This window comes from Pseudoalteromonas sp. Z9A5 (genome assembly GCF_011378875.1).
In the GTDB taxonomy this organism is placed as follows: domain Bacteria; phylum Pseudomonadota; class Gammaproteobacteria; order Enterobacterales; family Alteromonadaceae; genus Pseudoalteromonas.
In genome coordinates this window covers 1-57,671 of the sequence record NZ_WTLC01000005.1, presented here as the reverse complement: position 1 = coordinate 57,671, position 57,671 = coordinate 1, and the positions used below count along the sequence as shown (strand labels likewise).

Annotated in this window: 37 protein-coding genes (1 of these 37 running past the window's edge); 7 read left to right on the top strand and 30 right to left on the bottom strand. The window is 37.6% G+C overall.

The features are described 5' to 3' along the window. The 6 genes from GQR56_RS04455 to GQR56_RS04430 form a co-directional block, all read right to left on the bottom strand. Window positions 1–127: the start of a hypothetical protein gene (locus tag GQR56_RS04455; RefSeq protein ID WP_166109290.1), read on the bottom strand. The gene continues 812 nt to the left of window position 1, outside the view; the window shows 127 of its 939 coding nt (coding positions 1–127); its start codon is at window positions 125–127; its stop codon lies off the left edge, out of view. Window positions 128–173: 46 nt separating this feature from the next. After that, entirely contained in the window at window positions 174–953 is a 780-nt protein-coding gene (locus GQR56_RS04450) for a glucose 1-dehydrogenase (protein WP_024594147.1), read from the bottom strand. A gap of 11 nt (window positions 954–964) precedes the next feature. Beyond that, window positions 965–2,536 (bottom strand): sugar porter family MFS transporter, encoded by a 1,572-nt coding sequence (locus GQR56_RS04445; protein WP_024594146.1) that lies wholly within the window; start codon window positions 2,534–2,536, stop codon window positions 965–967. 201 nt (window positions 2,537–2,737) lie between these two features. Next, window positions 2,738–3,613 (bottom strand): SMP-30/gluconolactonase/LRE family protein, encoded by an 876-nt coding sequence (locus GQR56_RS04440; protein WP_024594145.1) that lies wholly within the window; start codon window positions 3,611–3,613, stop codon window positions 2,738–2,740. A 17-nt stretch (window positions 3,614–3,630) separates the two neighbouring features. Continuing rightward, on the bottom strand, window positions 3,631–4,794 hold the full coding sequence (locus GQR56_RS04435) for a mandelate racemase/muconate lactonizing enzyme family protein (protein ID WP_055255562.1): 1,164 nt from the start codon (window positions 4,792–4,794) through the stop codon (window positions 3,631–3,633). Window positions 4,795–4,813: 19 nt separating this feature from the next. After that, entirely contained in the window at window positions 4,814–6,235 is a 1,422-nt protein-coding gene (locus GQR56_RS04430; RefSeq protein ID WP_024594144.1) for a sulfatase, read from the bottom strand. Window positions 6,236–6,579: 344 nt separating this feature from the next. Here GQR56_RS04430 and GQR56_RS04425 point away from each other — a divergent pair, with 344 nt between their 5' ends. Both GQR56_RS04425 and GQR56_RS04420 read left to right on the top strand, forming a co-directional pair. After that, window positions 6,580–8,715 (top strand): multiheme c-type cytochrome, encoded by a 2,136-nt coding sequence (locus GQR56_RS04425; protein WP_166109289.1) that lies wholly within the window; start codon window positions 6,580–6,582, stop codon window positions 8,713–8,715. 344 nt (window positions 8,716–9,059) lie between these two features. After that, window positions 9,060–11,600: a TonB-dependent receptor gene (locus tag GQR56_RS04420; protein WP_165739246.1), complete on the top strand. Its 2,541-nt coding sequence runs from the start codon at window positions 9,060–9,062 to the stop codon at window positions 11,598–11,600. A 70-nt stretch (window positions 11,601–11,670) separates the two neighbouring features. On the opposite strand, the gene GQR56_RS04415 is transcribed toward GQR56_RS04420, so the two are convergent. The 12 genes from GQR56_RS04415 to GQR56_RS04360 form a co-directional block, all read right to left on the bottom strand. Further along, complete coding sequence (locus tag GQR56_RS04415; RefSeq protein WP_166109288.1) at window positions 11,671–13,599, bottom strand: CRTAC1 family protein; 1,929 nt, start codon at window positions 13,597–13,599, stop codon at window positions 11,671–11,673. Between the two features lie 12 nt (window positions 13,600–13,611). After that, a complete protein-coding gene (locus GQR56_RS04410) occupies window positions 13,612–14,616 on the bottom strand; it encodes a family 16 glycosylhydrolase (protein ID WP_231609347.1) in 1,005 nt (334 codons plus the stop codon). 386 nt (window positions 14,617–15,002) lie between these two features. Beyond that, window positions 15,003–16,646, bottom strand: a complete 1,644-nt coding sequence (locus tag GQR56_RS04405; RefSeq protein ID WP_024594191.1) for a hypothetical protein — start codon at window positions 16,644–16,646, stop codon at window positions 15,003–15,005. Window positions 16,647–16,758: 112 nt separating this feature from the next. Beyond that, complete coding sequence (locus GQR56_RS04400; RefSeq protein WP_166109287.1) at window positions 16,759–18,555, bottom strand: Ig-like domain-containing protein; 1,797 nt, start codon at window positions 18,553–18,555, stop codon at window positions 16,759–16,761. A gap of 62 nt (window positions 18,556–18,617) precedes the next feature. Further along, complete coding sequence (locus tag GQR56_RS04395; RefSeq protein WP_166109286.1) at window positions 18,618–22,328, bottom strand: TonB-dependent receptor; 3,711 nt, start codon at window positions 22,326–22,328, stop codon at window positions 18,618–18,620. A gap of 580 nt (window positions 22,329–22,908) precedes the next feature. Then, window positions 22,909–24,039, bottom strand: coding sequence for an SMP-30/gluconolactonase/LRE family protein (locus tag GQR56_RS04390; protein ID WP_166109285.1), 1,131 nt, complete (start codon window positions 24,037–24,039; stop codon window positions 22,909–22,911). Window positions 24,040–24,146: 107 nt separating this feature from the next. After that, on the bottom strand, window positions 24,147–26,018 hold the full coding sequence (locus GQR56_RS04385) for a CRTAC1 family protein (protein ID WP_024613064.1): 1,872 nt from the start codon (window positions 26,016–26,018) through the stop codon (window positions 24,147–24,149). Window positions 26,019–26,043: 25 nt separating this feature from the next. Further along, a complete protein-coding gene (locus GQR56_RS04380; protein ID WP_024594195.1) occupies window positions 26,044–27,486 on the bottom strand; it encodes a sulfatase-like hydrolase/transferase in 1,443 nt (480 codons plus the stop codon). Window positions 27,487–27,555: 69 nt separating this feature from the next. After that, window positions 27,556–29,079 carry a sulfatase-like hydrolase/transferase gene (locus tag GQR56_RS04375; RefSeq protein WP_024594196.1) on the bottom strand — a complete coding sequence of 508 codons (1,524 nt, stop codon included), beginning with the start codon at window positions 29,077–29,079 and terminating at the stop codon, window positions 27,556–27,558. A gap of 179 nt (window positions 29,080–29,258) precedes the next feature. Continuing rightward, a complete protein-coding gene (locus GQR56_RS04370; RefSeq protein WP_024594197.1) occupies window positions 29,259–30,149 on the bottom strand; it encodes a family 16 glycosylhydrolase in 891 nt (296 codons plus the stop codon). 73 nt (window positions 30,150–30,222) lie between these two features. After that, window positions 30,223–32,649 (bottom strand): glycoside hydrolase family 42, encoded by a 2,427-nt coding sequence (locus GQR56_RS04365; protein WP_024594198.1) that lies wholly within the window; start codon window positions 32,647–32,649, stop codon window positions 30,223–30,225. 817 nt (window positions 32,650–33,466) lie between these two features. Continuing rightward, the gene (locus GQR56_RS04360; RefSeq protein ID WP_024594199.1) at window positions 33,467–33,685 is read right to left on the bottom strand and encodes a helix-turn-helix transcriptional regulator; all 219 of its coding nucleotides are present in this window, start codon (window positions 33,683–33,685) and stop codon (window positions 33,467–33,469) included. A gap of 87 nt (window positions 33,686–33,772) precedes the next feature. Here GQR56_RS04360 and GQR56_RS04355 point away from each other — a divergent pair, with 87 nt between their 5' ends. Genes GQR56_RS04355 through GQR56_RS04345 form a run of 3 tightly spaced genes read left to right on the top strand, consistent with a single transcriptional unit; the run spans window position 33,773 to window position 36,078 of the window. Then, window positions 33,773–34,024, top strand: coding sequence for a hypothetical protein (locus GQR56_RS04355; protein WP_024594200.1), 252 nt, complete (start codon window positions 33,773–33,775; stop codon window positions 34,022–34,024). After that, on the top strand, window positions 34,017–35,228 hold the full coding sequence (locus tag GQR56_RS04350; protein ID WP_024594201.1) for a site-specific integrase: 1,212 nt from the start codon (window positions 34,017–34,019) through the stop codon (window positions 35,226–35,228). Before GQR56_RS04355 ends, GQR56_RS04350 begins: the two co-directional genes overlap by 8 nt. Next, a complete protein-coding gene (locus GQR56_RS04345) occupies window positions 35,221–36,078 on the top strand; it encodes a TraI domain-containing protein (RefSeq protein WP_166109284.1) in 858 nt (285 codons plus the stop codon). The genes GQR56_RS04350 and GQR56_RS04345 overlap by 8 nt, the downstream gene beginning before the upstream one ends. 33 nt (window positions 36,079–36,111) lie before the next feature. Here the strand turns inward: GQR56_RS04345 and GQR56_RS04340 are convergent, their stop codons facing one another. The 4 genes from GQR56_RS04340 to GQR56_RS04325 form a co-directional block, all read right to left on the bottom strand. Continuing rightward, a complete protein-coding gene (locus GQR56_RS04340) occupies window positions 36,112–39,225 on the bottom strand; it encodes an integrase (protein WP_166109283.1) in 3,114 nt (1,037 codons plus the stop codon). Continuing rightward, a complete protein-coding gene (locus GQR56_RS04335) occupies window positions 39,195–41,669 on the bottom strand; it encodes a hypothetical protein (RefSeq protein ID WP_139015469.1) in 2,475 nt (824 codons plus the stop codon). The genes GQR56_RS04340 and GQR56_RS04335 overlap by 31 nt, the downstream gene beginning before the upstream one ends. A gap of 59 nt (window positions 41,670–41,728) precedes the next feature. Continuing rightward, window positions 41,729–42,298, bottom strand: coding sequence for a hypothetical protein (locus GQR56_RS04330; RefSeq protein WP_024594206.1), 570 nt, complete (start codon window positions 42,296–42,298; stop codon window positions 41,729–41,731). A 1,018-nt stretch (window positions 42,299–43,316) separates the two neighbouring features. Further along, window positions 43,317–44,054, bottom strand: a complete 738-nt coding sequence (locus GQR56_RS04325) for a Crp/Fnr family transcriptional regulator (RefSeq protein WP_166109282.1) — start codon at window positions 44,052–44,054, stop codon at window positions 43,317–43,319. Between the two features lie 776 nt (window positions 44,055–44,830). Here GQR56_RS04325 and GQR56_RS04320 point away from each other — a divergent pair. Beyond that, window positions 44,831–45,034 (top strand): hypothetical protein, encoded by a 204-nt coding sequence (locus GQR56_RS04320; RefSeq protein ID WP_024590352.1) that lies wholly within the window; start codon window positions 44,831–44,833, stop codon window positions 45,032–45,034. A 76-nt stretch (window positions 45,035–45,110) separates the two neighbouring features. Here GQR56_RS04320 and GQR56_RS04315 read toward each other — a convergent pair whose 3' ends face one another. The 7 genes from GQR56_RS04315 to GQR56_RS04285 all read right to left on the bottom strand — a co-directional run bounded on the left by GQR56_RS04315 (window position 45,111) and on the right by GQR56_RS04285 (window position 55,079). After that, window positions 45,111–47,669 carry a bifunctional diguanylate cyclase/phosphodiesterase gene (locus GQR56_RS04315; RefSeq protein WP_166109281.1) on the bottom strand — a complete coding sequence of 853 codons (2,559 nt, stop codon included), beginning with the start codon at window positions 47,667–47,669 and terminating at the stop codon, window positions 45,111–45,113. A gap of 457 nt (window positions 47,670–48,126) precedes the next feature. After that, window positions 48,127–48,585 carry an ATPase gene (locus GQR56_RS04310; protein WP_166109280.1) on the bottom strand — a complete coding sequence of 153 codons (459 nt, stop codon included), beginning with the start codon at window positions 48,583–48,585 and terminating at the stop codon, window positions 48,127–48,129. Window positions 48,586–48,637: 52 nt separating this feature from the next. Continuing rightward, the gene (gene hflC / locus GQR56_RS04305) at window positions 48,638–49,621 is read right to left on the bottom strand and encodes a protease modulator HflC (RefSeq protein ID WP_166109279.1); all 984 of its coding nucleotides are present in this window, start codon (window positions 49,619–49,621) and stop codon (window positions 48,638–48,640) included. Continuing rightward, window positions 49,618–50,559, bottom strand: a complete 942-nt coding sequence (gene hflK, locus GQR56_RS04300; protein WP_002962612.1) for an FtsH protease activity modulator HflK — start codon at window positions 50,557–50,559, stop codon at window positions 49,618–49,620. The genes hflC and hflK overlap by 4 nt, the downstream gene beginning before the upstream one ends. A 510-nt stretch (window positions 50,560–51,069) precedes the next feature. Continuing rightward, window positions 51,070–52,434, bottom strand: coding sequence for a Na+/H+ antiporter NhaA (gene nhaA / locus GQR56_RS04295; RefSeq protein ID WP_166109278.1), 1,365 nt, complete (start codon window positions 52,432–52,434; stop codon window positions 51,070–51,072). Window positions 52,435–52,604: 170 nt separating this feature from the next. Further along, a complete protein-coding gene (locus tag GQR56_RS04290) occupies window positions 52,605–53,753 on the bottom strand; it encodes a N(5)-(carboxyethyl)ornithine synthase (protein ID WP_166109277.1) in 1,149 nt (382 codons plus the stop codon). Window positions 53,754–54,191: 438 nt separating this feature from the next. Next, window positions 54,192–55,079, bottom strand: coding sequence for a LysR family transcriptional regulator (locus GQR56_RS04285; protein WP_206018091.1), 888 nt, complete (start codon window positions 55,077–55,079; stop codon window positions 54,192–54,194). A 149-nt stretch (window positions 55,080–55,228) separates the two neighbouring features. Here GQR56_RS04285 and GQR56_RS04280 point away from each other — a divergent pair, with 149 nt between their 5' ends. Beyond that, a complete protein-coding gene (locus GQR56_RS04280; protein ID WP_166109331.1) occupies window positions 55,229–56,401 on the top strand; it encodes an MFS transporter in 1,173 nt (390 codons plus the stop codon). A gap of 706 nt (window positions 56,402–57,107) precedes the next feature. Here GQR56_RS04280 and GQR56_RS04275 read toward each other — a convergent pair. Next, entirely contained in the window at window positions 57,108–57,491 is a 384-nt protein-coding gene (locus GQR56_RS04275) for a hypothetical protein (RefSeq protein ID WP_166109276.1), read from the bottom strand. Between the last annotated feature and the right edge of the window lie 180 nt (window positions 57,492–57,671).

Below are 57,671 nucleotides of genomic sequence, written 5' to 3'. Positions count from 1 at the left end.
CAGGTTTTAAAGTGATTTGTTTATCGTGAGCAAGCCACTCTCTATTGTGTTTTAAGCTTACAATAGAGATGACTTTTGCACCCAACTGAGGAATAACTGTAACAGCAAGCTCACTATTTTTTAGCAAAATAGCCTCAAAACCATGAGCCTTACAGTGTGTTAAGTTAAGCACTTTAATCGTGATAAATTACAGAACGGCCACCATCAATGATTAAGCTTTGCCCTGTCATAAAACTCGAATCTGAACTGGCTAAAAACACGGCTGGGTAAGCAATTTCTTCTGTTGTTCCATTTCGTTTTAGAGGATGTACATCGCCCATTGCTTTGCGTGAAGCTTGCGGATCGTCTGTTTGCTCCCAAGACTTAAACGCCATAGGTGTTTCTATCATGCCTGGGCACAATGCGTTTACTCGTATGTTGTGCTTTGCGTATTCAACGGCTAAGTTTTTAGTTAGCCCTATAACCGCATGCTTAGTTACCGCATACGGAAAATACCCAGGTACAATTTTATAAGAATGCACAGAACCTACATTTATAATGCTGCCACGGCCTAACTCTTTCATATGCTCAAGTACGGCTACAGCACACTGCCACATACCTTCAACATTAACCGCAAAGCTATCACGCCACATTTGTGGAGTAACGTCATCTACGTTTCGCCCAGGGCTAATTAAAGCCGCGTTATTAACTAAAATACTGGGCTTGCCGAGCTCATTAACTACTTTTTCAACCATGTTTTTTATAGCCGTTTCGTCGCTAATATCGGTATGAGCAAAAATAGCATCAAACCCTTTGCTTTTTAGCTCTGCTACAACACTTTCACCCATTTCTTTATTTATATCAGCAACACACACTTTAGCGCCTTGCTCACAAAATACGCGTGCTACTGTTTTTCCAATTCCATCGGCTGCGCCAGTGACAATAGCAACTTCGTTTAATAATCGTGATGACATAGTTATATTCCTTATTTATTGAGCCCAGGGACCAAATCGCGTTCAATGGCCTCAATAGACTTGCCCTTAGTTTCGGGAAGTATGAATGCCATAACAATGCAGCCTACAATAGCGACGCCTCCGTAATATAAAAACGTATTTGCTGCGCCCATGTTCTCTAATTGCCAAGGGAAAAACTGCTGAATACTCCAGCTAGAAATACTCTGTACTAAGGCGGCAAAGGGTAACGCAACACTGCGTACTCGGCTTGAAAATATCTCCGAGAATATCACCCACATTATTGGCCCTATCGACATATTAAAGGCGGCTAAAAATGCGAATAATCCAAATAAAACATACGCAGGACTAATATTTATAGAAGCATTAATAATTGCACCGGTAACAACTGGTAGCTCTTTTTTACTGTAAATAGTGGCTAAATCTGCTTTTAGCGCAACATCAGTGCTGTATATTTTATTTTCGAAAACGTGCAGCTTTGTAATATCTACTTTTTGCTCTGCAACTTTGGTTATTGCTTCACTGTTGAGTGAGTAGGTGGCATTTTCAAAACCATACCAAATTGATACATGCGCAACAGCAATAAGCAGTAAACCGGTAATAGTTAATGTTCTTCTGCCAAGTTTTTCAACAAAGAATATGGCGACCAATGTAAATAATACAGATACCGCACCAAGTACTATTGTTTGTAAAAAAGAGTTTTCGACGCTCATACCTATTTGTTCAAACACGGTAGGTGCATAAAACAATACGGCGTTCATGCCGGTTGCGCCCTGCACTACCGCGTAACATACAGCAAGTAGCACAACAAAACGCATAGGCTTACTAAACAATACTTTAAGTTGCTCTAGTGCACTGTTTTTTGAATCTTCTTGAATGGTTGCTTTAATATCATTAAGTACTACTTCGGTATCGGCGTTATTGATCCCCATACCTTTGAATACAGCGCGTGCTTCTTCATCACGTTTTTTGCTCATTAACCAGCGCGGCGATTCAGGAATCGTCATTAATAACGAAAACCAAATAATATTAGGCACAATTTCAAAGCCAAGCATATAACGCCAAATATTGGCTTCATTTAACCATTCAATTGAGCCCATGTTTTTAACAAAAAAGTAATTAACAACAAACGCAAATAAACTACCTAACGTTATAAGCAACTGATTAACTGATACAAATTGGCCGCGTTTATTAGCGGGTGCAATTTCACCAATATACATAGCTGAGACAGTTATAGAGGCAAATGCGACCCCTCCTATAAAGCGTCCAACAACCAGCATGGGGTAACTTACCGCAAAAGCAGAAATAACCGTAGAGAGTGAATATGTTAAAGCAATGCCAATAAGTACCTTTTTACGACCAAATTTTTGGCATAAAGTACCTGTAAAAAATAGTGCGATGATTACGCCAACAATGGCGCAACCCACTACATTACCTGTTTGTAAACTGGTTAGCTCAAACTGCGAACTAACATAGCGTAACGCCCCCGATATATTGGCCGCGTCTAGGCCAAATACAAATCCGCCAAATGCTGCAATGAGGGAGTACTTAATTGCTTTTGTTGATTGTGTGTGTGTGTCTTTCAATGTATTACCCTTAGTTTTATTTTTATACTTTTACTGTGTTGGTAATGAGTGCTCTACAACATATAAAAGAATAACATTGATAGAATTAGTAAAAACAATATAAACATATGATGTTTATATGTGCAATGTGTTTTTCCTCTCACATCTAATTAATGTAAGAGGAAAAAACACAAAATTAATATTTAAAGTGAATACGTAAAATTAAAAGCCGTCTATTTTAACGCAAGGCTCAAATACACCTTTTACCGCATTTTTAAATGCAAGCGTAGCGCCGTGAGGTATAGCATTAAATGGGGTATCTTCTAGGCCACATTGTGCTGACGTTACGTAAAGTGTTGTACCATCGTCGCCAAACGCTGGGCATGTAGGGCGAGGTGTTTGAGTCGCTAAGCTTTGAATTACCTTAGCTTCGGGCGATATGCAATCTACACGTGCGCCATCCCAAAGTGCAATCCACATGTTGCCTTCGCTATCAATTACAGCGCCATCAGGTGATACAGCTGAGCTCGAATAGTCAAAAAACAACACACTTTCTCCTATTGGCGTACCCGTAAGTGAGTCGACGTCAAATCGGTAAATTTTTTGCGTTTTTGAATCTGCGTAATAAGCTCTAGCACGCGACTTATCAAAACAAATACCATTGGGTATGGTTAAATCACTAACAACTTGAGTAAGTACGCCGTTGTGAAAACGATATATTGCCCCTTCGTTTTCGTGAGCATCGCCGTGCATTGTGCTTATCCAAAACCCACCCCACGGATCGGCACGCCCATCGTTACTGCGGTTGTCAGGTTTATCTGCTTCAACGCTGCACAAAAAAGTTTGCTTATGCGTGCTGGTATTATAGGTATTTAGGCCTTTATCACTTGCTAGTAATAAGGTTTCATTGTTTACCCAAGCCAGAGCGGTAACCATATCATCTAAGCGTTGCTCAACTTTATGGTCGCCTTTTTTGCTGTGCAAAATATGGTTTGGAAAATCAACCCAATAAAGCGTTTGTGTGATCGGGTGCCACAAAGGCCCCTCGCCTACAAAATTTAGTGTGCTGTCAAAAACAGTCGCTGTAAGTGTATTCATTTAATTCTCTAAACTAGTTACCAGTTAGTATGTGAACCATCACGCTTTGATAAATGCGGTGCTTCGGTTTCTACAGGGGTTGCCAATCTAAACGCGGCTTCGTTCACTTCAACACCTAAACCAGGTACTTCAGGGATAGTAAACTTATTGCCTGTTAATACATGCTGCTTAGGAAAAAGAAGTGGATCATGGGCGCCAAACTCACTAAACGGACCTTGGTGTGTTTCCATTAAACCTAAATTTGGCAGCGCTGCAGCAAAGTGATTTGTTGCCGCTGTACACACAGGGCCAAGCGGGTTATGTGGCATAACATCGATATAATGTGCCTCAGCCCAACCAGCCACTTTCATTGCTTCTGTTAAGCCACCAATGTTACACACATCTACACGTAAATATTGAGTAAGCCCCTGCTCTATATAAGGCTTAGCTGCCCATTTAGAACTAAACTCTTCACCAATCGCAAAAGGAATATGCGTTAAAGTACGCAGCGTTTTATACGCATCAGGAGATTCATGACGAATCGGTTCTTCAATAAAATCGAGTGTATCGGGCTTTAAACGTTGGCAAAACGAAGCAGCCTCAGCCACGCTTAATCTGTGGTGGTAATCAATACCGAGTGTAATATCAGGCCCAAGTACTTTACGCAGCTCATTTAAACAACGAGCTGTGCGCGTTATAGATTCTTGTGGTTCAAAAAACACAGGGTCGTCAAAACGACTCGGTATCACTCTTATTGTTGTCCAACCTAGCGCAATAAGTGCTTTTGCTTCTTTAACTAAATCGTCAAATTTATCAGGATCGGCCTCTGTATAACAACACGCAAAGCACGCTATGTGCTCGCGTTGTTTGCCCCCTAATAACTGATAAACAGGCACTTGTAGTGACTTACCTAAAATATCATAAAGAGCAATATCAATGGCTGAAATAGCAGCCGTAATTACACGGCCCCCTTCAAAATAATGGCTGCGGTAAAGCTCTTGCCAAATACGGCCAATTTTACGTGGATCTTGTCCTTTCAAAAATCCAGCAAAGTGATGTATCGCGCCAATAACTGCTTGCTCTCGATTTGATAAGCCCGATTCGCCCCAGCCAACTATGCCACATTCGGTTACTACTTTTACTAATAGCTGATTACGTTTCCCTACGCAGCCTAAAAGCGCTTCAACAGATTCTATTTTCATTATTATTACCTATGCGTTATTAAGGTTGAGTTGCTGGTAAACGGTATTTATCCATGCGGTCTATATCGTATTTTTCGTATTTTCTTTTTAATAACCAGCGCGGACGCTCTAACGTTAATTCCCATTCAAACAATGATTTAAACATAGTTTTAACACGTTCAGGATTTTTTGCTGCTAAATCTGTTTGTTCACTAATGTCTGTGCTTAGGTCGTATAGCTCTGCTGGGCGGTCTGGGTAACGAATAAGTTTCCAATCGTTATCGCGTATTACAGCTCTGTTTTCTTTTTTCCAGTACATCACTTTATGTGGGCGTGCTGTGTTTTTACCTTGAATATAAGGGAGTAAATCAACGCCATCAATATCATTACCTAACGCCTTACCTTGTGCGGCACTGTAAAAAGTAGGCAGTAAATCGAGTGTGCTTACTGGGTAGTCGTAAGTCGAACCTGGTTTAATATGTTTTGGCCAACTAATTAAGAATGGTACACGAATGCCCCCTTCTAACTGGTTTGATTTAGTCCCTGCAAGTGGTGCATTATTTGAGGCGTTTTTGTCAGATGGGCCACCGTTGTCGTTTGAAAAAACCACAATAGTATTATCATCTAAGCCTAGCTCTTTAAGTTTATCAAGTACATAACCACTGGCTCTGTCTAACCCTAGGGTCATTGCAGCAAGCTCTTTACGTTTGCCCGTTAAGTTTGGAAACTTAGCTAAATCTTTAGGATCTGATTCAAGCGGAGTATGTACTGCGTTAAAAGCTAGATAGATAAAAAAGGGTTCATCTTTGTTTTGTTCAATGTACTTAGCGGCTTCTTTACCTAACTCATCGGTTAAGTACTCTTTTGGCTCTTCGTAATTACCAAAGTCACGCTCTAATTTTTTATCGAAAAAATGTTTGTTTCCATTTTTCATTTCTTGTTCTGAATAGTTAAAGTAGCTTCTGTCGCCACCTCTAAACCCTAAAAAGGTATCAAAACCACGTTTTAAAGGATGAAACCTGTCGGCGTCACCTAAATGCCACTTACCAAATACCGCTGTTTTATAACCCTGCTCTTTAAGATAATCGCCCATTGTTTTTTGATCTAATGGCAAGCCCATATCTGCACCTTTAAGTGCTGAGTTATCGCTCATAAAACCAGGTACGTTAATTTCTTCGTAACCAAAACGTTGCTGGTACTTACCCGTCATTAAACCTGCGCGTGAAGGACCACAAGTAGAATCACTTACGTAACCTTGAGTAAAACGAACACCGCTTTGGGCAAGTTTATCTAAATTAGGTGTTTTAAGCTGCGTACTACCTTGAAAGCCAAAATCACCAAAACCTGCGTCATCAGCAAAAATTAAAACAATATTAGGTTTTTCTGTTTGTGCTTTTGCCATTGCATTAGCACTAACGCAAAAGCCTAAACATACAGAAAGAAGAACAAGTAGCTTATTCATCACAGTTTCCTATTTAATATAATAGTTAAGCACATAGCTAAAAAATATTAATTACACCATAGCTAACATATTGGTTATATTAGACTATTACGGCTAGTTAATTTAATGGTTGAGTTGTAAATAATGCGTTTATAAATCACAATATCGCTACACTAAACAAAACATAACAATATTGCAAACATATGATGTATGATATTTTGAAATTAATTTTTCAATTTCTCACTATTACTTAAGCCTAATAACAGCGTCAGCTTAAAGGCAAAGCTCATTTATTGAGTACTTAGCTGCGGCCTGTTATTTAGTTTTAAGTATGCATTGGTGTGCTATTAAAGGTGGATTCTAAAATGATAAATATAAAAAACAGCCTTTTTGTTGTTCTTTTTTTATGCAGCTGTTTTTCAGCGATTGCAAACGAGGAATGCCAGTCTTGTCATCAACAACAAACCCATGATTGGAAACAGTCAGACCATGCAAACTCAATGGCTTTAGCCAATAAAGATACCGTGCTTGGTGATTTTAGTAATATAACCGCGACCCACTTTTCTCAAAAAGCCGTGTTTTATAAAGAAAAAGAGGCCTTTTTAATTGATTTGACCGAGCAAGGTACAAAAAAAACGTACACCGTAAGTTATGTATTTGGCTTTGACCCACTGCAACAGTATTTAATTGAAGTTGAAAAAGGCAAATACCAAGTATTTCCCTTTGCATGGGATAGTCGCGCTAAATCACTAGGCGGTCAGCGTTGGTATGCCAACTACGCTAACGAAGATGTAAAACCCAGCGACCGTCTCCATTGGCTGCAACCTCTGCAAAACTGGAACGGCATGTGCGCCGATTGCCATTCTGATAATTTAAAGCGTAATTTCAATAGTGAAAAGGAGCGCTTTGATACGCACTTTTCAAACATAAATGTGGGCTGTAAATCGTGCCACAGCGATATAACGGATGAACATAAAACTAAAAAAATAATAAAGACAGCTCAAACAAGCCCTACCAATATGTCGCAGTGGAAAATAATCGGTGATGACACCATTGCTACCTGGCAAGGTGAGCCGCGCGATAACAGCTTTATGCAAGGCTGTTATGCGTGTCATTCGCTTCGAAGCCCATTAACCGATGGCTTTAATAACAGCCAAGCGTTTTTGGATCAATTTAGCCCTTCATTTTTAGAACCAAATTTGTATCACGCCGATGGCCAAATTAAAGAAGAAGTGTATGTGTTTGGCTCTTTTACACAAAGTAAAATGTACAAAGCCGGAGTTAACTGTGTTGACTGCCACGATAAACACACCATGAAAGTTAAAACAAAAACAAATGGGCTGTGCTTACAGTGCCACAGTGCCAGCGAATACAACAAACCCGAGCATCATCGCCATAAAGAACAATCAACCGGTGCACAATGTGTTAGCTGCCACATGCCAACCAACAGATACATGGGCGTTGATGACAGGCGCGACCACAGCTTTAAAATTCCGCGCCCTGACATATCAATAAAATACGATACACCCAATGCGTGTGTGCAATGCCACGACGGTCAAACAAACGAATGGGCAGCAAGCACGCTTGAAAAATGGCATGGTAAAGCACCGCCATTAAGTGCAAGCGACCACAGTATGCTTGAACTGCGCTCATTAAAAGCGATATCGCAAAATGCACATATGCGCTTAATTAATGACTTTTCGTTAAATGAAATAGACCGCGCCAGTGCAATTGCCTATTTAGGTAATTCGGGCGCTGAGCTAAACGATGCCACAGTAAAAAGTTGGGTTAACTCGCCGCTTCCGCTTATTCGCTTAGCGATTGCTAAAGTGGGCTTTTTACTCCCCGAAGCAGAGCGCTTAAAAAGCTATAAGCAACTATTAACCGACAAATTAAAGTCGGTGCGTGTTGCTGCTGCGCAAAACCTAAGCCAAACAACAGCGCAGTTAAACGGGCTTAATCAATCAATTATAGAGCTTGCACACGCTAATACTGTCAATACATGGCGCGGTGAAGGTAACATAAATCAAAGTATGCTCGCGCTTAATAAACAAGACATAAACGGTGCTATAAAGTCGTTACAAAAAGGCATTAGCGTTGACCCTTACTTTGATGCAAGTTATGTAAATTTAGCCGATATTTATTATCGCCTTGGTCAAACAGCAAAAATGCAAAGCACATTAAATAGTGGTTTAAAAGCAGTACCTACCTCTGCGCCGCTACATTATGCAAACGGTATGGCGCTTATTAGAAGCGGTAACAAACCCGCTTCGGTTAACTCGTTTAAACACGCAATGACACTTGAGAGTAATAACGTGCAATACGCTTATTTGTATTTTTTAGCGCTAGATAGCATTGGCTCAACAGCGCAGGCCATGGGTGAGTTAAAGCTCAAAATGGGTGCTTATAATAATGCGCAGCAGCTCAAAAACTTAGGGATGAGCTTTGCTCAAAAGCTTAAAAATGCTGAGAATTACCACTTTTTTGCTCGTTTAAAATAATTTTTGAAAATTGAATTATTTTTCATTCTAAATTTGTAATTTAGATTAGAGATTAAAATTCAACCACTTAACTTAATAATCTTGTGTTACTTAAACGGTAATACAAGGTTATAAGCTCAATATTACAAGCAACATTTAATAAACAAGTAATCAACACATTGCACTTGCAAACATCATATGTTTAAATTGTTAGAATGAATCATTCGTGATTATTTACACTTCTTGATTGCTTATAGCTTTATCGCAATTAAGAGTCGCTGTTTAATTAGCCTGATTCTAAATAACAGATACTGCCGTTGCATTATCTGCACACACAGTAATTATGAAGAAACGGAGTGGTTAAAATGCTTAAACACAGTAAATTGCATACAGCAATATTACTTGCATGTTGTTCTTTATCAGCTTTCACACACACTGCATATGCACAAGAAGAAACAACCGCAAAGCAAGCTAAAAGCAATTCAGACGATTTTGAAGTTATTTTAGTGAGCGCACAAAAACGCGATCAAGCATTAAAAGAAGTTCCCTCTTCAATCGAAGTGCTAAGCGGTGATTTAATTCAAGAAATTGGTATAGATAATGGGTTTGATCTAGTCACCTACTTACCTGGTTTTGGCATTGATGACAGCAGTGAAATACGAACTACAACATTAAAAACACGTGGTATAGGCACTTTTACAAATTCAATTGGCTTACAGTCTTCAAACCTAGTCGTTATAGATGGCGAAGTATTACCTCGCCAATCAATGCTTAACTTACCTATTTCAGATGTACAGCGTGTAGAAGCAATGCGCGGCCCACAAGGGACTTTATTTGGCCAAAACACATCAACAGGCCTATTGCATTATGTAACTAAAAAGCCGCAACTAGATGACCGAGTTTCAGGCACGGTTAGAGCACAAGTTACTGAGTTTGATGGCACTGATTTTAGCGGCACCGTAAATGTACCCCTTAACGAAAACTGGGCAGCTCGATTTAACGCGCAATACAGTGATATTGATGGTTGGATAAAAAACACCATGCCTGGTGAAGAAGATTACACCATAGGCGCAAAAACAACGAAAGCTGGTCGCGGCCAACTTTTGTACGATAACGGCCAAGAACTAAACGTACTATTTCGCTTAGAATATTCAGAGACAGACACAAATTGTTGTTCTCTTACTCGTTTAGGTGGAATAAACCCAGATTTTGGCCCTCGTCCAATCGTTAATGTAAAAGATGATGGCACTATTGAAGGCACAACCTATAACCGTGTAAATCCTGAGTCTACTTTTGAAGAAGCCGGCGGCCCAGTTACATCGCGTAATGCAGAAGGTAACTTTGGTAGAACAGAAAATTTTGGCTTTTCAATATCGGCTGATTACTACCTAAATGATGAAATTACACTTAGCTATAATGGTAGCTACAGAGATTTTGATTTATATAACAGTTCAGCATTTTTCACTATTAATTTTCCTGTAGAGCGAACCGCTTTTGGTGGTAACGAATCAGTAGATGTGCTTCAACAAGAGTTTCGTATTTCGTCATTTAATAATGAAAAATTTGATTGGGTATTAGGTCTTTTTTACCATGATACCGACGGTCAGCGCTCTGAAATACGTGACGGCTGTATTGCAGGTAACCGTGGCTTTATTGAAGGCGGCAAATTAACAGGGTGTTATTCAAAGCAATCTACCGATGCTTTTTTAGCTAACTATGCAACTACTGGCGATGACGACCGCTCATTACTAACGCCTTCTCGCTTACTAAATAGTGGTGATTTTACAACTGGTTTTGAAAACGTCGCTATTTTTGGACAACTTGAATACCAAATAACTGAGCAATTAGATGCTACTTTTGGTTTTAGATTATTACACGAAAAAAGTGATGCAACCTTTGCTCGTACAGATTTGGCAACACCTTCTACAGGTGTTGGAATGGAAACATTCAATGAAGTATTAGAACTTGCTCAAACAGATCCATCGCTTATTTTACGCCAAGACGCGCCAACTAAATTTGATAACTCAGACACCGCCTTTATATACAAAGCGGTTGTAGGGTATGACTTTACTGATGATATTCGCGGTTATGTAAATTATTCTACCGGCTATAAAGGGGCATCTTACTTTGTAACAACAAATACCGACCCTGCCGATGCAGACAACTTCCCTACCGATCCTGAAAACTCTTCAAACTTTGAAGTAGGTCTGCGTTCAGCGTATTTTAATAACGATTTACTGTTTAACTTTACGTACTTTGATATGAGAGTTGACGATTATCAAGTACGTGCCAGCCGTGTAATAGATGAAGAAAATAACATTATTTTTGCAGGCTATGTAAACGCAGCACAAGCACGTTCAACCGGTATTGAAGCCGATGTGGTGGTTAAAATATCAGATAAATTAAAGTGGTCATTTAACTACGCTTATTTTGATGCACGCTACGAGGACTTTGCTGATACACCTATCAATTGTCCTGCTGGTGATGGTGGTTTACTTGCTTCTCGTTGTACAACTGATTCAACAGGCAATCAGAGCTTTGATCAAACGGGTTTATCTTTCCCTAATAATGCTGAGCAACAATTTTTAAGTACTATTTCATATAATACACAAATTGCTGATACAGGCTGGAATGCTAATACACGTGCAGTTTGGCGTTATAATGGCAGCCACACGCAATCAATTAACGAACTTGCCTTTGGCGAATCAGCTAACCCATCGTCAAGCATTTGGGATGGTTATTTAAGCGTAAGCAAAGATAACCTAAAGTTTAGTGTATTCATTAAAAACTTATTTGATAAGTCGTACACTACCCGCCAACGTATAAACTCTGAAGGGTTTGGGGAAGCATTCTACCCTCGAGATTGGAGTCGTTATGTGGGTGCAAGCGTTCAATATAGCTTTTAATAGATAACGAAAACTAAATACAAAAAAATAGCGCTTAATAAGCGCTATTTTTATATCTGCATTTAATTACTTACAGCGGCTCTTTTCTTCCAACTAACTCCCCGTTAGCGTCATTTATAACTGCATTGTTAATATCTACATGCTCATTATTACTCCAACGAACCGATACATTATTTATCTTTGTACACGTACCTAAACCAACGTGTAGCTTGCTGTTTTCGCTTTGTGAAAAGCCAGCACCTGTTGCGCCTACAACGCGTTTATAAGTTTGCCCACACGCTTTTATAGTCGCAGTAGCTCCCAATGCCGACACACCAGCGTTAGGTGAGTAACCAATATTAGTGACTAAAAAATTATGCTGCGCGTTTAAAGCTGTGTTGTTGGTAAATAAATGCCAACGGCCGCGCTCGTTTGAATAAATTAAGTCAAGGTCGCCGTCATTATCGTAATCAAAGGCCTGTGCGCTACCCCCTGTTGCTCCAAGCTCAGTTGAAATAACACCATGGTCTTGTAAAGTCTCAAAACCTTTACCTTGCTGATTTAAATACAGTAGCTGCTCGTTAGCTTTTGCCGGATTGCCATAACGTAATACAAATAAGTCACTCCAACCATCGTTGTTAAAATCCCCGGCTACAGCACTGGTTGTGGGTTCGCTAAGATTAATATTGAGTTTGGCTGTTGCATCAACAAATTTACCTTGCTGGTTTTCTAATAATACCGCTGGTAATGGCTCAAGCCCTTTTACTTTGGGTGAATTAGTCACTCTTTTAATAACACCCGCTGTAGGCGATTTAGTATCCCCCGCTACGCGCCAAGTATCGTTACCTAAGTAACCTATGTATAAACCTTTTTTATGTAGTTTTTTAGGCCAGCCAGCAGCTTGCTCTTTTGTTACCTGTACCGTACGTTCACTACCGCCATGCCCTTCGAGTGTTAAAGGCGCACTATTTTTGCCAATAAACACATTAAAATGGGGGTAAGCCATTTGGAGGTTTTCTATTTCAAAATTGCCTTCGATTTTAAAATCTTCAAATTTAAATGCTTCGTTACGAGTAAAAAAAGCAAAATTTTGAGATTGAGCGTCATAAAAAGTGTGTTGTTCAAATTGGTGTTTAGCGCGGGTTAAAAATAAATCAAAGTCACCGTCATTATCAAAGTCGATTTCGGTCATGCTGCTTACATGGCTAATATTGCGATTATTTCCTAGTACAGCCTTACTTTTATTTTTATAACCTAAATCAGATTTACTCTGCGCTGCAACAATGTCATCTCCACCGTAAAAAAATAAATCATCGTGCCCGTCATTATCAAAATCACTAACTAAGGCTTTATATCCAAGCCATTTTGCAGTAGGTAAGTAATCGACAAACTTAAATTGATTATGCCCTTCGTTTTTATATATATGATTAGCTCCCTTTTTTTGCTTTTTAAGTGGAAAAGCAGAGAGCATTAAATCTAAAGTGCCACTGTTATTACCATCAATTAATTTAACCGCACGTCCGCGTGTACGTTCAAAATCATCAAATGTTTCTCCACCTTCAACAGTACGGTCATGATTTATTTGAAACGATACAGGTAAACGCGGTTTTAGGCCTCCACCACCGCCTTGGGCTATTATTAAATCCATACGACCATCTAAGTCATAGTCAGCAACAGCCACGCCGTGTGTGTCGCCTTTAATAATTATCTGTGGTGCTGAAAAGGTATTGTTTTTGTTATTCCAAAAAATTTTTACTGCGTGGGTATGCTCAGTAATTAATACATCTTGATAGCCGTCTTTATCAAAGTCTGCAATCAACGCACTGTCCCATTTACGACGCGATAGTGGCTCAAAAGGTATGATATTGTGCGATTCGCTAAACATTAATTTATTACTGCTGTTGTCGCTTAGCGTTTCATTGCTTGCCCTTTGAGTGGTGTTACATCCATAAAGCAGAACACTTGTAGCGATCAGTGATAAACAAAATAACGTGTTTGCTGGCTTACTATTTTTTTTCATTTAACCCACTCCTTACTTAACTGACTGTAATGGTTTTTGTTGCCACACACGGATGTATTCAATTTCAAAGTCGACCACACCATCATCTTTTTTGCCCTCAGGGCTATTACGTTCAAGCTCTTCTTTACTTTTTGGTACGCCATGCCAAGGAAAAGTCTCCTGATCAAGCCATAAAAACAGTGGCTTAGTGGCTACGTAACCTTTATCAACCCCGCGATGCTCTTTTGCCCAGGCATCAGCTTGTTCTGCAGATACTTCGCTAAATAATTTACCGTCAACATAGTATTTAATTCCTTGGGCGCTCCAATCAATTCCATACACATGAAAGTCATCGGCTACTCTAAAACCTAAGTCTTTTCGTTCTGTGTAAGTGGGCTTGCCCATTACCTTTTTATTCCAATCGCGGATTGACCACCATAATTCACTGTCTATGTGATCTTTTTTAGGGTCGAGCGAATCGCCAAATAATTCAAAAAAATCAACTTCTAACTTTTCGCCCATCGACCAAAATGCACTGCTCACTTGCGCATCAGCGGCTTTGCTTTTAATTTCTATGTATCCGTACTGAAAAGACTTTCTGCCAATAAAGCATGCCGTTGTCAGGTTTTCGTATTTAAGTGCATCGCCAAACACGGGTTTATGTATTTTTTCTTCAAAAGGAAAGTCGGGTTCCCACCGTGTTTCTAGCTTTAGTTTGCCATTTTCTAGTCGGTAGTTATTACCCGAAAATTGCGAAGGTGCGCGGCCTTTCCATACTTTTTTATTTGGATTATCTGGATGCTTATAAATAGGTTTACCGTTTTCTATTTTACCCACAATGTACCAACGTTCTTCATCGATACTGCTGGCTTCAAATTCATCACTTACTTGAGTGTTTAAAACCCACTCGCCTTCATTTTGGGGATCCGTTAGTGGCAGTAGTAACTCATTAGCCGAAGCGCTCTTACTACCAAAAAACATCAACATACTAAGAGCAATTACACTTATTGCTGGCTTTTTAATGTGTAAAGTATTCATATAAAATTTTGCATCCTATAAATCAGATTTTAAAATTAATGTTAGGGAATATTTAGGGCATGTTGATCTTTGTGGATTGAAATTTGTTCAATCTAGGGGCGATTAAATCGCGGCGCGAGGTTTGTAACCTAGTGGGCTAAGTAAAAACCGAGCAACAAAGAGTTAATCGTCCCTAGAAAGACCCCAAAGGGCAGCGCATGTTTGGTCTTTATGCTGCGTTATCGCCTATTTATGGGGAATAACCACACTGCATAGACTCTGCCTTGCCTAAAAACCAAACAGTCTGCTGCAAATTCACCCACCAAAGATCAACACGCCCTAATTACGAGTTCAAAACAAAAATCCCATAGCTAAACTAACTATGGGATTAAAATTAAACGGCGCAGTTATTTGGTAATAAAATCGGTGGCGCTTTTAATACTGCCACCATTTTGATTAGTTCCATCAATGGCATTTTCGCGATAAATAGTCGATCGATTACGCGTAATATCACCTGCATTAAGTCCTAATAATGAATAATCAAGTGTAGCGTCAGCTTGTATAGCAGCATTAATTTTAATGTTGTATCGACCGCCAAACTTTCTATAACGCTTTCTTAGTGTGTTATTGCTACCTTCATCTAAATCTTGTCCAGATGCTTGAGCTGGGGCTTCAATATCACCATCAACAGTAAGTAAAGGGTTGTCGTAACGCTTAACTAAGTCATTCCCTACATCACTTTGAGAATATGAAGACACTACTGCAATTGGTGCTATGGGTTGACCTAACCAACGAGCGCCTGAACCATCGCGAGGCAATTTAAACAACTGAAAATTACCGTTAGAGCCATTTGATGCAGTATCACGAATACCCTCTCGCGGTAAAAAGTAACTACCAGCTTTAGTGATATCTGACTTAAAGTTTTTATTACTAACAATGTGCTTTACCGTGCCGCCTATTTTAGTGTCAGTAAAATATCCACGCGTAAAACCTATGTCGTCCGTATCAGCCCATACCGGCGCACTGCCTGAGTCAGCCCAAATAACAAAAGTGCTATTTTTACCTTCAGTTGTGCCTTTAATTTCTATGTTTTCGTTTATTTTTGTATGCGGTTTTAAAAATATGGCTGCAAACCCACCTGTATTACTAATATCTTCTAATATAATGTTTCTGTATGCACCGATACGTGGACCAGCTCGGTTTAAGCGATCTGTTACTAAACCACTGCCAGGCTCTATGCGCACTGTAATACCACGCTCACCGCTTATATTTTTAAAGTATAAATCTTCGCCACTAAAAGGTTGAATAACGGCATACCCTGTTGCTATTTTTTCTCCACTGATGTCAGCTAAATAACCTTTTTTAGGTATGCGAGCATAACTTGAGTTAAATACAACATTGCGATTTATATTAGTACCACCAGCGTCAGTTTTAACACCTGGTTGGCCATTATCATCTGCGACTAAAAATATATTGGGTGTTTGCGAGAAGTTATCTTTTTGATGTAGACGAGAAATAGAGAAATTTTCGGCATAACCAACTCTCACCATCCGTTTATCCTGAAAAATAGTATTAGTATTTACATCAATAATAAAACGGTCATTTCGGGTCGCATTTGTTTTTGCACCCGTTGTGGTTATTTCAATATTTTCTGCTTTTGCTCCATTGCCGCCACTTTTACCAAAATCAAACAAAATATTTTGATTCATTTTTAAAATAGTATCGGGTTCTATTTCAAGGCGAACATTAGAGGGCATAACAATGCGATTTAAAGTATAAGTACCTTTTTTAATAACTACTACACCACTAACCGCTGATGCAGCATTGAGTGCATTTATAATTTTATTAGTACATTGACCTGGAGTAGATGCACTATTGCTAGTACCACATTGTCCCGTATTAGTGATTGTCGCTTCTACGGTATTAGTAATAGTATTTGTAAAATACCCTGCTTTATTACCAATTGAGTCTGCGTAAGCTGAACTAATTGATGCACTTAGTAAAAGAGTGCAAAACGTAACTTTCTTCTTTTGTGTGTGTGTGAATTTCATAGGTAATCCTATTTAACGTGTGAGTTATGTGCCTCAATCGGCACATCGTTGCTAAAATAGCCATTACTGAATAAATAGTAATAACAGCAATAACTAATATTTGGTCAAGCTGTTATTCACTTATAATATCGGTACGTGTAACTGCGTAATCGTCAATCAAGATTGAATCACCCGTTGGCAGTCCATACACTTCCCAAAGGGTAAACACATCGGTAATTGAGCTCCATGTAGCTGGAATAGCCCAGTCCCGTTGATTAGTTGAATCCTCTACAAACTCGATGTATTGCCACTGCGTAGTAGCTGCGAGTGCTGCGCTAAATAAGCCGGCTTCTGAGTAACGACCTGTAAATCCATTTGCATCCTCAGGTATGCCGTCATAAACCCACGGTACAACCACATGGCGTAACGTAACGGGTTCAACAGGCACTTGATTTAACTTAACCCACACGGCATAACGGTATGTTTTACCAACAGACTCAGCACCACGCCCATAGTTGGCGCTATACCAGTTGCGTTGTTTATTCCAAACTTGCTGAGTTGCAAAAGAGTACGGTGTATTCGCTTCACCTTGAGTAGCAGTACCCGCTGTAATTTCAAGCGATCGACCATTACCCGACACAGAGGTTGCCGATACGCTATAAGTGGCATTGCCTTTATAAGGTGCGCCTTCACCATTGAGGTTAAAGTCGGTGTTAAAGCCTGCTTCGTGTTCAGACACACCCGGCTCACACATTTGGTTATTAACGGTATTAACCGTAATACTTTTTTGCGAAATAAGTGATAAAGGTGTACTTGCTGTATCGCCATCAATAAGCTCAACCGTTACCGTATTTGGGCTGTCTATTGTTGTAGGTGCTTTAACGGCAAGTACTTCTCCAAAGCCGCTTTTTGCGGTTAAGCTTTTCGTAAATGAAACTTCATCGTTAAGTGTCCAATCAAAAGTATATTCGCCGCTTAACTCTGCGTTTAGTAAAGCCGGCTGTACTTCTACACCACTGGCCACACAGATTGGAACGTCCTTGTTACCTGAAGAAGCGCCTAACTCGTTTTTATCGTCGTTTGTTATTGCAAGACTAAAAGCACCTGTCACTGTAAGTGTGGCGCTTGCTGAAGCTTCGGGGTTATCAACACTTGTGGCTGTAATAGTCGTTTCACCGGTATTTTTAGCGCTAATAAGGCCATTTTCATCAATGGTTGCAATATCTTCATCTGCAATTGAATAAATAAGTGCGGGGTTACACGCGTAACTTGGTATCGCTGATGCGAATACACTTGCTTGACCACCAGCAGGGATTTCAATCGGCGATACATTTACCTCAGTTACAACATCATCAATCGCATTGACAGTTAATTGTAATGTACGTGTAGGCAGTGCGCCGCCCGCAGCAATAGCTGCACCATTATTGATAGAATATGTAATGTTATAAATAACTTGGCTCGGAAAGTCTAAGTTACCATCAGCAATAGGGTTACCATCGCCATCTAAAGCGCCTCTTATATCGGTTTGGTCGCATTGTCTTAATGCCGCCGAAAACGCATCGGTATTTACAACTAATTTAGTGCTATCACTTGATTGCGTGAAAGGTGAAATTCGGTGTGATGCAATAGTATTAGCACTTGTTTGTGGGGTAGTGAAATTATTATTAACCACAAACTCTAACTCACTTACGTTTATGGTTGCACCTGACTCAGAGGCTGGTTTACCGTCGATTGTTACGCCTTGCAGTAAATCAATTTCTTGAACTCCGGACTCTTCATTTAATGTGCTCGTGATCACTGCGGTATCGATTACAAGTGCTAAGTCAGATTTAAACTGCGGATCGTAACCTTCATCCGTTCCGCCGCACCCTGTTAATACTGAAAATATAATACTGCTAATTGCTGTTTTTATTAGTAAGTTATGTTTCATCTTACTCTCCAAGATTTGTAAGGCAGCGCGCCTAACGTGGCCCGCTGCTAATAGTTTCTCAATTAAAAGGTACCGCGAAGACCAACACGGAACTGACGACCTGTTTTCCAAACTGATGCTGTACGCGAAGTAGTCACACTGCCATCTTCAATTGCATTACCTTCATCAAGCACAACCTCTTGCGAGTTAGCTTCAAACGCATTACGACTAAATGAACTGGTGTAATAAATTCGGTTAGTTTCATCAGTTAAGTTAAGTGCCTGAAAAGTTAAGCTAAAGTTTTTATTAATTTTATAACTTGAGCTAAAGTCCAAACGATGGGTTGCCTCTTGCCATGTAGCGCCGCCAACTAAACCTCGGTTAACTAATTGATCCCCGGTGTAGCGACTCGCTAAACGTAATTGAATCCCTTTTTGTTCCCAATACAGTGTTGTATTTAGAGAATGCTTTGGAGTGAAAGGTTGTGGTAGTGGTTTTAAAAATATATCGGTATTACCTACCTGCTGACGATCAGATTCTGAATCTTGGTAGGTATAGTTCATGTTTAAACCTAAGCCACCCCAATAACTTGGTAAAAAGTCATAGTTTTGGTTGTAACCTAGTTCAACACCTTTAATATCTGCGCCTTTACCATTGGTTACTGTGGTTACGTTTACAACGTCACATTCAATGCGCCATTGGTCAAAAAAGCCTGCAACTTGCCTAAGTGGCATACAATCTTCTTCGCCACCTGGTGCTCTATTCTCATCGTAATCAAGTAATAAATCGGCTGTTTGTAAATCGTATTCGGTCCTAACGTCTTTATAGTGATACGGAACAACCACCGTTTCTTCAAAGTCTTTCATATCTTTGTAAAAGAACGCTGCCGACAGCAAGCCTGAATCGCTAAAGTACCACTCATAAGACAAGTCGAGATTGGTTGATTTAAGCGGTTTTAAATTTGCATTACCTGCTGAGCCATTAGCAGAGTCCCATTGTTGCTCAAAAATTTGTGTACGTGGGTTTAATGAATCAAAACGAGGACGCGTCATGGTTCTACTAACAGCAAAACGTGCAATCATTTCTTCGTTAACTGCATAATTTAAGTTTAAGCTAGGTAAATAAGCGTCATGTCCGCCTTTTTTAGTTACCCAAGCAACGCGGTCTTGTACTTCACGTCCGCTACCTTGTGTTCCTGTAAATGAAGTTGTTCTGTCTAAAAATGGCCAAATTTGTCCGTTACTTGCAAAGTGTGCCCATGCATTAGCTGACGTGGGAACTAAATTTCCGTTGCTGTCGTAAATTAAAGAAGGTAATGCATTGTTAGCTATAATGTTGCCATTTTCATCTACAAACACTTGCTGATTTACACCCAGTCCGGTGTTGCCATCAGCCCCGGGAATTACAAACTGACCCGTTTGCGGATCAACAGGGAAAGTAGCTGGGTTTGAGCGGTTATACGCATGAGTGATTTGCCATGCCCAACAGTTTTGTAGCTCAGCATCGTTTGTAGGTGTGTAACGATGATCAGGCTGACCCGTGTCAGAGACCCCCATAACAGCTGCCGGGCAGGCATCTAAATTTGTATTTGCTAAACCACGCTCAACTAACAAATTATACGCATCAACCATTTGTGGAAAACGCGTATAGTTAATACCGCCTACGCCTGTTGCTGTTGTGTCATCTTTTACATACCTAAGGCCTAAGTTACCTGTTAGCTTGCCATCCATCAGCTCAAAGTTTGCTTTAAAATAAGCGGCTTTTGTTTCGGTTTCAATATTACGACTGCCTGTAATGGTTTCTCGTATACCTACTTCGCCTGCATCTTTACCTGAAACAATTTCAAGCGCTTTTTCGGCATCTAGTAACGGCCAGCCATTAAAAAACTGTGCAAAACGATCTGATTGAATATCTTCACCAAAATTATCGTAAGGATAGGCACTATCAGCCACTATATCGGCTAAGCGAATTGTACCAAGCCCACGTACTTCAAACGCTTGATCAGGGTCTTCTAAATCTATTAAATCACTGCCATTTGTGGTTGCTCTATTTTGAATAGAGACATCTTTTTTACGATTTGACCACTTAACTCCAAATTCAAGCGATCTAATAAAGTCGCCATCAAGCGCATAGTCAAAATCAACAAAAAGCGACTTGTTTGTATCCGCTAATTTGTTTTTACGAAGCACTAAACTACCTAAGTGATTGTGCTGCATGTCATATGGATTAAAACGGCTGTATACCGCATTAGATGTACCATCAAAGGCATCAAACTCCCCTGGAGTAACGCCAGTTGAGTAACTACATTCTCCATTGCTGCCACAGTCGTAGCCAACCATTTCGTGGCTACCATCGGGCATTGATTCAACTATTTGACGACCTGCCGTGCCCCATGTGGCTGTACTAATAGAGATGTAACGGTCTTTTTCATCATCGTCTGGTGTTTCATCTGTCGTTTTAGAAAAACCAGCTCTTACATTCATATTTAATGAATCGGTAACCTGATAATCAATATCGAGTGACGCTACATTAGTATCAATTTCTCTAAGTCCGTAGGAGCGAACAAAGTTACCACCTGTAGAGCGGCTACTTGATTGCTGCAAGGTATTGGTCGATAAATCAACCCCGTTTAGTGCTGTATTGTCATCACCGGCATAAATTAAAGGTGTTACAGGTCCCATGTTTAAACGTAGTCGTTGACTGTCGGTTAACACATCTTGCTCTGTATGAGTTACATCTAGCTGAATATCGAGTGACTCTGTTGGTTGGTATTGAAAACCTGTAGACACTGACAAGCGATCTCGTTGGTCATTATTTAATGTAAAATCAATAACCTCACGCGCTAAAACAAATAAATCACCTTCATGTAATATTTGCGTTTCAGGGTCGTAATTATTAAGTGAACTCAGTGGGTTTAATAATGCTTCTCCATTTTCACCAAAAAGCTTATTTCCATCAGCATCACGTTGATTGCCAAGTACCCTGATTGCTTTGCCTGTAACAGTGTCATGTGCTGTACGGCCAGTCGCATCATCTAAATCAACAATAGGAATTGCGCCGTTAGCCCAATCGGTATTGATACGATCTTGTCGTGTTTTTTGGGTATCTTTAGAGGCGGTTATAATAAAGCCAAAGGTGTCGTCGAAGTATTTATCAGAAAAGCTAAAATTAATGCGTGAGTCACTTTCATCAGAAAACTCGTTGTAGCGCCCTTCAACCGTAAAAGAACGACGTGGTTTGTTTAAATTTAGCGGTTTTACAGTTCTAAGCACAACACTTGCGCCGAGTGAGCCTTCATCGTTATCTGCAGAAGATGTTTTAATTACATCGATAGATGACAATATATCTGACGAAAAAGAGCTTAAATCAACACTGTTATCGTTAGTAGCACCCGCACTAGAGCCATCGGTACTTAGTCCACCGGTAAGTGCGACACCATTCATTGATATTTGATTTAAAGAAGGTCCGGCACCACGAATTGATATACGTGTTCCTTCACCGCCCTCTTCTTGAATACTCACCCCTGTTACTCTAGATAGTGCATCAGCGATGTTTTGATCTGTTGATTTACCTACATCTTCAGCATGAATTGAGTCACTTACGTTGTCGGAAAAGCGCTTTGCGTTTACCGCTTTTCGTAAGCTACTTTTGATCCCTTGGACTTCAATTATTTCGATATCTTTTTGTAGTTTTATTTTCTCTTTTTCTTCATCTTCTTGTGCAAAAGCAGATGATGAAATAAGCGAAGCAATAATAGCTGCAGAGACTGCTGATAACCTAAAGTTATGCTGCATTGTGTGCTCTCCTGTTTATCGGCATCGTTTTTCTCAATGCCAGTGTGTGATGATGTTGTCTATTTTTATTGTTAGTTAAGCGCCACAGATAAAATGAATGAACGTCCTGGTATCCTAATTTCGTTTCAGAGCTTTGCTTAACTTGCGATCAAGTTAAACATATGATGTTTATATTTACAAGTCGTTTACTTTGATTTTTACATTTTTGTTTCTTTTTCAAACGAAGTAATTTAAACCGCTGTTTTTAAACAATTTAAATTCATTAATATTTAAGTGAAAGTAACGTAGATATTTTTATGTTTTATACAAAACAAAAAATGAGACCCAAAAGCCCCATTAATAAATAAAAAATGTTGTTGAAAATGATCAAAATTGAGTTGTTCAGAAAGAAATTTACGAGGGTTTATAATATTAATTTATGCTCATTAGAGTATTTACAGCTATCAAAAGCTGCCAATCAGCAGTTTTGAAAGCGGTAAACCAAATGTATTACCCATAAACCTAAAGCTCATACATACACGGCAATACACACGATTTTAATTTAAGAACCTAATTTAAGCGCTTAACTTAAATTAAAACCTTATTTATTATGTAACTTAATTTCACTTACCGTATAAGGTTTGCCATGCCCAGTATTGATAATGCCTGGGCCTGTAAGCAAGTCAAAATTCGACATAAGCAAAGAGCCTTTATAATAAATAATATCGGCGGGTTGGTCTAATTCACCATTTTCTGAATTGTTATCGGGGTACGATGCAATAACGGTTACATTTTGGTTTGTATCAATTTTTATAACTTGATTAGTTAAAAAACCTGCAGCATATAAATTACCTTGAGGGTCTATAGTTAAGCCATCAGGTCCACTTCCTTTTGGAAGTGTTGCATAGGTACTTTGGCTAAGCAGGTTGTTGTTTGTATCAAACGTTAATTTATAAATTAAGTCGTCACCTAGGTTGGTTACAAACAAGTTACCCTGTGAGTCAAACACTAAGCCATCAAGTCCAAATTTACGTTGCTTATTAATTGTTTTAGCCAAAAACAATAAATGCGGATCATCTGTACTGTTAGTCACTAATATATTGGTATCTGTAGCTTTAAAACGATATATCCCGCTGAGAGTCTCGGTCTTATTTTTACTTGGCACACGCAGTTGAGTTACGTAAATATAGCCATTTTGATAGCGCACACCATTTGGCGAACTCATGCCTTTTGCTACTATTTGAGTATTGATGACTTTGTTATTTTTTAAGGTGAGTTTAAGTAATCTAGCTTTGCCAGCACCTTGGTTATCGGCTATAAATAACGAGCCATCGGGGGCATAGGCAAGGCCCATAGGACGGCCCTTCCCTTTATTATTTGGCCCCGACAACTGGGCTATTTTAGTAAACGTTTTATCATTATTAATATTAACCAGCACACCCGCTTGTAGCCCTTTATTGGCATAGTTAACACACGATAAAGTAAGCTCTCCTGAAGGAGAGACAGCAAAAGCGTCTGGGGTTGGGCAATAATCAGGGAGTGATGCAAATAAACTCGCACTCTCAAGCAGTGTATTAGACGTTTTAACAGACGCTAAAGATGCACTTTCTCCCCCTTTATTTATATTTTTATTATTGCTTTGAGCCGTGTGGGTACTGCAACCAAACACAGTAAATAAGCACACTAAACCCGCTAATTTATTTTTAAGATGAGTGATGTTATTTTTATTCATTATTGCTCTCTTTTACTCTTAATTTTTTGCGAAAAAAAAGCAAGGCTTGTTACCAAACCTTGCTTTTTACCTCTCATAGTTAACTTTGTCGTAATCAAACGTTGTAATTAAAAATTGATTACTTGATCTGTCCCAACCTTAGATTTACTGATTACTTCGCCATTGCTGTAACGCACACTTACGTTATCTATTTCGTTGCACTGGCCTAAACCAAAATGAACCACATTATCAAATGATTGTGTATAAGGTGCAGCATCAGGCGACACGCGCCTTGTAAGGGTTTTACCACAGCCTTTAAGTGTCGCTATAGCGCCAATTGGGCTTGCATTATGCTTAAGTGAATTACTTATACGCAGTAATGCATAGTGATTACTGTTATTGGCTTGATTACTAAATAAGTGCCACTGACCTCTGTCGTTATTCATAATAATATCGACCTGGCCGTCTAAGTTGTAATCAAATACATTTGCGCCTGAGCCAATGGTACCTAAGGTGTTTGTTATTAATCCCGAATGAGTCGCTTGGCTAAATGTGTTATCGCCATTATTTAAATACAATATTTGCGATGTAGGCGTTACCAAGTTGCCTTGTTTAACAACAAACAAATCTTGGTAGCCGTTGTTGTTAAAATCTCCCACACTTACGCCGGTCGTATTTAAATTTGTTTTAATGCCAGCTTTAGCACTCACATCTACAAATTTTCCACTTTCATTTTTAAGTAACAAATCTGATGGAGCTATTGGTTTTCTATTTACCGTATAATGTTTAACACCGGTTACAACACCCGTTGTAGGTGAAAAAGTATTACCCGCCATACGCCATTTATCATTGCCTATATAACCAACATACAAACCTTTATTAGGTTGGATATCGGCCCAGCCTAGGCCATTACTGCTAACAATATTGACGTTTTGACCACTGTGCCTTTCACCTTCAAATTTATATTTATAAGTGCCTTCGCCTACAAATACATCTTGGTTTGGATAAGGTGACTGGTAGTTAACTAAATTAAGCGTATCGCCAATAAGTAAGTCATCATATTTAAATGGTCCACGCTTGGTGTAAAAACCAAATGTGTGGCTTTTAGCATCAAAAAACGTATCGCCTGCTTGTAATGGGTTAGCACGACTTATATATAAATCAAAGTCACCATCATTATCAAAATCGATTTCGCTAACACCCGTCGCATCCATTATTTTATTAGGTAAAACATTGGCGGTTACGTCACTAAAGGTAAAGTCACCATTGCCTTTTAAAACACGTAAAGCACCGTCGCCGTAAATCACTAAATCGTCAATTTTATCGTTATTAAAGTCGGTAATAAGGACTTTTTGACCATCTCGATTAGTTTTTGGTAAATCAGCTGCGTGGGTTATATTGCCGCTACCATCGTTTTTATAAATAAAATTACTGGTTTGTTTACCGCTATTAGCCTGCGGGAATCCCATTAGTAATAAATCTAAATGACCGTTGTTATTGGCATCAAAAAACTTACTAGTGCGCCCACGCAACGTTGGCAGTTTGGGTGAAAACTCACCGCCTTCAACAATTTCTCTTTTGTTAAAGTGAAATAACTTAGCATTACGCGCGTTATCGCCAGAGCCACCACCACGTGAAAGCAAAATATCCATTTTGCCATCTTTGTCGTAATCGCCTACGCCAATACCGTGCATATCACCCACAATAAGGTCGCGCCCTTTGTCGTAAACGCCTTTATTGTTCCAATACAAACGAATGGTATAACCATGATCGGTAAGTAATAAATCTGGGTAACCGTCGTGGTCTAAATCGCTTATTAATGCGTTATCCCATTTACGGCGATTTTTGTTTTCTAATTTAATTGCTTGGTGCTGCTCAGTAAATAATGTTTTACCCGGTGTTAGCTGAGCACCCGCTAGGGCACTCGCTTGTTGACAACCTAGTAAGCTTGCGCCCATGCATAACAAAGAAACATGCCATACAATTGTTTTTACTTTCATAAAGTCTCCATGAATTTGATAAAACTTACTTAGTTGTTTTAAACGTTTTATCGAATCGTGGCATGGCATCTAATCGCCAGTTCGCACCTTCAGTCGTTTCGTGAAACCATTTTGGCTGTTGGTTATCCCAGCTCCATTTTTCCATTTCGCGAACCATGTCGGTTAACAGTGCTTTGTTAGATTTACTTACATCGTGTTTTTCAGAAATATCGTTTTCGATATTAAATAACTGCCATGGTTGCTGGTTAACTTTTAATGCTTTCCATTGGTTCATACGAATTGCAGCATCGCTGTAACCCTTACGATGGCGAAGTGCATAAATAGGCTCATCTTTATGTGGGTTTTCATTTTTAATAAATGCAGGCCACATATTTGTACCATCTAAATGTTGGTTTTCTTCAACTTTAGCGCCCGCTAAAGCTGCAAATGTTGGGTATAAGTCAAGTGCCGATACAGGATGCGAAAAACGCTTGCCCGCAGGTACATGTTTAGGCCAATGAAACAACATAGGAACTCTAAAACCGCCTTCTTGTGTACTGCCCTTACCTGCTTTAAGTGGGAAGTTATTAGCGCCTTTACTTAATTTGCCACCGTTATCGCTCATAAATACGATAAGCGTATTATCATACTGATTATTTTTTTTCAGGGTTTCTACTAGTTTACCCACGCCGCGGTCAACTGCGTAAACCATACCTGCATATGTTTTACGGTCTTTATTTTTTATATCAGGAAACATCGCCATATCTTCATCTTTAGCTTGCAATGGCACATGCGGTGCGTTGTAAGCTAAATATAAAAAGAATGGATTTTTTTTGTCCGCTGCTTTGCCTACAAAATTAACGGCTTCGCGCGAAAGTGCATCAGTAATGTACTGCGTTTCTTTTACTTCTTTGCCGTTGTGCTCAAGCGGAGTAATGTACTCAAAAATATTTTTTAAGCCTTGTGCCTTTTGCTTTTTATACTGAAGTTGATATTGGTCAGGAAAATAATTATGCCCACCGCCTAAAAATCCATAGTATTCATCAAAACCACGTTTATTTGGATGATACTGCGGCGCATCGCCCATATGCCATTTACCTAATGCACCGGTAAAATAGTTATTTTCGTTTAGTAATTTACTAATAAACTTAGCGTCAGTAGGCACGCCTACGTTTGAGCCGCGTGTCGGTAAATTAAATTGTGAGCCAATCTTATGAGGATAACGACCTGTCATTAATGCCGCTCGGCTTGGGCCACAAAACGGGTGCGCTACGTAAGCGTCTGAAAAGGAAGTACCCGATTTAGCAAGATCATCAATATTTGGGGTAATAATATCCTTAGAGCCATTAAAACCAACATCTGCATAACCTAGGTCATCTGCAACAATAAGAATAATATTGGGTTTTTGTTCACTTGCGTGTATGCCCGCAGAGCCAATTAATAAGGCAAGCGATGATAAAGCGCTCAATAATTTTGTGTGTGTTTTCATAGTGCCAATCTCAATTTTGATAATAAAAAATAGCAGGCCAATTAAGGCCCACCAAAGGGCATTACTCGGCTATAAAAAAGCTTTCATGTGGTGATTAAATTTAGTTAATGATGGGTCTTCAATACGCTTAAGCTCTCCTGCCATTTTATGCACTAAATCAGTAAGCTGTTTTTTGTATTTAGGATTATCTATTTGGTTTGTGATTTCGTACGGATCATTTTTTAAGTCGTATAATTCATCGCGGCTGTCGCCTGGATTCCATACAAATTTCATTTCAGGGGTACGTATAGCTCTAATACCAAACCATCCGCCGTTGTACCATTCGTAGGCATATAACGAAATATCATCTTTACCAGCATCGGCACTATCGCCTTGTTTCATCAATGGTAAAAGTGAACGCCCATCTTCGTCGCCATCAAGGGGTAGTGTCATCCACTGGCGAAGTGTTGGTGCTATGTCTAGCATAGACACTTGGCGGTTAATTATTTTAGGCTCAAGGCTAGGGTCACGAATAATAAGTGGCATACGCATTAATTCGTCGTAGGCATATGGGCCTTTGTCATAAAGGTTATGCTCGCCTAGCATACTACCTTGGTCGCCTACTAAAATAATGTGTAGGTCGTCGTATAAACCTTCTTCTTTGGCGGTGTTAATAAGCTCGCCAACTGCGTGATCAATCATGGCAATGGCACCATAGTAAAAACTATGCGCTTTGCGCCAATCGGTTTCAGTCATGTGGCTTACATCGTGCCAAGGCCACCAAATATCATCTTGTGCCATTGGTTTATGTTTACGTTCTATACCAAAGTTTTTAGGAAGTTTTATGTCTTTGTAGTCGTACATGCTGGCGTAAGGTTCTGGTACGCGGTACGGCGGATGAGGTTGCTCAAAACTAACAATACCAAAAAATGGTTTGTCTGATTTGGCCGCATTTTGCAGCATTAATTTGCCTTCGTTTACTTCTTTAGCTGTTACTGTATCTGCGTATGTACCCGGAAGTGTTTTGTAGTAATCGTGCTTTTCGCCGTTTTTATCGCGCTCACCTGCATTCATACGGGCAACATTTTTTTGTGTACCATAAGGCGTAAAAGGACGGCCATTACGCTCTTCATCTTTATCGTGCCCCCACATAAAGTTTGCACCGCGCAGTGCTGGGCCTTGTGCACCTAAGTGCCATTTACCTACATAACTTACGTCGTAACCTACGCTTGTTGCACGTTTAATTACGCTGCCTTCACTAAGTGATAACTCCGAAAGGCGAGAATGATAAAGCCCCACGTTATCGTCAAGCCCCGTTTTATGTCCCCAGCGTCCAGTAAACATAGCCGCGCGCGAAGGAGAGCATAAGCCAGTAGATGTCATCGCTTGATCAAAACGTGTACCTTCGTTTGCTAATGCGTCAATATTTGGCGTTGAAACTGGGCCATTACGATAAGAAAACGTATCAAAGCGCATATCATCAAACAGTAAAATCAGCACATTTGGCTTTTTGGCTTCAGAGTTTTTCAGCTCTGCATCTTTTGCATATAAATTGGGAGCAAATAATGTGCAGCACCCTAACAGCATCACCATTTTTATTTTAAATAAGTTCATGTGTGTGTCCTTTTAAACAACTAAAAATTGCTACGTCAGTGTTTTAGCAATCTGCCTGTACTTTATTATAAAAGCATAAAATTGATTTCAATAATATAAACATATGATGTTTATATTGGCAACAAGTAAATTTTAATTTGGCTAATATTTACACTTTATTAGAATGGGCTTTAGGGTTTTTATTGCTTTAACCACGTTCTCACGTAATCAATTTCCATTGATGTTGGAAAACCTTGTGCAGACTGATTATCTGAAGGATAAAATTGATTACATTTCCATTGTGTATGCGGTGCGCGTAAGCCCTGCGATAATGTTAAGTTCATATCGCGGTGCCAGTACAAATTCTTTTTATAGCCAACCTGAACGTTATCTACATACCATGTAATGTCGTCTTTGGTTATATTAACCCCATAAGTATGAAAGTCTTCACTGGGATCAAATGGTAAGTGATAGCCATTATGGTTTGTTTCTGGCGAGCTACCAGGTCGCATCCACTTGGGTGCGCCATCTTTTATAACAATATTATGTAGGTCGTGGTCCGACTCCTGAAGCGTCTGTTTTTGAGTTAACTCAACTACATCTATTTCACTATATTGCACATCGCCTTCATTCGTTAAAGTACGATCTATTTTGCTGTACATCCAAAATGCAGGTGATACTCCCGGAAATTTATCCGCACCCTTTATACGTGCCTCATAATATCCGTAACTCCCTGTTGCCCTAGACTTAGCAACTCCCGAAGTGTAAAACAATCTATAATTAGGCACTTTTGTTTTATTACAGCCATCCCAAAACGTTCTTAAATGCGTTTCTCGTTTAGTGGTTAGTTTTAATATGCCTTCAGAAACACTGGCATTTTCATCTTTCCAAGACCAAACACCGTAGTTTTCTGTTTGAAAATTCCATTTTTCAGCATCTTTAATATCAAACTCATCTGAGCGTTCAGTTTGTAAAACCCAATTTTCGCCTGGTTGCGCAATATGAGGCATCGGCTGAGCATTAACCCCTGCACTACCAAGGATTAAGCTCAACGATATTGCTATTAGTTTAACCTTATTATTTGTTTTCATTTACTATCCACAACTTAATGTATCGTGTTAATTGAAAAGCGAGCACATAGGTATGTACCCGCTAAAAAACTATTTATTGAGCTGTAACTTCAACAAGCAAGACACCCTCAGAAGGAATATCAAAGCTGGTATTCATTTTATTGCTCGTCATTAAGTTTTTAACATGAATAGATTTACCATTTTTAAGCGACAGATCAACGGTTGCTGTTGTGTGGCCTAAATTTAAAATATTAACCAGGTAACTACCATTGTCTTGCTTAACAGTACGCCATGTTGTGGTTTTAAATGACTCACCATTATCTACTTTTACAACAACATCAGGCGTACTACCCGAAACCTCTGCAAGTGCAGTTTGTTTAATAGCTTCAACATCGGCCCCTTTTGGCATAACAATAAGCTTACCTTTACTGGCAACTAACTTAGCCTTACGCGGATGCCCGTACTCGTCTAAAGACAAGCTTTGCGCTGAGTCTAAAATAACGGTACCACCTTTGTTTAAATACCCTTGAAGCGCTTTAAATTCTTCATCTGTAACAAAGTTATTGCGATAAACCAGTATTGCATCCCAATTGTTATTGTCTTGCTTTTCGATTACATCTTTAGTTGCAAAACCAAGCGGGAAACCTTCAAAAAATAAATTTTCGTAAAGTGTGTAGCCCTTTGTCATATAGTCGTTTGTATTAATTGCTGTTGTTTCAGAGTAAAACAAACGAAGTGGGCGACGCTGCTCTCTAAGCTCAACAATTTCCTCAGAAAAACTATTAAGATCAAACATTACTTGGGTAACTTCGTTAGTTACATGTGGCTGCATATTGTTAGAACCCGCAAATGCACCGCCAAGACCTGGGTCAAAAAAGTCCAGATCGCCTTCTAAACGATCCTCTGGTGAACCATCTGGATCACGCGCCCAAAACCAGCCCATATTGGCATCCATACCAAGTAAAGTTGCAAGCCAATAAACACTACGTACATAGCTTGTACGTGTGTCTAAATCTCGCCACTGACCTGATGATAAAAAATGAGACTCTGAATTTACATTAATTTTATTCGGCGCAACTGATTCCATAAAGTCATGAAACATAGTAACTATGCCCCAGTTATATGCGTACTTTTCAATCCACTTAGATGACTTACCTGGGCGAATATTTTCGCTACCAAACGACTTAGCATCGTGCCCTACCATGGTTGTTAACTCAGCTAATGCTTCGGTATCAATACCGCCAGAGCGTGAATCGTCCATAAACATGCGCGGCATAATTTTTATATGGGTATCAGCGTCTTCATTTACAGAATGCAGTTCGTTTTGAACGTAAGTAAACCAGTCAGTGCTTCTGTCCATATTATAACGCGTCCAGTCGTACCACTTAGGCTCGCCTTTAATCGCAGGATCAATCGGTATCTCAATAGCTACATCTGCAAACTGGCTAAAATGCGTTCCCCAGTTTTCATTTAGCTCGTTAATATCACCTTGGTATTTTTTATCTAACCAACTTCTAAACTTATTTAGTGTGTATGAAGAGATGCTGGTCATTTCTTCATATTTTTGTGTCCAGTGGCCTTTTTCGGCGTACCAATGCGGCTCGTTAGCTAATACAAACCCAACTTCAGTAACTTTTTTGCCTTTAGTAAGCTCACCCGTTTTACGAATTATTTTACCCCAAAGATCTCGCGCTAATGGGTTATCAATATCGAATCCTGTAAATAACGAACGGCCTTTTCTAACTTCTGGCTCTTGCTCTTCAACCCACTTTGGAATACCCATTAACCAGTAAACTAAAAAACCAATGTTGGTATCAGGGATACGCGTCAGCTCTTTCATTAACTCTTCGTCAAAAGTGCCATCTTCACGCACTAAAAATGAATTAATGGCACGGTCGTGATCTACCGGGTATAAATCTTCACCGCCATGATAGAGCGCGCCTAAATGATCGTTATAAATATCTTTATTTGTAAGTGGCTGACCAACACTCTTTGAAAAGTAATCATACAAAAAGATAGGCTTGCCATTACTCACAAACATATTATCTTCTGCTTTTGTATTTTGCCAATCAACCTTGTTCACTGGGCGACGTTTAATATCACCTGCGAGCTCTTTACCAAGCTCTTCAATGCCTTTCTCTAAAATTTGAATTACTTTTTCGCGCTCAAAGTTTGGTAACTCTTTTGCTAGCTTTTCTTTATCAGCGGCATAATGGCGCTCGTACCCAAATAATTTGACGACTGCGTCATAATTATTTTCATCCCAATTGGCAAACTTTAAAAATTGTTCTGAAAACCAAATAATACTCTGTTCACGTGTTACATCAATCTGCTTACTTTGCGCTTGTTGCATCATTTTTTTGAGTTTTGCCATTTTTAGAATCGCAACTTGTTCGTAGTTATCTTGCGTTGCGCTTTGTGTTTCATTGTTATCAACTTTAACTACGCTTTCTTGTTGTGAGCATGCTGTTGTAAGCAAAAACAAGGGGGCTAGTGTGAAGCCTAAAAGATGTTGTCTCATATTTTTCTCCCGTTGAGGTCGTTATCTGTTAACAGGTTTTTACACTGTTGTTATTATGTGCAACAGATAATATACATCATATGTTTGCATTTGTAAGCTGTTTGAATGTTTTTGTAATTAAATTTAGATCAACCTTACATATTGAAGACTTAGGAGTAGTGTAACTTGAATGTTTTACCTCTACTTGAGTCGCTTACTAACAAAGCAGCTAGAGTATTAAAACACTTGACTACTAAATCAATTTAGGCTGATGCTAAAAAAGTAACTCTCGAAACGACACCTGATTAAAACATATGTGTATTTTAGCTAGGAGTAATAAGAATGGATAAATCACTGAGTAATGAAAATGCTCAATTAAGGCAAGGTTATCGCTCTGTTTAGAAATATTTTAAAAAAATTAAATAACTGAATAAACATTAGCAGCCAAATCTAAAACTTATAAAACTGAAATAGACAAGTTCTTAGTAAATAACTCTCTTTTTACAAAAGCTGACGTTGCCAATCTTCTCGAAATTAAAAGTGCGGACAGACTTGTTGTTGATCAACTGATATTTTTTGTCACTAACATTTATCCTAACGCTGAGGTAGCCTACCCTCGATTTCAACTTAACTTTATTGATAAAAATTAAGTCAATAAATCTTGAGCTATCAAAGTAGGTAAATCACTCTATGAAAACAGGGATCTCCCTTTTTGGTTTAAAAGTTATAATCACACTTTAGAATGTAGTGATATTGAGGCAATGAACAAGCCTGATATTTATCAAGATATTCTATCTGGTGTATAGACTGATATAGCAACGAACTTATTTTGATCCAATTATTTTTTATACGTGATTATCTCTTCTATTTTGCAGTCGAAGTAAGCACATAATGCATCCAAAGTACGCGTAGTTGTTGAGTAATTATTGTTATTAGCCATTTTTGACATCGCGGCTTTATTTACTCCTGCGGCATTTGCAACTTCATCTAACGTAATTTTACGTCCCTCTTTCAATGACTTAGCTGCGATTAATTCCTTTAAGTTATAAACAATCATTTTAATACAACCAATTATTTAAAAAGTTTCTTTACAGGATACTTTCCGTATAATTTAATCACTTTAGTTTCTTGTGAGGATACTTTTATGATTAAAAATGAATTTACTTTGCTTTCTGCTAAAGAACTTTCAAGCTTTATTAAGTTCAGTCCAGATTACATTAACCGTAAGTTGAAAGACAATGTTTTTTTTGAGGGTGAGCATTACATTAGACCTTTTGGATCAAGAAAAATACTTTACCTTTTAGAAAGTGTAATGGAAGAAATGTACAACACCACGTATAAAGCTGAGCGCGAATTTGTCATTCCTCTCGCAAGTGGAGGTGTATGTTATGGCTAGTGTAAGAAGCCGAAACGATAAGTTGTTTTTTGATTTTTATTATCAAAATATACGATGTCGTGAGCAGACCTTACTCAAGGATACAAAAGCTAATCGTATCAAACTTGAGAAAGTTCTAGAAAATATTGAAATTCAAATTATGCTCGATCGTTTTGTTTACCGAGATATGTTTCCGAATAGTAACCGCTGCAAGGCTTTTAAACTGTTTGATGACCAGATAGAAGCTATAAAAGCTAATGAAACGAATAAAGCTGATGTTATTTTACAGAATGTACCTAACTTCGAGGCATTTGCTTATGAGTGGCTAGAAGAAAGTAAAATTCATTGGAAAATTAGTCATTTTAAAAATGTGTCTATGATCTTTGAGCGTTATTTAATTCCTGAATTTGGCAAGTTTAATCTTGATGAAATAAGCCGTGCTCATATTATTAAATATCGCGCGGGCATATTAGAGCCTAAGCGTAGTAGTAAAAAACAATTGAGTAATGATTGGATCAATCATGTTATGACACCTCTTAGAGGCATACTTAAAGAAGCGTCATTACGTTATGATTTTCAAACTCCTTTTAACAATATAAAACCACTAAAAGTAGTTAAAACCAAGATAGAACCTTTTTCACTCAAGGAAGTTCAGCAATTTCTTAAGTATGTAAGAAGTGATTTTCGTAATTATTATACCGTTCGCTTTTTTACTGCGATACGAACAGCAGAGATTGATGGCCTCAAGTGGGAATACGTTAACTTTGATCGAAATGAAATTACTATTCATGAAACCTTAGTTGATGGCAATGTTGAGACACCTAAAACAGCCACATCATATAGAAATATCCAGCTATCTAGAGTTGTTGTTGATGCATTAAAAACACAATTCAAAATAACTGGTAAGAACACTTATGTTTTTTGTAATAAAAAAGGTAACCCTCTTGACCATCGAAATATAACTAAAAGGGTGTGGTATCCAACGCTAGAAGAGCTCTCTTTAAAGAGGAGACGCCCTTATCAAACAAGACATACATGCGCAACCTTATGGCTTTCTGCTGGTGAAAACCCTGAATGGATAGCTAAACAAATGGGTCACAGCACCACTAAAATGCTATTTGAAGTTTACAGCCGTTATGTTCCAAACAATACTCGACAAGATGGTAGTGCTTTTGACCGCCTACTTCTAAATGCCAACATTGAAGAAGAGGCTACTTATGAATAACTATATCTATGGTTGGTTAAAAAATTTACATATTAATGGTACTTTGCCAACAGCCAATTGTGAGCTATTGATAAGTAAGCAAATAATTTACGCTATTACATCTGCTGATATTGCTAGAAAATGCCAAATAGTGTCTGGCTTAGCTCAATTTCAGTTAACTCACGATATAATGGGTAATCATGTTGTTTGTGATATAGAGCCTATACTTTCTCAATGTAACGAACAGCAGTACCTTAATTTAACTTCGATGATAAATAATACAAATGAGCATTTAATAGCACGATTTTTTAAGCTACTTAGCTTCGTCACATGCAGTGAGTTGCAGCCTTTTATTGATTTTATTTTAACTAAACAAAGCATTTTACAAAAATTCATACAAGCACCGGCTAGCCTAAACCACCATCATTCTTATACTCATGGATTATTTGAGCACAGTATAGAGGTAGCTGAAATTGCATTTAATAATGCTAAACACTTAAATCATTCCAGTATTGAATGCCAAGCTGCATTAGTAGCTGGCTTATTTCACGATATTGGTAAAATATTTGTCATGCTACATCAAGCCAACGATCGCTACATACCAGGACCACACGAAGGTTATAACTTTGCTATCTTAGCTGAACCTTTAGCGAAGCTAGGCAGTCGTAATAGGCAATTGCTGGAGTTATTAAGCAGTTTATTAGCAGCCAAGCCATCTGGCTATCAAGCGAGATATGCAATTGAGCATATTGTGCAACAAGCTGACCGATGCTCTTCTGAATCAGCTTTTATACATGCTAAATTTCAAAAACTTCCTGATTATTACCATTTTTGTAAAGTTGGCGATAAAGTTCTTAAAAGAATGAGTTAACGTTTTAAAATACCTAAACTTAATTTGAAGCTATTAAGGGGCTTCGCCGGCCCTATAACTTATAATAAGCAGCAAATGAAGAAAGCTCATTAAGCTATGGTGGCGCCTCGACTTTTTATATGTACCTTTACTACCCTTTACTGTAATTAATAATCCAACTTCTAAAAAGCCATTGCCATTATGTTTACCTAGAAACCTGCCCTCCTCAATTGAGGCGCTTTCGATGTGACTATCGCTTAATCCAAATGACGAAACTAATTCTTCCCAGTAAGACCTCGCTTGAATAACATTTTGATTTTGTAAATCTACTTGATGAAAACGAAATTTGAAGTGGCTCGACTTTAATTTAAATTTTATACATAAATTTAAAAAGTTGCGTATTACTTGCTCATCAGGACAACGAAGAGCGAAATTCTTCCCTGCAGCACCATATTTCAATATTTGTAGGGCATCAAATGCTTCACTAAGCGTTACATTTTTCTGACTTAATAAAGTATCAAATTTCTGACATAAATAATAAAATGCTTTTTGTGAAGAAACTCTTTTTAAGTCATCTTTAGTATTATCTAAACTTGGGAAGTTAGGAATTAAGGGCAGCTTTTTACCTTTCCTGGGATATTCCCTGCTTACACTCAGAGCATTATCATGTAATTTTTGAACTTGCTCCACAGGGAGTGAGTAACTCGATGCTGTATCGTGTATTGAGTTTAGTTCTAGCGATTTAAGAGCATTTGCATAATCTAACATTCTTATTTGCCCATCAACTTCAAACTTTTGTTTAAAACCTTTAAACGATGGTGTGATTAAATCACTAACCTTACCTGCATATTGGATCGAATAGTCTTGCTCTTGTTTTTTACTATAAAATTCAATTCTTTCAATTAAACTTTCACCTGGCATAAACTCCTTAAAATTAGATCTCCCTATACATTCAGATAAAAAATACTTAGATACTGTATATGTCTGATTCATTTGAGCGCAATGCTGTATGTCCTTTAAGTGTAAATAGCTATTTAGTGTCGACACTGTGACTTTATGACCAAGTAAATGAGACAAAAAAAACATTTTTGAGCGAGTATTGTCTTTAACTTTTAATCTTTTGTTAAAGTGAGTAATAAAACTTTGATCAAATAAGCCATTTTCAAATATAGATAAATACTGCCTTCCCGTTAATACCAAGTTTGAATTTAATCTGTACCAAGTCCAATTAGCAAAGCTATGTCTTAGGTGATGAATTCTTAGAGTATGATCCTTAGTATAGTAATGCAGTAATTGCGTTAATAGCTCGTATGCTTTATTTACGCTAACAGAGCAGTTAAATAACAATGAATTTGATGGCTTATTTTCAGTGTTTTTTTGAACGTCATAAAAGCTTCTTAACTTGGCTAAATGCTCTTTTGGCCATAACGCATCTAGGGGTAGTTCTCTTCTAGCTGAAGGTGTTTTTAAACCCCTTATTTTATTTGGTCTGATTGATAGTAGAACCCAATCATATTCACCTTTATTTGGCTTTATAGGTGAAACCTGAATATCACCAAAGTACAGCTTAGCGGCTTCATTACGGCGCAAGCCACTATAAAAACAAAAACACATTAATAAATATGCATATAACTCAACCGGACTGTTATTGAGGCTGTCACTTAAATATTCAAGAATTGCGCTTACATGACTAGCTGAAACTAAATTAGCATCAACTTTACTTTGGACAGGAGCTATATCAAGATCGTCAATACACAAGTCTTTGACAATTTCAGACTCTATTAAAAACACAGAGAAATAATATAAATACTTTTTACGTTGGGCAGAATTAAAATATTCACTCGTATCATTTAACTTTATTGCCCAATCTGACGCTGATATTACTGCTAGATCAGTTCGAGTAAAAACATTTAAAAAAGGTTCACTGATACTTTTCACATAATCAATTACTGTGTCTACTTTTAACTTCTTTTTAGTTACCCCTCCCTCTTTCAAAAGATAATAAAGCCAACCACACAAAATATTGAAATAAACACTATTTTTATCATTTTTCAATTCTTGTTCAACAAATTTAATGCACTGTGCCCTTGAAGCTCTTTGGCCATTCAGTTCCCTCAAGTTTTTATAGGTATACTCTAACTTGGCTTTTATTAATTTAGGCTCAATATAATCAAAGCTGTCACTATCAAATGACAATAGCTTATTAAGCTCATTAAATTTCTTAGGTTGTTTTGCTATTTCGTCTGCAACTAATGCCTTATTACTTATTAACCTTAAAAAAGCTGTTTGAGGTAGCTCGGTACAGGTACTAGACCGTAAATACATCTGATAGTCGATAGGGCTGAGGTTGATTATAGTATCTATTTTTCTAAGTGTTCGTAATTTTAAAAGTGACAAGCTTTGCCAGTTTTTACCACTAGCTTCTGTTAAAAACGTTATTATAAATTCACTTAATCTATTTTTATTTACTCGTATTTTCTCAGACGGCTTAATGAAGTTTTTATGATGTAATAATAAAAGGACAACAGCATCACATAGTACGTATCGTCGTTCCTCTTTTTCGCTTTTCCCATACCAAAATACTTGACCACCTAAATACATTAAAGCATCCGGGGCATTTATGATTGTAATAAGCTCGTCAAACTGAACACCTGTTGTCATATATAAAAATAAAACTAACCGACCATAACTAGCTTCTTTTGATAAATTAGCAGTTGGTGTTTGTAGCTCTTTACTTAATATTGACTTAATTTGTAGTGCTATCGGTAGTTTTATTAATTCTACTGGTGATAACATAGGTTTATCGCGCTTTAGTACGACGATTTGAGGGACTTTTGAAGATTCAATACCATGATGCTTTAATCCATAATTTAATATAGCATCAATAAGCATGAGCTGAAGGTGTTTAATCGTTAAGTCTTCTTTTAACCGTGACTTTAAAATGTTCATTTCACTAGAAAGAACATTCTCATCGGATTTTTTAAAATACCTAAGCATTAGCATGCATAGCTTTTTATATTCGTTTAAAAAATCATCATCGCTAAATCTAATTCCAAAATCATTATCAGAGCCGTTTCTATAAGCATTTACAATCTGTTGAAAACATTGATGGAACTTACCTTGCTTCTTCAGTTCATTTAAATAAGATCGGACTTTAGAGTTTGCCACCCTACCCCCTTAAATAACTTATCTAGGATAGGTAATAATTCATTTACAGAATCTATGTAATTTAGTGTCGAATAATCAGCTAAAGGAACCTCACCAGACTGCCAATGGCCCATTTGAAAGTTTATTAGCTCTGAATTGACGTTGTTATAAAGCAAATTACTTTTAAGCCAATGCCTTCCTGCATTTGCAGGTATTTTATGTTCCTTAGGTAACCTGAGAACTAACTCTGTAGGAGAAATACCTTTAGTAACAATTCCTGCTCTTTGTCTTTGAAATATGAATAAAGGTCCATGATTTATACGTGAATTTCTAATTAGCTTAAACCACTGACAAGATTCTTTGTAATCGAGATTTAAGCTTTTAGAGGCGGCATTTAAAAAGTCATCTATTGACTGGCATAACTTGGGCTTTAATACTCTTATTAACCCTCTCAAACAACTAAGGTGCTCTTGATAAGCTGTGATTTGCGCATTTAAAATAGACGGTAAACAAACTAATCTAGAATGCGTAAAATCACTATCATCTTTATCACTTATCCCCATGAGGTTTAGCGTTGGAAAATACAGGGAAAAAGTTGGTAACGGGTTCCAAACAGCCCGATAACCCGTTCCAAACATTAACATCCATGCCGTATAGACTGTAAACGCGTTATGGTATTTTAAGATTGCATCAAGTTTTTTTAAAGAGTTTAACTTAGTGTTTTTAACTTCTAATGCCAAAGCTGCTATGAGGCTCTTAACTGTCATATTCTCTGGTGTAAATTTAGAACCAAGCATACGATTACGCTTATCAAAACACACTAATTCAAAAAGTTTTATAGGGGATTTTTCTTTACAATAATCATAGTAATCAGACTCAACTTCTTGCCAAAACTCAAATAGCCTTTCACACCGCGTAACATCATCAATATTGCTATAGCTTCGAGATACTCGAGTAGAGTACATTTTTACATCGTAACTAAAGTCTATATAAATAGGGTCTATCACACCTGTTGCATTAATATAATTCCCAATAAAATTACTAATGCTATTGATACTTAGTCTTCCGCTATAAGCTCTATCTGATAACTTTTTTAATTTTTTGGCTAAACTGCTTTCAAGTGCTGCAAAATTGTCTACGTTAATAAGTAAGCCTTCTTTTCTGCCCTTCAAGTATTTAATTATTAAATCTGTCAAAAATGTAGGACAGGCAGTAAATACACCATTCGCTGTTTTAATAAGACCAACTTTTTTAATCGTTGGTTTAGCGGTTTGAGTTATAGGGAAATACCACCAGCCTCGACCATTTTCATCTAGAAACAAACCTCGTGTTTTGTCATCTATTTTATTAAATATCTGTAAGCTTTCTATCTCATGTAACGTCTTACCCAATAAAAACATCAGCCATCCCAATATCGCAAGCTCAATATTTTTATCGGAACGGCCATACTTATTTAATGTATCAAATAATAAGCCCAGTTCTGGCGCCTTTAATAATCGCGTATCTTGGTAAGCAATATTATGAGCTCGGTGCACATTGCGAGTTATATCTATTTGTTTTTTCTTCTTAGAGGCGGGACTAAAAATCATTTCAATGCTTTGATGATCGGTTTTATCTCTTTCAGTATTGCTTTCATTGTTATCAATTACAAAAGGCATCTGAACCTCAGAATCTTCAGGGTTAAGTCCCTCTGTATCTGATAAAAAGTTTAAAGATGGTATTAAAACTGACAAATTATCAACAGCCCCAGTAATAGGTAAAGTATTAGGTTTTTTATACCATTTAGCGATGGAGCCTCTGTAACGGCCTCCTCGTTTATACAGCCGAGCTGGTTGCCAGTCATTCTTATAAAAATGAATTAAAGTATTTAAATAACCTCTATCCGTTACATTATTAGTATATATATCATTATTAATAATTGACTCTAACTTACTCGCGATTGACGAAGCTGAATCAAGGTAGTTTGTTAATATTTTATCTTTATAAGGTACGAAGGCTATATTGGACTTTTTCATTAATAAGCGAAACTTATTACAAACCTCAGCTTCTCTTGTTGATGAGCTTGTAGCTAATTCAGGATCGATGAGTGTATGTATTTTTTTAAAATAATTACCAATAAAATTAGCAAGAAGATTTAATGATTTTGAATCTTGCTTATACTCATATGATTTAATAAGTAATACATAGAATGGTATCTCATTGCACCAACCATTTTTATATGTGCTGCGATTAAAACTCTCTCTTGAGCTTGCATCTAGCTCAACTCCATACTCATTAAAGGCATAATAAATATACTCAGGAAGACATAGTTCACTTTTAGTAAATTCCCATAGCTTCCATGACGCATCATTCATCCTTTTTAATAATAAAAAAACTTGTGATAAACCACTCAAATCTTCAGGAGCACTTATGCGAGAAGTAAAATCATCAAAGTCAGATTTTATATCCTCGATACTGATTTCCAAGTTTACCCCTTTGCAATACAACTCAATATGCTCAAGAAGCTTAACTTTTAGCATACCCGTCATAATTTAATCACTTTTGTACTAATTTTAAGCCATTTACATAATTCTGTTTTTGTTTTAATAGCTGGAAATAAGGTACGCCATTCTGTTGAATCAATTACTGGTTGTTCACCTTTGAATAAGCCAATAAGTAACTCTGAGATTAAAGGGCCGGATGCATTAAAGTACTGCTTAAAAAGTAGTCGAACAATATCATTAAGAAAAATTAAACGTCTAAGATCGGGTGTCGGACGATTAGGAAGGATCAAACATGGGACAAGTTGATTTGACTGATATTGAAGTCGACAAACTTTATGAAATGTAAATAAGCCAGAGACTAGTTTTAACTTTTCGTTATCAGTTTTATATCCAATTATCGGGGCTTGATAAGCATCAAGTTTCCAAGTAGTAATTGTATCAAAGCTGTCGTTTGAACTTGGTTTTAAAAACGAAAATAAATTTATATTACTGATTAAATTATCTATGGTTTTTTCAAGGGTAATATTTTCTGCGACAATATACTCAAATGTAGACCTGTCTAATAATTCATCGATCTTTTTTAATTTGCCTTCAACATTCTCATCAATCATATTCAGCACCAGAACAATAAGTAGTCATTTTTGACATTTTCATAATGTGCCTAAATAGTGCCCAGATCAAGCTTTAAATGTTCGTAAAACACTCAAAAACAGATTTTAATATTAACTAAATTTTATCTAAGTTATTGTAATAATATGCAATTAATTATATTTACTGGAGATTATTATTTATAGAAGTAGTTAAAATAACGTCTTGACATGGTAGGGGTCGGTGGTTCGAATCCACTCAGTCGTACCAATTCAAAGTAATAAAAATCCAAAGAAAAAGCACTACCTACTCTTGATCACCCGGTCCAAGGGTCAGTGGTTCGAATCCACTCAGTCGTACCAATTCAAAGTAATAAAAATCCAAAGAAAAAGCACTACCTACTCTTGATCACCCGGTCCAAAGGTCAGTAGTTCGAATCCACTCAGTCGTACCAATTCCAAGCAATAAAAATCCAAAGAAAAAGCACTACCCACTCTTGATCACCCGGTCCAAGGGTCAGTTGTTCGAATCCACTCAGTCGTACCAATTCAAAGTAATAAATAAATAACTAAAGAAAAAGCACTACCCACTCTTGATCACCCGGTCCAAAGGTCGGTGGTTCGAATCCACTCAGTCGTACCAATTCAAAGTAATAAAAATCCAAAGAAAAAGCACTACCCACTCTTGATCACCCGGTCCAAGGGTCAGTGGTTCGAATCCACTCAGTCGTACCAATTAAAGTTTACATTTCAGACAGTTGAAGAACCTATCAAATCTACTCGTTAAGTTTTTATTATTTTTTATCCAAACGTCCAAACCATATTTTTAGCCCTTTAATCTCTCTAAAAACTCAACCTCTACCTTACAAATTTACCTCTTTGCAATTGAAGATTAAGTGACCAGTAACCTAAACTTGTTCGTATCATTTAATAAATTTATTTTAGAGCCCAGGCTCAGTGAACAACTTGCTAGGCTGTGTTTTTTGAAGCTATTACTGAATTTTATTTTTATATAAATAAACTTATTAGATACCAGAATATATTAACTGATAATTGATGGTTCTTTCGTGTTAGGTTTTTTTTCCATATAAGACTCCAACCTGTCTGTTTCTCTTTTTACAACCTCATAGCACTCGCAAGACTGGGACTCTAACTGAGGTCGGTCTATCACACTAATGTGACCACGTTTATAAGTGATAATACCCAGTTTTTGTAGTTTACCAGCGGCCTCAGTTACCCCTTCACGTCTTACGCCTAACATATTTGCTATTAACTCTTGAGTCATTATTAAATTGTTACTCGGTAAACGGTCAATCGATAGCAAAAGCCAGCGGCTTAGTTGTTGCACTATACTATGATGACGATTACAAACTGCGGTTTGCGCCGTTTGGGTAATCAATGATTGCGTGTAACGTAACATGAGCATACGCATATCAGGCTCGCTATTAAATTGCCTGCGTAATTCACAAGCGGGTAAGCGATAAGCAGTACCAGCGCTTTGCACAATAGCCCGATTGGGGGTGCTTTCTCCCCCCATAAATACAGCTATACCTACAACCCCTTCATTACCGATAACTGATATTTCAGCAGATGAGCCATCAATCATCACATACAATAATGAAACAATACTATCTATTGGAAAATAAACGTAATCGAGCTTTTCACTTGTTTCATAAATAACTTCTCCAAGGGATAAATTGACTCGCTTTAAAAGCGGAAACATGTGGTGTTGTGCGTCAGTAGATAAAGCATTAAGCAGTTTGTTCTTCAATTGACCCATCTAATGTGAATTTCCTTTTTATATGCCCAACTTATAACTAATAACTAATAAAACCTAAAAGTAATGGCTTTGAAAGTATGTAAGTTAGGATATTTTAATAATAAACTCGGATTTGTTTATACAGTTATTAGGCGCTAGAAATGAAAGGTCGTTGCTTTTTGATAATAAAAATTGTTCTATTTTTATTAAAGAATTTTAAGGTGTCTTTAATTATTTTATATACGTTTATTCACTTTAAATATAAGCCGACACTCCCAGCTGTACTTCACTGAAATAATAAAATATTCAATATAACAAGGCGAATATGTACGCTAACACACATAGTCTAAATTTATCTGCCTTTAGTCGATATATATCCATAATGGTTGATGGGGTTTAAAGATAATTTACACCACAGCATAGCGACAACTCACTGCTATAAAACACAAAATAGAACACTACTATTAGACTATGTGTGTTAACGAACCGACCCTTAACGTAGCTTGTTATATGTTGGTGTATGTATTCAGGAATATGATAAACTTTATGAACATTTTTAATGGTGCGCTATTGACTCAGTAGATACAAAGTTGGTGCAGCTAATAATGAGCACTCTAAGCAAGCAATGTCGTCTTTGTACCAGCATTTAGTCAATAGCGAAGATAAATTAAACCAATTTCTCGCTCCACCTTGCAACCCAACAATGCCAACCCATATTTACCCTTTGTAAAGATCAAGCCAAGCTTGAAAATACGCCAGTAAACAGCTTTAACAAAACACAACGAACGGGACTTATTATGACTAATGAAATTAAACACTCAATCGCAAACTTTGCAGCCTTAGAAACTTCAATAGCAAATGGGGAAGAACAATCGGTAAAAGAATTATTAGCAGATCAGTCAATGCAAGAGCTAGAAAAAAGCTACCTGTTAGACTTAGCTAAACTCGGTAATAACAGCGCTATCATAAAGCTATTAAATGATATTCCCGTAAAAAAATAGACGCTCGTGGCTATGTTATTACTCCATAGCTAGCGAGTTAATCCATGTTGTAAGGTAATAATTGATTGTTCTCGTTTTACTTATGATGACTTGTTTTATTTAGGCTATTAATATAATCAATAAGATTATTTAAAGGTATTGGTTTGGAATAATAATAGCCTTGAACCCTTATACTGCTGAATTGAGATAAATAGGCGATCAGCTCAGCATTTTCAACACCTTCAATGACCACTATTTTTTTAAGCTCTGTACAAATCTTGATGATACCTTCTAATAAAGCGCGTTCTTGGCCCTCATGCTCAGCACCAATCGTGAACTCCCGATCTATTTTTATAATATTAGCAGGCTGCCTCGACAAGTAAGAAAGGCTAGAATATCCAGCGCCAAAGTCATCAATCGCAACATTAAAGCCCTTAGCCATCAGCTTTCTAAGAACGCCTTCGATAACCCCTTTTTCTGACATGACTGTTTCAGTAACTTCAACGGTGAGCCGATGTGGCTCTATACATTTATCAGAGACTAATTGGCAAATATTTGCAACAAACCCTTGCAGTTGTAATTGCTGGGGTGAAAAATTAACAGCCACAGTAATATTTTTTAACTGTGCAGTATTACTCATATCTTTAAGTACCTGTGCTAGTACTTGTTTGCCAACTTCTAATATTTGCCCCGTTTGCTCTGCTATAGGTATAAAAATAGCCGGGGAAATATACGCACCATTACTTTTCCATCGCACCAAACTCTCAACACTAATCACTTTGTTATCAGATAAACTATGGATTGGTTGGTAATACACTTCTAAGTCACCATCTTTAAGCGCTTTTTGAAGCTCTCCTCTAATGTGGACTATTTCTTTATGCTTATCATCCATTAGCTTATGATAAAAACAAAGCTGATTCCCTCCAAGGGTTTTCGCACTGTCCATAGCAATATCTGCATGCTGTAATAGTACTTTTGAATTTCCTACTCTTTCTTTAGACATCGATATACCAGCGCTGGCTGTAAGATAAATATCAACGTCCTCTAAATAATAAACGTTTGCTAAAGAGCTTATTAATACTGATATTTCTTCTCTTAGTTTATCTTTACTTATATTGCTGTAATAAAGAATAAACTCATCATTACCAAAGCGTGCTATTGAGTCGGCTGTCAGCGCGTTATTTTTAAGTCTTCTTGCAACTAACTTGAGAACTTTATCGCCTATGGCATGCCCTAAACTATTATTTATAGAACTAAAGCCATCTAGGTTTATAAAAACCATTGCACACGGTGAGTTTAACGCTTTAGCCTGCTTAGACTGTTTAGCGTTTATTTCATCATCTAGCGCATCTCGGCGAATTAGCCCTGTTAACTCATCATATTTAGCCATTTTAAACAGCTTTTTTGATTGTTGTTTTAGTAGGTATGAAGAGTCTGAAGCAAGTATAAAAATATAGATAAAGATGAAAGTAAGCCAAATTATAATTTGTTCGACTTTTGCCCTTTCTTTTAATGCAGAGTAGTTATTAATAAAACTATATATATTGTGCTTTAAAATGCCCATTACATCGACTTTTTCTACAATATAGTCACTGTATAAACTCAATAGTATATTTAAATCGTATACGTTTTGCTTTTGAGCATTAACAGAAAAGTAAACTTGAGGCGTCAATTCAATAAATACATCAAACGTATTTAGATAATCTATGTATCTGTTCTCAATTAATAAATTCATGTCTAGTAAAGCTAAAACTTGATATTTACCGCTAGTAACTGAATTTATAGGTATCGAAAACATAATAGTCGGCGTACTCGTTTTCAACGTTAATGAATTAGCTGCAAATCTAACTTCATCCGTAGTTGTATTTAACCAGTTCACTACAGAATCACTTGATAAAAATCCACTGGAAATAAATTGCTTAGAAAATATGTCACCTTCAACTAACGTAAGATTTTCATCAAAAATAAGCATCCCTTTGATGATTTTATAATCTCTCGCATAATTTTTCATATCAACAGCGGCAAGCTTTAAAAAATTATCATGACTCACTTTCTCTAATCTCGACTTAATCCGAGATAATGACTTTTTATGCTCATCAAGATTTTTATTAAGCATTGTCCCCACTAAGCTTATTTTTTCTCGTGCTTTTTCTTCTTCACTACTCACTGTTTTTACTGCACTAGCGTACCATAACGACACACCCGTAAAGATAACTAAAAACATGACTGCTTTGGTAAACTTAGCCCCTTTAGTTATCGTTGCAGAACATAAAATTTTAATAATGAGCGCTGAGAAAAAAGAAAAAACCATAACGGCATTTAAAGCAGTAATAAATGGATTATCACTAATTAAAAAAAACTTTTCGTCAACGACTCCCCATAAGCTAAATTGAAAATTTAAGAAAAAAGCACACCCTAGAATGCCTAATACAGGAGTCACATATTTAACTTTTTTTGTAAATTTAAAATTAAATAATAAAGTTAAGATTGAGCCTAAAACTAGCGATATTAAAGCAGTACTAATAGAAATTATAGGCATCAGAGGTATTTCAAGTAAAAGACTCTCCAACCCACCCAAAATTACTACAACAACAAAAAACTGAATAAAGCCTAAATATAAAATACTTGCTGCTGATTGAGTTAGAGATAACCGCATGAGTCTGTTGTAACCTTCTAATTTGAGTCGCCAAGATCTTAAACTGTAAAGCAACTGCCGTATTAGTACAGTCAAATTTAATTGTTTTGTATTATATTAAATAAAAAGATACAGCCTTTATGGCTAGATATTAAATTGAGGGAATAATCTAATGAAAAGTAAGTAGATTCATAGTCATGCCATATCATCTGCTTCTCATTTTAATACCAACCTGCATAAATATTTGAACAATTAAAACAAATTAAATCACTCTATAACGTTGATAAATAGACCCCGTATATAAGCAGATTGGTATAACTGAATAAACTAGGATTGACTGTCCGGATATATTGAGCACACCAAACTATTTTACTTAACTCGATTAAAAGAAAAGATCTTTGATATAAATTGATATCACATACATTTGATTGAACTGACACCTTAGTAATACACTAATATTGCCAGTTCAATCAGTCTATTACATATCTGAAAACCGGTTAGCCGATTGCACAATTCTTTTTATCTCATTTTCTTCAATATCTTTTATTGTATCAAGCAACGTTTTTGCGCTTTCGATATCTACACGAGAATATATATGAATGTATAACTCAATAACTTGTTCATGATGGTTTACTATTTTCTCCATAATGTCTGAGATATCTAGCTCTTCAAAGAGTGAGTTGCAATCAACGCGCTCAATAATTGAGTGCTTTTCGATGTAATCAAAACACCAGGTGTTTAGCGCTTTTACGTCTGCCGTATTTTCAAATCCTTGTACAATATTCTCTAAACTCTCCTCATGCTCAAATAGGTAGCGAAGCATCATTCGTGCTCCCTCATCCTTATTTTGTTCAGAGCTCTGGTTTAGGCTATCTTTTAAGTTTTTGTGAAATAAAACGGTCCAATTGAGTACATCTCTAATTGTTTCAATTTGCATTTATTGCTCCTAAGTTTGATGATATCTATACAATATTTAAATATGAAGCATGCTAATTTTTAGGATTAGGCTCACTCGCCTGAGTGTGTTGTAAATACTGAAATAGCTCACTGTCGGTCGATAAAACCAATGTTGTGTTTTGGCTAAGGGCGAGTTCAAGCGCCTGCAACGAACGGGTAAATGCATAAAATGCGACTGCTTGATCATTTTTGTTATAGGCTGAGGCGTAAATAGCGGCTGCTTTAGCATCAGCTTTACCTCTAATTTCTGTTACTGCTCGGTAGGCTTCAGATTGAATTTTATCTAAGTCTCGCTCTCTGTTACCTTGTATACGGGCAGCTTCGCCTTTTCCTTCTGACAAAAAGCGTTCTGCTATTTGACGACGTTCGCTGATCATACGTTCATAGATTTTAGGGCGTACACTTTCATTATAATTAATACGTTTAAAGCGAATATCCATAAGCTCAATACCAAATACTTTGACTTTTTTGGCTGCGGCATTAAATATATCTTGCTCGACAACTAAACGTCCCATGCTTATAGGCACTAAACTACCAATATTCTGCTCTTTTTCAGCCTCGGTGAGTGACGAGTCACGCAAAGGTTGGCGATCTTTCGTTGTACGAATAATTTCGATTAATTCGTGTGTGGCTACTGCATTACGCGTTTCACTGCCAAAAATATCATCAAGTCTAGACTGTGCGCTTCGCTCATCACCTAAGCGTAAAAAATACTGCAACGGATCGGTAATCTGCCACCGCGCGTAAAGACTTACAGAAATATAAAGCTTATCTTTGGTCGGCATATCAGAAGGTGTTCCTTCCCATTCCAGCACGCGCTTATCAATAAAATTAACTTGCTGAACAAAAGGCATTTTGAGTTGAATACCCGCCTCTCTAATTGGCTCACCAACCGGTTTACCAAACTGAGTAATAACAACCTGCTCTACTTCGTTAACCGTATATAAAGCGCTATATAAAGTAACCCCTACAAGTGCAGCTAAAATACTGCTGCCAACGATTAAATAAGATTTCATGGCTGCTGTCCTTTTAGTGAAGTTAAATTGAGTAAAGGTAATACACCGCGTGCTTCGCTATCGATAATAATTTTATTTTTTATCGTTGGCATAACATCAGTCATTGTTTCTATATATATTCGTCTGCGTGTTACCTCAGGTGCCAGTTGGTACTGTGCAAACAGCGCATTAAAACGCAAAGCGTCGCCTTCAGCTTCATTAACTCGCTTAAGGCGATAACCGTCAGCCTCTCTTATTCGTTGGTCCCGCTCCCCCTCAGCAAGCGGAATAACGCGGTTATATTCGCGACGCGCTTCGTTAATCAACTTTTCTTTTTCTTGTTGAGCCTGATTAACTTCATTGAACGACCCTTGTACTGGTACGGGTGGGTTAATATTTTTTAGTTGAACCTGATCAATACTAATCCCCATTACATATTTGGTTGCCAATGCCTGCATTTTTTGTAATGCCTCAATTTCAATCCCTTGCCTGCCAATGGTAATTACTTCATCTACAGTTCTATCGCCTACAACTTCACGCATAACTGATTCAGACACGTATCGTAAAGTGCCTGCCGGGTCGCGCACCTCAAATAAGTACTTTTGGGGATCGGCTATCCGATATTGAATTACCCATTCAATCAGCGCAGTGTTTAAATCGCCAGTTACCATTTGGGTTTCTTCGCGTTGATTTGTTGCAGGTGAAATTTTTGGCGCAAATGAGCGAATATTATTTTCAGGATTAATATTTTGATCAGGGTCTGAGGCTCCAGGAGTAGAAAAACCAAACTCCTGCTTTAATTGCCGCTTGGTAGGCACTATTGTGACGTGATCAACACCTAATGGGATTTTTACATGTAAGCCCGCAGGCAGAATTTCTTGAAACTTACCAAACCTTAATACCAAAGCAACTGAATCACTGGGAACGGTATAGACTGCGCTATAGCCTGTAGCAATCAATCCCAAAAACAATACTATGGTTAAACTTGTGCTAAATTTTCCACTTAGCAGCTTCTTATACTTTTGCAGCGCACCGCTTATCACTTTATCGATATCTGGCGGACCGCTTTTACTTTTAGAATTTGGACTATTTTCGTTTTGTGTAGAAATAATATTCTCCTTTTTAAGAAACCAAAAATATGGAGCCTTATTACTACTTTAGATTGTCATAAGCCCTAGCCTAAAGCGCCAACGTGCTTCGCAATCTAGGTGATAACTTCCTCTGTATAATTTAAGGGTAATAATTTAGGGGTAATGATTTAAGGAATAGTTTTAAGATTTAAATTCATGCACTTATAGATTAATTTAAAGCCAAAAAACCTTAATAAGACATTAGCGTATTTATTTTAATTGGTCTGTTCGGTACGCCACATAGCGTGTTTTAAACAATAGGTTTAATTGATAAATAAAGGGTTAAGTACAACTAATGAGTACAAACTATTGAATACCCATTAGCCCCTTCTCGTCCTATTATGACGTTGAATTAATTGATTTATTGCTCTTTTTTGAGGCAACCACTCGAATATATAAAACCCCAAGTATTGCAGAAAGAACCGAAGCCACTAAAACCGATGTTTTTGCGTTATGAAGATGCTCGGCTTGCCCATCAAACCCCAACGTAGCAATAAAGGTAGACATGGTGAATCCAATCCCAGCGATAAGTGAAGCACCAATAACATGCTGAAGATTGATACCTTCTGGCAAGCAACCTATTTTGTAGCGCAAAGCAAGCCAACACGCACCCGAAATACCAATAAACTTACCAACAACAAGACCACTAATAATACCTAAGCCAACGGGATCACTGAGACTCTCAACAAATGAACTAAAGTTAAAAACCACACCCGCATTAACTAAAGCAAATAGCGGTAAAATAAACAGTGCGACAGGCAGGTGCAGCACATCTTCCCACCGACGCAAAGGTGTACCCGCATTTTCGGCTAAATCACGAATTTCGAGTACCTGTTTATGATCCTGTCTGCTAGCCAGAACATCTACTTTCTCTATTTCTTTTTGCATAGAGGTAATGGTTGTTTTTGCCTTTTCAAGCGACCTTCCTGAGCCCAACATTGAGCGAGCAGGAGCCGTTAAAGCAATAGCAACACCTGCTACAGTAGGATGCACACCTGACTGTAACATCATCCACCAGGTGGCAAGACCAATGATAATGTAAAAAAGCGGCTGCCTTATTCCGGCATAATTGGCGGCTACTAAAAAAGCAAATAGAACAACGGCGCATGACAAATACATCACCGATATTTCTTGGGTATAAAACACGGCAATAACGAGTATTGCCCCCACATCGTCAACAATCGCAAGACCTACAATAAAAGCCAACAAGCTTGTTGGTATATGTTTTCTTACAATTGTAAGCACACCTAATGCAAACGCAGTGTCGGTTGCCATGGGTATACCCCAACCAATCAGTGAATCTTGCCCCCAGTTAAACAGCGAATAAATACCAGCCGGCACGACCATTCCGCCAATGGCGCAAAAAATGAGCATGTGTCTATTTTTGGGCTCAGCTAAATCTCCAGCAAGTACCTCTCGTTTTATTTCAAGCCCAAGCAATAAGAAAAATATCACCATCAAACCATCATTAATAATGTGTTTAAGCGAGGTTTTTAGCTCAAAGTTTCCTAATGAGATCCCAATAGGCGTATGCACTAAGTTCAGATAGGTAGCTGAATAAGCTGAATTTGCCCACCATAGTGCAATGATTGTAGATACCAGAAGAAACAGACTAGAGGTGGTTTGAGCACGCATAAAATTAGAAAATGGGTCGTGCATATAGTCTAAGCCACGATTTAGTATGTTTTTAGAATCGTTAGGCATATCAGGTAGCCTTATAAATTGTGGGTGTTCGTTTTATAAAAACTTTTAAGATTTAAGTTCTCCAGTTTTACTATCAGTCAACAAACACTTCGCCTTAAAATTACTAGCATTAAGACGAAGTGCACACCCCTAATTAATCTAATGTAAAATTAGATTAGAGATAGATATAATCATTGTGTTATTACGTTATAAGGGTAAATATTTTCGCGGTTTTGGAATGCCAAAATAGCCGTATTTTTAATTATTCCTTGCTCAATGTTTATTGCACGGCGAATGGTTTCATCTTTTTGCCACTGTAAAGCGCCTTTGAGTATCGTTTGTAAATATACAATGAGCGCCGCAGAGATTGAACGCGTCGCGCTTTCCCATAAATAACTCGGTGTATGATCAACACCATAATAATCCGTGTTGTTATATCGAAATAAAGGATTTTTAAACGTTGTCGGCTTTGCAAAAAAGAATCCCATCCCCTCATCACAGCTAACATCAATAATTAAGCTGTTTGGTTTTAAGCAGTCGGCCTCTGATTCAATGACAAAGTTAACCGGATGAGCTGTTTCTTGATAAGTCCCGTTCACGATAATATCGGCTTCGCTAATAAGATCGCCAAGAGGTCGATTAGTCCCATCATGCTCAACAACCATCATGCGAGCCTCTCCTTCAAGACCTTCTCGTACCTTAACATAATGACAATCTAATATTTCTTCACGCACTTCGTGATCAGGACGCTGAATACAAATTGTAATATCTCTAAAACCATGCGCTTTAAGAGCGTAAATTGCGCCTCTACTCACTGCACCAAAACTAAATATAATCGTTTTACGTTGATCGCCATAATGACCATCAATACCCTTAAGTTGCAATGCATGTATTACAGCGCAATACCCTGCCATTTCATTGTTTTTATAAAAAGTATGGCGCCCTACATTTCCGTTTGGTGACCACACATACATATCTTCAAAAGCAATTAAGGTAAGTTTACGTTCTATCGCCGCTTGTGTTATTTCATGCTGTTGAACGCAGTGGGCATAGCCCCAAATAGTGCCTCCTTCGCGCATTTCTTCTAAGTCAGCAAGTACAGGCTTTGCAATAATGGCAGTGCCAATATGGGTAAGTATTTCGCTGCGCGATGCAATGCCACCCGTTAACGTTGCAATATATTCATCGCTAACATTAAAAGCGGTGCCATAGCCTTGTTCAAACACCATTTGTTTTCTAAGATTTTCGGGAATTCGTAATAAGTGCTCTGGGTGAATAGGATACCGTCTTTCATCTGTCTTGCGGGATGTTCCGATAACGCCGATAGTTAATTCACTCATGCTAAGTCCTGTTTATAAAGTAAGTACGCTTGAGTTCATCAACGAATCATCATACTTCGCCAATAAACTTAGGCGGTGTTTTTTCTGTACGTTTTTGGCTCGGATGAACCAGCTCTATTTTACAAAGGTGTAATTTTGACAATAAATAATGAAGAGCAGTGAATTAACTGCATTGAGTTGCAAGCTGAAGACTATTACCTTTTGAGTAAAAGTGCTGACTGAGTATATCAGAAATAAGTATTACTAACTTGAGTATCTCAAACTGAAATAAAGGAAGTACTCGCTAATTACTGAGGTTTTAACTTAATGATTTACTTTGTAGAACAGATTTAATGAGCTTTGTATTGGGCTAGCTGAACGTTTGGCTTTTATATAAACTTCCACTTTGCAAAAGCGTTCTTAAAGATAAGATAAGCAAATAAACAAAGCTAATGTTAATCATAATGTTAATTTGGGTTTGATGAAGTCTATAAATGCTTTAACCCTTTCAGAAGCTGCTGACGATTTATAAAATACTGCATTCACCAACTCCCTGTCAGTACCTTGAATCCTATATGAGTCCAACAATGAAATGAGTTTACCTGACTCAATATCCTGGTTAGCCATAAAACCAGATAAGCACGTTATACCACTTCCTGATAAAGCTAATTGCCGAATAGTTTCACCATTACTAGCTGTTATTGTTGGTGTGATTATATCTATCCCTCTAATCGGCCATTTGTTAAGTGTTTTAATATTTGAAAAACCAATTAATGTATGATTTTTCAAATCTGTTGGTTTTTTAGGTAAGCCGTTTTGTGTAATATATTGCGGAGATGCCACAATAAAAAGTGAACTTTTTCCTAGAATTTTGGCATGTAATGTTGAGTCATCTAATTTTCCTATTCTAATTGCTACATCGGTACGTTTTTCAATTAAATCAACGATTCCTTCATTAGAATTAAGTTCAATGTCAATATTAGGGTAAGCCTTTTTAAAAGCACTTATATGAGGCGCAATTTGATGAAATATAAATGGGCTAACAGCATCAATACGCAACTTTCCTTGAAGGATCTTTGCCTTAACAGCTATGTCTGCTTCTGCATTTTGAATATGCTGAAGACCAATACTTACTGCATCAACAAATTTCTTACCTTCATCTGTCAACATAACTCGTCTAGTTGTACGAATTAAAATAGTTTCTCCAAGATCTTTTTCTATTTTTGTTACAGAGCGAGATATACGAGCAACTTGAATATTTAATGCGTCGGCAGCAGCAGAAAAACCGCCAAACTCAACAACAGCTAATAAAAGCTCTAAATCATCGGATCTTGTTTTTAAATTCAAATTAACCTCATTTATTACAATAGTATTTTGTAAGTAACACTGTTTATTGCAACAGTTTAGCAGGTAATAATTACGCCAACAAATAGAAGTAAGGGTTTCTTTAACCCCCTAACTTCACACCGCTGTATTAATTAAACTTGGAGATTATGATGCCACTAGCATTACTTGCATTAGCACTCAGCGCTTTTGCGATAGGAACAACCGAATTTGTGATTGTCGGATTACTACCAACAATGGCACAAGACCTTAGTATATCGATCCCTTCAGCAGGCTTATTAGTTAGTCTATACGCACTAGGTGTAGCAATAGGTGCTCCTGTTTTAACCGCTTTTACAAGTAAGTGGAATAGAAAAAACGTGTTGTTATCGGTTATGGGGTTGTTTGTTATTGGAAACTTGGTCGCTTGGCAAGCACCTAGTTTTGAAGCATTGATAATAGCTAGAATACTAACAGGACTGGCACATGGTGTATTTTTCTCTATAGGCTCTACTATTGCTACAAGCTTAGTACCGAAAGAAAAAGGAGCAAGTGCTATTGCAATTATGTTCACAGGATTAACCGTAGCTTTAGTAACAGGGGTTCCATTAGGCACTTATATCGGTCAAGTTTTCGGTTGGGAAGCTACCTTTTTAACCGTATCTATTTTAGGTTTATTAGCCATGATTGGTAGCGCTATACTCGTCCCAAGCAATTTAAAGCAAGCTAAACCAACTAATCTTGCAGCACAGGTTAAAGTGTTAACTCATCCAAGGTTATTATTAGTTTATGCGATCACAGCGATTGGCTATGGCGGAACTTTTATTGCTTTTACTTATTTAGCACCCTTTCTTAATGAAGTGACTGGCTTTGCATCTAGTTCGGTAGGTTTAATACTTTTAGTGTACGGTATTTCCGTTGCTGTCGGAAACATATGGGGTGGAAAAATGGCTGATAGCCTTGGTCCTATTAAAGCATTAACGATAATTTTTTCAGGACTTGCAGGGATATTATTAGTCTTAAACTTTACCGCTTATAACCCGGTTGCAGCTGTGATAACTATTTTAGTATGGGGTGCATTTGCTTTCGGTAACGTACCTGGCTTGCAAGTTTATATTGTGAAACTAGCTGAAAAATACACACCTGATGCAGTAGATGTTGCATCGGGTCTAAATATCGCAGCTTTTAATGTAGGCATTGCAATAGGAGCATGGGGAGGTGGTATCATTGTTGAAGAGCATGGTTTAATGAATACTCCTTGGGTTGGCGCTGTTGTTGTTTTAATTGCACTTGTTTTAACTCGTTTTAGTGGAATTTTAGATCGAAAGGCGCAGATCATAAATTAGTTAAAACCATAACCTAAACTTGGGCTCTGTTTTTATATATCAAAGCAGAGCTTATTGCATTATATCTATAAAAAATTGACGACTATTTAAGACTAAAAGTTAATCTTCTTTGTTTTGCATTATAACAAATACACTTTCTCTGTTTCCTGTGAACGCTCCTTTAACTAATAATAAGGATAGTGTTGCATTCACCAGTTGAAACCACAGCTCTTAGCCGACTATCAGCTATATGCTCCTTTTAGTTGCTTATTACACCAAAGGCTCTACTACGTCTTTTACAAAAACTACGTCACGTCTAATGTTATTCATTTTCACAACATACTCGAAAGTTGATGACCCAGTTAACAACTAAGGAAAAACCGCAATCGAGGCAGCTTAAATCGAAACAATAAAAGTTTAAAAAATAATATTAAATGCTATTGCAGATCGTGATATTGAACAAGCGACTCACACTTTACTTAAGCGCATTAATAATTTAATTATTGAGAAATTAGGTAGTTACTGCAAGTTTATAAAATGCTTGGGTTTAGTAAAAAAGCTTAAAGAGTGAAGCAGTCTAACAACGCCAAAACTATTGCTTTAGTTCTATTATTCTAGTTCTATTACTTTAGTTTTGGCGCTTATTAAAGGGAGAATATTTACCCTTTCATTTGTTCAAGCTCTTTGCCTTTAAGTAGTTAAATCATGTTGTATATCAGTTTAAGATTTAGCTAATACCTTGCAGGCTTACTTCACAGTTTTCGATGCTAAACCCTCTTTCTTTTGTTATTTTCACTTTACTGTTGTCACTATCATCAGTAAAAAACACGTCATTACCTTCAATTGAAATACGGCCTATTTGCTTTTGCATCGCAATTCCGCTGCTTGTTAACTTAATATCCATATCATCTGTAAACCCAACTAAAATAGGATCTGCACCTAAAGTTAAATTAAAGCTGTGCGCTTTTGCTAATGAAATGCCAGTACCAATAGGTTTTAAAGTAACGTTAATTGATGCTTTTCTAAATACCTCTTCTGATGTTGCAACCATAAGCCCAATTACAGCGCCGGTTACAACAACGCCCATGGTGTAGCTTAAACCTAAGTTCATTACAACAAGCCCAATTGCACCCCCTACTGCGCCAGCGATTAATGCAACTTGTGCTTTTAAAAGACCTAAGGGGTCAAAAGACCTAAGGGGTCAAATCCTGAGGGATCCCCACAATTATTAATAAGCTACAAGCACTCACGGCAATCCTTATTTAATTGTTTGAGTGCTTCTGAAAAAATT

Coding starts and splice junctions, on each gene's coding strand:
- GQR56_RS04355 (WP_024594200.1), top strand. CDS start 33,773: ATGATTAAAAATGAATTTACTTTGCTTTCTGCTAAAGAACTTTCAAGC.
- GQR56_RS04410 (WP_231609347.1), bottom strand. CDS start 14,616: ATGAATACTTTACACATTAAAAAGCCAGCAATAAGTGTAATTGCTCTT.
- GQR56_RS04370 (WP_024594197.1), bottom strand. CDS start 30,149: ATGAAAACAAATAATAAGGTTAAACTAATAGCAATATCGTTGAGCTTA.
- GQR56_RS04430 (WP_024594144.1), bottom strand. CDS start 6,235: ATGAATAAGCTACTTGTTCTTCTTTCTGTATGTTTAGGCTTTTGCGTT.
- GQR56_RS04440 (WP_024594145.1), bottom strand. CDS start 3,613: ATGAATACACTTACAGCGACTGTTTTTGACAGCACACTAAATTTTGTA.
- hflC (WP_166109279.1), bottom strand. CDS start 49,621: ATGAAATCTTATTTAATCGTTGGCAGCAGTATTTTAGCTGCACTTGTA.
- GQR56_RS04405 (WP_024594191.1), bottom strand. CDS start 16,646: ATGAAATTCACACACACACAAAAGAAGAAAGTTACGTTTTGCACTCTT.
- GQR56_RS04310 (WP_166109280.1), bottom strand. CDS start 48,585: ATGCAAATTGAAACAATTAGAGATGTACTCAATTGGACCGTTTTATTT.
- GQR56_RS04385 (WP_024613064.1), bottom strand. CDS start 26,018: ATGAAAGTAAAAACAATTGTATGGCATGTTTCTTTGTTATGCATGGGC.
- nhaA (WP_166109278.1), bottom strand. CDS start 52,434: ATGCCTAACGATTCTAAAAACATACTAAATCGTGGCTTAGACTATATG.
- GQR56_RS04435 (WP_055255562.1), bottom strand. CDS start 4,794: ATGAAAATAGAATCTGTTGAAGCGCTTTTAGGCTGCGTAGGGAAACGT.
- GQR56_RS04380 (WP_024594195.1), bottom strand. CDS start 27,486: ATGAAAACACACACAAAATTATTGAGCGCTTTATCATCGCTTGCCTTA.
- GQR56_RS04345 (WP_166109284.1), top strand. CDS start 35,221: ATGAATAACTATATCTATGGTTGGTTAAAAAATTTACATATTAATGGT.
- GQR56_RS04400 (WP_166109287.1), bottom strand. CDS start 18,555: ATGAAACATAACTTACTAATAAAAACAGCAATTAGCAGTATTATATTT.
- GQR56_RS04395 (WP_166109286.1), bottom strand. CDS start 22,328: ATGCAGCATAACTTTAGGTTATCAGCAGTCTCTGCAGCTATTATTGCT.
- GQR56_RS04375 (WP_024594196.1), bottom strand. CDS start 29,079: ATGAACTTATTTAAAATAAAAATGGTGATGCTGTTAGGGTGCTGCACA.
- GQR56_RS04365 (WP_024594198.1), bottom strand. CDS start 32,649: ATGAGACAACATCTTTTAGGCTTCACACTAGCCCCCTTGTTTTTGCTT.
- GQR56_RS04325 (WP_166109282.1), bottom strand. CDS start 44,054: ATGGGTCAATTGAAGAACAAACTGCTTAATGCTTTATCTACTGACGCA.
- GQR56_RS04420 (WP_165739246.1), top strand. CDS start 9,060: ATGCTTAAACACAGTAAATTGCATACAGCAATATTACTTGCATGTTGT.
- GQR56_RS04415 (WP_166109288.1), bottom strand. CDS start 13,599: ATGAAAAAAAATAGTAAGCCAGCAAACACGTTATTTTGTTTATCACTG.
- GQR56_RS04320 (WP_024590352.1), top strand. CDS start 44,831: ATGACTAATGAAATTAAACACTCAATCGCAAACTTTGCAGCCTTAGAA.
- GQR56_RS04280 (WP_166109331.1), top strand. CDS start 55,229: ATGCCACTAGCATTACTTGCATTAGCACTCAGCGCTTTTGCGATAGGA.
- GQR56_RS04425 (WP_166109289.1), top strand. CDS start 6,580: ATGATAAATATAAAAAACAGCCTTTTTGTTGTTCTTTTTTTATGCAGC.
- GQR56_RS04330 (WP_024594206.1), bottom strand. CDS start 42,298: ATGATTGATGAGAATGTTGAAGGCAAATTAAAAAAGATCGATGAATTA.
- GQR56_RS04450 (WP_024594147.1), bottom strand. CDS start 953: ATGTCATCACGATTATTAAACGAAGTTGCTATTGTCACTGGCGCAGCC.
- GQR56_RS04290 (WP_166109277.1), bottom strand. CDS start 53,753: ATGAGTGAATTAACTATCGGCGTTATCGGAACATCCCGCAAGACAGAT.
- GQR56_RS04275 (WP_166109276.1), bottom strand. CDS start 57,491: ATGAACTTAGGTTTAAGCTACACCATGGGCGTTGTTGTAACCGGCGCT.
- GQR56_RS04390 (WP_166109285.1), bottom strand. CDS start 24,039: ATGAATAAAAATAACATCACTCATCTTAAAAATAAATTAGCGGGTTTA.
- GQR56_RS04350 (WP_024594201.1), top strand. CDS start 34,017: ATGGCTAGTGTAAGAAGCCGAAACGATAAGTTGTTTTTTGATTTTTAT.
- GQR56_RS04360 (WP_024594199.1), bottom strand. CDS start 33,685: ATGATTGTTTATAACTTAAAGGAATTAATCGCAGCTAAGTCATTGAAA.
- GQR56_RS04315 (WP_166109281.1), bottom strand. CDS start 47,669: ATGCGGTTATCTCTAACTCAATCAGCAGCAAGTATTTTATATTTAGGC.